We start from the raw sequence: 57671 nt of genomic DNA on the forward strand, positions 1-57671 counted from the left end.
GGGCACCCCCGCACCCGCATCCGCAGCCGCACCCACACCCGCTTCCGCACCTTCGTCCACGCCCCCCGCCCGGTCCGCGCCCCCGGCCGCGCCGCCCGCCCAGGCGTCCACCCCCGCTCAACCCCCGAGCGGCGGCCTCGACCCCCGCATGCTGTGGCCGAACATCCTGGAGGCCGTCAAGAATCGCCGCCGGTTCACCTGGATCCTGCTCAGCCAGAACGCCCAGGTGACCGGCTTCGACGGCACGACCCTCCAGCTCGGCTTCGTCAACGCGGGCGCGCGGGACAACTTCGTGAGCAGCGGCAGCGAGGACGTCCTGCGGCAGGCGCTGGGCGAGCAGTTCAACGTCCAGTGGAAGATCGAGGCGATCGTCGACCCGTCCGGCGGCGCGGGCGCCCCGGCACCGGCCGGCCCTTCGGGCGGATACGGCGGCGGCACGGGCAGCCAGGGCGGCGGTGGCTACGGAGGCGGCGGCGCCGGTGGCTACGGCGGTGGCGGTACGCCCGCTCCCCGCCCGGCGCCCCCGCAGGCGTCGGCGCCGACCACACCTGCGGCGTCGGTCGCGCAGTCCACGGCGGCGCAGGCGACCGCCCCCGCGCCCGTGCCCCAGCCCGCCGCCCCCGCGCCGCCCCCGATCTCGCCCGAGGACGACATCCCGGAGGACGACGATCCCGACCTCGACGAGTCGGCCCTCTCCGGGACGGAACTGCTCGTCCGCGAACTGGGCGCGACCGTCGTGGAGGAGATCTCGAACGACTGATCCCGCCGGGCGGGTTCCCGGACGGGTCGGACGGGGGTGAGTGGCCGGTCCGCCAGGGCACGGGTCGGCCACTGAGCGGCGGGAGAGCACAGCCGCACGCCTGCCCGCGCAGCCGCCGGTTGGAGAAACCTCCAACCCCATCACCGCCGTCCCCTCGGAAGCCCGCACAAAGAAGAGGGCTCCCCTCCCGTTAGGCTGAACCCCGTGAAGGTCCTCGTCATCGGCAGCGGTGCCCGCGAACACGCCCTGTGCCGCTCCCTGTCCCTCGACCCCGACGTCACGGCGCTGCACTGCGCCCCCGGCAACGCCGGCATCGCCGAGGTCGCCGAGCTGCACCAGGTCGACGCCCTCGACGGCGCGGCCGTGACCGCACTCGCCACGCGGCTGGGCGCCCAGCTGGTGGTCGTGGGCCCGGAGGCCCCGCTCGTCGCCGGGGTCGCCGACGCGGTGCGCGAGGCGGGCATCCCGGTCTTCGGCCCCTCCAAGGAGGCGGCGCGGCTGGAGGGCTCCAAGGCCTTCGCCAAGGACGTGATGGCGGCGGCGGGTGTCCCCACCGCCCGCTCCTACGTCTGCACCACCCCCGACGAGGTCGCCACGGCCCTCGACGCCTTCGGCGCTCCGTACGTCGTCAAGGACGACGGGCTCGCGGCCGGCAAGGGCGTCGTCGTCACCGGCGACGTCGAGGCGGCCAAGGAGCACGCGGCGGGCTGCGAGCGCGTCGTGATCGAGGAGTTCCTCGACGGCCCGGAGGTCTCCCTCTTCGCGGTCACCGACGGCGACACCGTCGTCCCGCTCCAGCCCGCCCAGGACTTCAAGCGCGCCCTGGACGGCGACGAGGGCCCGAACACCGGCGGCATGGGCGCGTACTCGCCGCTGCCGTGGGCGGACCCGAAGCTGGTCGACGAGGTGCTGCAGACGGTCCTGCAGCCCACGGTCGACGAGATGCGCCGCCGTGGCACCCCGTTCTCCGGCCTGCTCTACGCCGGTCTCGCGATCACCTCGCGCGGCGTGCGCGTCATCGAGTTCAACGCCCGCTTCGGCGACCCCGAGACCCAGGTGGTCCTGGCCCGCCTGAAGACGCCGCTCGCCGGCCTCCTGATGGCCGCCGCGACCGGCAACCTCGCCGACCTGGAGCCGCTGCGCTGGAGCGAGGACGCCGCGGTCACCGTGGTCGTCGCCTCGCACAACTACCCCGGCACCCCGCGCACCGGCGACCCGATCACCGGCCTGGACGAGGTGGCCGCCGAGGACGCCCCGCACGCGTACGTGCTGCACGCCGGCACCAGGCAGGACGGCGACCACGTGGTCAGCGCCGGCGGACGCGTCCTGTCCGTGACCGCGACGGGCAAGGACCTCACCGAGGCCCGCGAGCGCGCGTACCGGGCGGTGGGCCGCATCCGGCTGGACGGTTCCCAGCACCGTACGGACATCGCGGCGAAGGTGGCGGGAGCAGCCGCTGACGCCTGAGCGCACTCCCGGCCCGGCCGCCGCTGCCGTAACCGGAAACCGACGAACCTCGCAGGCCCCGGACCTTCTCAGGATCCGGGGCCTGCGCCTTGCTGTCCGTCATCCACCTTTCCCCAAAGCCATTCCATCGAGTGACCGATGCCCCATCCGGCTGACGACGGCCGGGGCCCCAACTAGGGTGCGGCGCAGGCTTTCCGGCACATGGCCCACCGGCATTGCGATGTCAGTGCCGGGTGCCACAGTGGGGGAGTGAGCACCACGAGAACGGCACCGAGCAGGAGAGCACCAAGGACATCAGGGAGGGGTTGAGCTCCGGCGTGACCGGTATGGGTATGGAGGTGGGCGCGCAGGCCGCGCGCTCCAGGGCGATCGCCGTACTGCGCATGCGCAGATGGGCACTGGCCGTCGCCCTGCTGCCCGCTGCCGCCGCCGTGATCCTGCTCGTCGGCGGTTCGACCGGGCATCTCACGGGCGCCGGCTGGGACGTCGCCCGCTGGGCCGTGACCCCGGTCGCCGTCCTGGTCCTGCTCGCCGCTGCCGGCATCGCCCTGGTCGTCGCCCGTTCCCGTCCGGCCATGAGCCCGACGGTTCCGATCGCCGAGGAGTCGGCCCCCGATCTGTACCGGATGGTGCGCGACCTCGCCGACCGCCTCGACGTTCCCGCACCGTCCGCGATAGCGCTCACCCCGGACTGCGACAGCTGGCTGGAGGACCGCACCCACCCGGCCCACGGCCCGCCCACGAGCACACCCGTGTCCGCCGTCCCCGGCCCGTCCCCCGACGCCCACGACAGACCCGAGGGCCACGGGACGCCCGAGGGTCACGGGACGCCCGACGGGCATGAGACGCACGACGCCCCTGGTCGGCACGGTGGCCACGCCGGGCACGCCACGGGCAGCCGCGGCCTCGGCCAGGACCACGACGACACGGCCACCGGCATCGGCGCACACCGCCGCGCCGCCACCGCCCCCGTCCTCGTCATCGGCTCCCCCTTCCTGTGGTGGATGCGCGTCGCCGAACTCCGCGCGGTCCTCGCCCCGGTCGTCGCCGGTACGGGCCCGTCGGCGCACCCCGACATAGCGGCCGCCCGGCGCTTCGTCCGAGGCCTGGACGCCGCGGTCGCCGTGACCTCGGCGCCCGGCCGCGGACCGCTGACCCGCCCGCTGCTGGCCGGCGTCGGCTGGGTGGCCCGACTGATGCTGCGCGGCTGCCGCGTGCACGCCGCCGAGATGGAGCGCGGCGTCGCCACCGCGGCCGCCGAGCGTGCACAGGCCGTGGACTACGGCCTGCGGATCGTCGCCCAGGAACAGGTCGGCCTGGCGTACGCCGGCTGGGACCGCCTGCTGACCCGGGTCGCGCTGCCCGCCTGGCGGATGGGCCGCTGGCCCTCACGGCTGGACGCGGGTGTCGTCGCGGCCCTCACCGAGCTGTCCCGGCGCGACCGCCTGGCCGAGGGGTTCGCCTCCCGGCTCGGTGAGCGTCCCGCCTGCGACCTGCTGGAGGAGCCCGGCCTGATCGACGAGGCGACCTCGCTCCTCGCCGCCCGTCTCTTCCACGGCGGCCCTGCCGAGACCGGCCCGGACTGGTCCCCGGTGGACTGGGACGCGTATCCGGAGGAGGTCGTGGACCGCAAGTGGCGCACCGACGCGGCCCGCCTGCACCGCGTCCTCGACACCCTGGGCGTCCGCCGCGACACCGACGCCCGCACCCCGGGCACGGACGGCCCGACCCTGTCCCGCGTCCTCGACCACCTCACGGAACGCAGCGCCCTGGACCACCTCACGGAACCCGGCGCCCTCGACCACCTCACCGAACCCCGCCCCCGCGACCACCTCGCGGAACCGACAGGCCCGCGGCCGACACCAGGGCACCCATCCGAGGAGCCCGAGGCAGCTGGGGAATCCGAGGCCCCCGAGGCCCCCGGGGCAGCCGGGGCAACTGGGGCAGCCGGGGCAGGGGCTTTCGGGACCTCAGAGGCCACCGGGGCGACCGAGGCCACCGGGGCCGCCGGGATATCCGAGGTAGCCGAGGCAGACGAGGTGCCCGGGACCGGCGAGGTGCCCGGGACCGGCGAGGCCTCCGGGACCGGCGAGGCCTCCGGGACGGCCGAGGCACCCGAGGCCACGGAGCCCCACGGACCCCCCGAGCCTTACCGCCCCGAGGGCTACGACGACGAGGAGGACCTCTGCGGCACCACCCCGCGCAGCGCCGCCCTCGCCGCCGGCCTCAGCGCCGAGGTGGCCCGCGAGGAGGCGGTCGCCGCCCGGACCGCCCCGCCCGTCGGCGCGCACCCCGGCCAGACCGGCCCGGACACCGTGCTGTGGGACGACCAGGCACTCCCGCTGTTCCCGCTCCAGCCGCCGCGCACCGGCCGGGAACTGCTCGCGGACCACATCACGGCGCTGGTGTGCTGCGCCGCGATGGACACCGCCGGCGCGGCACCGGGCCTCGACTGGCTCGACGGCCCGTCGCTCCTGGTCAACGGCGAACGCGCGACCGACCTGGGCCCCCGCGTCCTGAGCCTCGTGGAGGAGGGCGACCCGACACCCCTACGCTCCTGGCTGACGGAGCTGGGCATACGCCCGGAAAAGCCGGTCCGGCTCGTCTGACGCGCTGCCCGGACACCCTCGCGCCGCCCGCGCCGCCCGCCCGCCCCCCGCGTTGCCCGCGCTGCCCGGACACCCCCGCGCCGCCCGCGCCGCCCGGGCGCCCCCGTACCGCCAGGACACCCCCGCCCCACGCTGACAACCACGCCGCGGGCGCGCACTCACCGCGGTGAATCACCCCCTCACCGCGCCTCCCCGCCCTCCCCCAGCCCTTTCCTCCCAGTCGGACCCCCCGGTTCCACTTTCGGCCAATCCGCAACGAATAGTGACAGTGTGCGCGCGTTATGTGATGTGCTGGGAACGATCGCGCATGGCAATCGCCGTCGACACAGGACATGTCGACACGGGGATGTCGACACAGGACATGCCCGCACAGGACATGCCCGCACAGGACATGTCGGCACAGGACATGGGGCAGGCCGCGCGGCGACCGGCGACCACCACGAAGAGGCGCGACCGCGGGGGACGAGGGAGGGGAAGGCCGATGGGGTCGGACCAGATCCGCCGCCGGGAGCCGGGAGTGCCGGCGCACGCCGTGACGGATCCCTTCGGGCAGGGCCCCGTCCCCTGGCTGTGCGGTACCGAGACGTACGTCGGGGACACCGGCCGGGTCGTCCCCTGGTACGCGGACGCGAGTGCGGGCGCGGGCGCGGACTTGCCCCCGGCAGCCGCCACCGGCCAGGCGCGGGCGACCCGGGCCGGCACCGGGAGGATCCCGTCCCCCAGGGCCGTAGGCGGACCGCGCTCGGCGGACGACGTGCGCCTGCAGATCAAGGGATTCACGGCGACCGGCGCCGTGGCCCCCGGCGAGGCGATCGACTTCCACATCACGGTGAACCCGCCCCAGGAATTCGGCGTCGACGTCTACCGCATCGGCCACTACGGCGGCGACGGCGCCGCGAAGATCACCACGAGCCCCCGCCTGTCCGGCATCGTGCAGCCCGCGCCGCTCACCGCGGACCGTACGGTCTCCTGCCATCACTGGTGGCTGTCCTGGCGGCTGCAGGTCCCGTCGTACTGGAACCCCGGCGCGTACGTCGCCGTGCTCACGACCGCCGACGGCTACCGCTCCCACGTGCCGTTCACCGTCCGCGACGACCGCCCGGCGGACCTGCTGATCGTCCTGCCGGACATCACCTGGCAGGCGTACAACCTCTACCCGGAGGACGGCCGCACCGGTGCCAGCCTTTACCACGCCTGGGGCGAGGGGGGCCGGCTGCTCGGCGAGGCCGACGCCGCGACGACGGTCTCCTTCGACCGCCCGTACGCGGGCCGGGGACTGCCCATGTACGCCGGCCACGCGTACGACGTCATCCGCTGGACCGAGCGCTACGGCTACGACCTGGCCTACGCCGACGCCCGCGACCTGCACGCCGGCCGCGTCGACCCCACCCGCTACCGGGGACTGGTCTTCCCCGGCCTCGACGAGTACTGGTCGGTCCCGATGCGCGCCGCCGCGGACCGCGCCCGCGAGCACGGCACGTCCCTGGTGTTCCTGTGCGCCAACACCATGCACTGGCAGGTGGAGTTGAGCCCTTCGCCGTTCGGCGTCCCGGACCGCCTGCTGACCTGCCGCAAGCGCAAGGGCCCCGGCAGGCCGGTGCTGTGGCGGGAGACCGACCGTCCCGAGCAGCAGTTGCTGGGCATCCAGTACGCGGGCCGCGTCCCCGAGCCCCACCCGCTGATCGTCCGCAACGCCGACCACTGGCTGTGGGAGGCGACCGGCGCCCGGGACGGCGACGAGATCGACGGGCTGGTCGCGGGCGAGGCCGACCGCTACTTCCCGCGCACGCCGCTGCCCGCGTACGAGGAGCGGACCCTGCTCGCCCACTCCCCGTACACCGACGCGGACGGCGCCCCGCGCCACCAGGAGACGTCCCTCTACCGGGCCCCGTCGGGCGCCTGGGTGTTCGCCGCCGGCACCTTCGCCTGGTCCCCGGCCCTGAACCGCCCCGGCCACGTGGACCCGCGCATCCAGCGCGCGACGGCCAACCTGCTGGACCGCATCTGCAAGCGCGACTGACGCCCCGGACGAGGCCCCGTAACCGGGCGGCGACGCCGATGGCGCCCCTGGCGGCGCCCCTGACGTCGCCATACGGAAGAATCGGGGGGAGTCGTACAGAACCACGGGGAGGAACCGTGTCCGGATTCGTCGAAAAGCCCGAACCGCTTCAGGTTCCGGGTCTGGTGCATCTGCACACCGGCAAGGTGCGCGACCTGTACCAGAACGAGGCGGGCGACCTCGTGATGGTCGCGAGCGACCGCATCTCCGCCTACGACTGGGTGCTGCCCACCGAGATCCCCGACAAGGGGCGGGTCCTCACCCAGCTCTCCCTGTGGTGGTTCGACCAGCTCGCGGACCTCGTCCCGAACCACGTCCTGAGCACCGAGCTGCCCGCCGGCGCCCCCGCCGACTGGGCCGGGCGCACCCTCGTCTGCAAGTCGCTGCGGATGATCCCCGTGGAGTGCGTGGCCCGCGGCTACCTCACCGGCTCCGGCCTCGCCGAGTACCGGGAGTCCCGCACCGTCTGCGGCCTCGCCCTCCCCGAGGGGCTCGTCGACGGTTCGGAGCTGCCCGCCCCGATCTTCACCCCGGCCACCAAGGCCGAGGTCGGCGAGCACGACGAGAACGTCTCCTACGAGGAGGTCGCCCGCCAGGTCGGCGCCGAGACCGCCGCGCAGCTGCGCCAGGCCACCCTCGCCGTCTACTCCCGCGCGCGCGACATCGCCCGTGACCGCGGCATCGTCCTCGCGGACACCAAGTTCGAGTTCGGCTTCGAGGGTGAGGCGCTGGTCCTCGCGGACGAGGTCCTCACGCCGGACTCCTCCCGCTTCTGGCCCGCCGACCAGTGGCAGCCGGGGCGCGCGCAGCCGTCGTACGACAAGCAGTTCGTCCGTGACTGGCTCACCTCCGCCGAGTCGGGCTGGGACCGGGCGGGCGAGCAGCCCCCGCCGCCGCTGCCGCGGCAGGTCGTGGACGCGACGCGGGCGAAGTACGTGGAGGCGTACGAGCGGCTGACGGGCACCGCCTGGAGCTGACCGCACGAGGAGGTCCGGGCCCCGGCGACGACCGGGGCCCGCGCCTCCCCGCGCCCGTCCCCCGCGCACGACAAAGGCCCCGGTCGATGACCGGGGCCTTTGTGACTGGAGCGGACGACGAGGTTCGAACTCGCGACCTCAACCTTGGCAAGGTTGCGCTCTACCAACTGAGCTACGTCCGCAGTGCGCCGTGGCGCGAGAGCAACTATACCCAACCTCGCTCCCGTGCGAGACGCACCGCCGTATGACGGTTCTCCGCCCCGAGCTTCGACGCCGCCGACGACAGGTAGTTCCGCACGGTCCCCTGCGACAGCGCGGCCCGCTCCGCGATCTCCGCGACGGGCGCCCCGTCGGCGGCGAGCTCCAGCACCTCCGCCTCCCGCGCGGTCAGCGGCGAGTCACCGGCGGCGATCGCGTCGGCCGCCAACTCCGGATCGACGTAACGGTTTCCGGCGTGCACGGTACGGATGATCTCCGCGAGCCGCTGTGCGCTGACCGTCTTCGGGACGAACCCGCGCACGCCCGCCGCGAGCGCTCGCTTCAGATGCCCGGGGCGGCCGTGACTGGTCACGATGAGCACCCGGCAGTCCGGCAGCTCCGCCCGCAGTGATGTGGCGACCTTCACACCGTCCGCGCCCGGCATCTGAAGATCCAGCACGGCGACGTCGGGCTCGTGCGCCCGCGCCATCGCCAGTGCCTCGGGGCCGGTCGCCGCCTCCGCCACGACCATCAGGTCGTCCTCCAGGGACAGCAGGGCCGCGAGCGCCCCTCGGATCAGATGCTCGTCGTCGGCGAGCAGCAGCCGTACGGCCCGCCCGGACCGCGCCGTCATGAGGTGACCTCACTCACGGGCCGGGCGGCGCCCGCCCGAGCCGTTCGGCTGCCACGGGTTCCGCGTCATCGGGCTCGCCTTCCGCATGCCTGCCCTGCGCCCGACCGAGCCGTTCGGCCGGTTCCGCGTGATCGGGCTCGCCTTCCGCATGCCTGCCTTGCGCCCGACCGAGCCGTTCGGCTGCCACGGGTTCCGCCTGATCGGGCTCGCCTTCCGCATGCCTGCCCTGCGCCCGACCGAGCCGTTCGGCCGGTTCCGCGTGATCGGTCTCGCCTTCCGCACGCCCGTCCTCGGCCGAGCCGCCCGGCACGGGCACCGGTACCTCCGCCTCCAACCGGAAGCTCCCACTCCCCGTCGGACCCGCCCGCAGCGTTCCGTCGAGCCGCGCGAGCCGCTCCCGGAGCCCGTCGAGCCCGGACCCACCGGACCCGCCGACCCGCACAGGGACCTCGTCCCCGGCCGTCACCGCGCCCTTCCTCTCCACCGGCACCCCGTCGTTCTCCACCGACAGCACCACGCGCCCCTCGGTCACCTCCAGCCGCACCTCGCAGCGCGAGGCGTCGCCGTGGCGCAGGACGTTCGTCGCCGCCTCCCTGACCACCCAGCCGAGGGCCGACTGGACGGGCGCGGGCAGCCCGTCGGCCGTCCCGGTGACCGTGCAGTCGATGCCGGCGGCACTCAACACGCCACGTGCGCCAGCGAGTTCGCTGCCGAGGTCGGCCTCGCGGTAGCCGCGGACGACCTCCCGCACCTCCCGCTGCGCCTCCCTCGCCAGGCGCTGCACCTCCACCATCTGCGGCACGGCCTCGGGCCGCCCCCGCTGGGCGAGCTGGACGGCCAGCTCGCTCTTGAGGGCGATCACGGCGAGGTTGCGCCCCATCACGTCGTGCAGGTCCCGCCCGAACCGCAGCCGCTCCTCGGCGACGGCGAGGCGGGCCCGGGTCTCGCGGGCCTCGTCGAGCGCGTAGACGGCGTTGAGGAGCCAGACGGAGAAGACGGAGGTGAAGGCGAAGAAGGCGGCCCCCGCGAGGACCCCGAGCCCGGCGCCCAGCGCGGCGGCGACGGAGCCGTTCAGTACGAGGACCACGCCGGCGGAACCGGCCCCACAGCCGCCCACCAGCCCCAGGACGCGCCGCCGGCTCCGCACACCGAGCGAGATCGCGCCCGCGCCGAAGATCAGCACACCGGCGAACGACGAGGTCAGCGCGGTGCCGACGGCCTTGTCGCCGGGGACGTGGTCGGCGAGGGCGAGGGCACCGACCGCGAGCGCCGTGCCGACCGCGGCGAGCACCCACATCAGCCGCAGGGGCTGCTCGCGCCGGCCCCGGTGCCAGTCGAGCGCCCGCGAACCGGTCACCGCGCACAGCAGGGCGTGCCCGGCCAGCACCGCCGCCAGCCAGGCCGCGTACGGCATCCGCGCGTGTTCCAGCAGCGGCAGCCCGAACAGGGTGACCTCGATCACCGCGAAGGAGTGGAAGGACCACCGGGTGTACGTCTCGACCTTCGCCGGCGTGCTCTTGCCCCGCCACCACCTGCCCGGCCCGCGCATCGTCAGCCCTCCCCGGGCACCTCGTCGTACGTCACCGCCGCGGCTCCCAGCGGAACCACCGCCGTACAGCAAACACCGCCACGACCGTCCAGGCCAGGGCCGTGGTGACGGCGCCCAGTGCCTCGTGGGCGGAGAGGTCGCCCGTCCAGCCGCCGCGGATCAGGGTGATGACGGGCGTCAGCGGCAGTACCTCGCAGACGGCGGCCAGCCGGTCGGGCAGCATCTCCAGCGGGACGCCCATCCCCGAGCCGAGCATGGACACCAGCATCAGCGGCATGGGCGTGACCTGCGCGCTCTCACTGGTCCTGGTGAAGCTCGCGGTGAGCGCGGCCAGCGCCACCGCCAGCCCGATGCCCAACAGCAGCCCGGCGACGGCGAGATGGGGCGCGGGCGGGGCGGGCAGGTCCAGCAGGACCGTGCAGCCGGCGGCCAGCAGCAGCGACTGGACGAGGCCGACGGTGCCGGCGGGCAACGCGGCCCCGGCGAGGATCTCGGCGTCCCGCAGCTCCCCGGTGCGCAGCCGCTTGAGGACGAGTTCCTCGCGCCGGGCGACGAAGATGCCGACGAGCGCCCCGTAGACGGCGAACAGCAGGGAGAAGCCGACCGCGGCGGGCAGCATGACCGTGCCGACGGTGAGGCCGGCCTCCGCGAGGGCCATCTCCTCGGTCGCCGACCGCAGGCTGAAGGGGAGGAAGAACGGCACGAACAGCGCGGCGAACAGCGTCCCCCGGCTGCGCCCCAGCAGCGTCAGCTCGGCCCGCGCGAGCGCCGCCATGCGCCCGCCCGCCGTCGTCACCGCCGGGCCGCCCGCGCCCCGCCCGCCGCCATCGACTGTGATGTCGCTCATGCCGCGTACTCCCGTACGTCCGTGGCGGACGCCGCCCGCGCGATCCCGAGGAAGGCCTCCTCCAGGGACGCGGACCGCATGTCCAGCCTGCCCAGTTCGATCCCGGCGCGCTCGGCCCACACCAGCAGCGCGGTGGCCGTGCGCTGGAGTTCCCGGGTGCGCAGCCGCACCAGCCGCCCCTCGGTCTCGTGCTCGCACACGCCGAGTTCGCCGAGCGGGGGCAGGTCGCCGACGAAGTAGCCGTCGGGCAGTTCGAAGGTGATCCGGGACGGCTGCGCGGCCGTCACCTCGGCCGGTGTGCCGGTCGCGGCGATGCGCCCCTCGTGCAGGATCGCCAGCCGGTCGGCCAGGTGCTCGGCCTCCTCCAGGTAGTGCGTGGTCAGCAGCACCGTCGTCCCGCCGTCGCGCAGCGCGCTCACCAACTCCCAGGTGTCGCGGCGCCCTTCGGCGTCGAGGCCGGTCGTGGGCTCGTCCAGGAACAGCACCTCGGGGCGGCCCAGCAGCGCGAGCGCCAGGTCGAGGCGCCGCCGCTCACCGCCGGACAGCTGCTTCACGCGGACGCCGGCCTTGCTCTCCAGTCCCACCAGCGCGAGCGTCTCCGGCACGGGCCGCGCGCCGCTCACGCACCCCGCCCACATCCGCGCGGTCTCGGCGACGGTCAGCTCGGACGGGAAGCCGCCTTCCTGCAGCATCACGCCGGTCCGGGGCCGGACGGCGGCCCGGTCGGTGTACGGGTCGTGGCCGAGGACCCGTACCCGCCCGTCGGCCGGGGCGGCGAGCCCTTCCAGCAGTTCGACGGTCGACGTCTTGCCCGCGCCGTTGGTGCCGAGCAGCGCGAAGATCTCCCCGCGGCGCACGGAGAAGGTGATTCCGCGCACCGCCTCGAACCCGCCCCCGTACACACGCCGCAGGTCTGTGACCTCAATCACGTGTTCGTGTCCGTTCGCTTCCATGCCTCCAGGGTCCCGGCGAAGGGTGCCGGGCAGCAGTGCGCGCTGTCATCACTCGGCATGACAAATGTCAGGCGCGGGGGCCCGCAGAAGCAGAGGCAGGGGTAGAGGCAGAGGCAGAAGGAGACGGAGAAACAACGAAAAGACCCCGGTCCCTGAGGGACCGGGGTCTCATTCCCGAGCGGACGACGAGGCTCGAACTCGCGACCTCAACCTTGGCAAGGTTGCGCTCTACCAACTGAGCTACGTCCGCATTGCCTCCGACCGGCTCTCACCGATCGGCGCGGGCACCAGCCTACCTGATCCACAAGAGTGGTGGAGGCGATGCAGAGCGGGTGACAGGAATTGCACACTGCGCCTTCCCCCTGGAAGGGGGATGTTCTACTACTGAACTACACCCGCGCGTCCTGAGTGGGCTGGGCCTTTCGGCCTCGCCCCTCGGCGTGCTCCAGACTCTAGCTGATCAGCCGGGGTGCTGCGCAAGTCGGTTGCGGCGAGGGGCGCGTGACCGGTCGTCGGCCCCGGGCTCACTGGGCGGCGGCGAAGGCCTCGTACACCTTCTTCGGGATCCGCCCGCGGGCCGGCACGTCCATCTTGTTGGCCTGTGCCCACGCGCGCACGGCCGCCGGGTCGGGCGCGACCTCGGTCTGCCGGTACGTCCTGCCGGACCTGGACCGCTTGCGCCCGGCCGCCACGTAGGGCTCCAGGGCCCGACGCAGTTTCTCGGCGTTGGCTTCATTCAGGTCGATCTCGTACGACTTGCCGTCGAGTCCGAAGGCGATCGTCTCCGCCGCTTCCGAGCCGTCGATGTCGTCAAAGAGAGTGACCACGACCTTCTGCGCCACGAATATCGGTCCCTTCGTGCGACACCTCGTCCGTTGTGACGTGCCGAGACGTCACGGAGATGTCGACTGTTCGCCTGTTAATGGGCAAAGTATCGGCCAATGGCAATTCATTTGTACAGTGCCCGGGATTGCATTGCGAAGCCCGACTAAATACTCCCGCGCGTCCCTCGCGCAATAGGGAACACGCCCTGATCACGGATCTTTCCCGTAACTTTTCGTGAAGCCACCCGGTCGAGACCCGATCGTGACAGCGGTCACGTAGATTCCTACAACTCTACTCGCGTAGAAATTTTGTGCGGGTAGTCTGAAGGAACCTGCTCAGCACCACACACCGGGAGTGCCAGTGGCACGCGTCGTAGTCGACGTCATGCTCAAGCCGGAGATCCTCGACCCCCAGGGCCAGGCGGTGCAGCGCGCACTGCCGCGTCTGGGTTTCGAAGGGATCTCGGACGTCCGCCAGGGAAAGCGATTCGAACTGGAAGTTGACGGGCCGGTCGACGAGGCCGCGCTCGCCCGCATCCACGAGCTTGCGGAATCCTTCCTCGCCAACACCGTGATCGAGGACTTCACCGTCAAGGTGGAGGAAGTCGCGGAGGCCGCGAAGTGACCGCTCGTATTGGCGTCGTCACTTTCCCGGGCAGCCTCGACGACCGCGACACGCAGCGCGCGATCCGTCTCGCCGGTGCCGAACCCGTCGCTCTCTGGCACAAGGACAAGGACCTCAAGCAGGTCGACGCCGTGGTGCTGTGCGGTGGTTTCTCGTACGGCGACTATCTGCGCGCCGGTGCCATCGCCCGTTTCTCGCCGGTGATGGAGCCCCTCATCGAGCAGGCGAAGGCCGGTCTGCCGGTCCTCGGCATCTGCAACGGCTTCCAGATCCTCACCGAGGCGCACCTGCTGCCCGGCGCGATGCTCGGCAACGACCACCTCCACTTCATCTGCCGCGACCAGAAGCTGCGGGTGGAGAACGCGGACACCTTCTGGACCAGCGACTTCACCGCCGGCCAGGAGATCAGCATTCCGCTGAAGAACATGGACGGGCGGTACGTCGCCGACGAGTACACGCTGGACAAGCTGGAGGCCGAGGGCCGGGTCGCCTTCCGGTACCTGGCCCGCGGCGAAGCCGCGCACGGTTACGGCAACCCCAACGGCTCGCTCCGCGACATCGCCGGCATCAGCAACGAGGCGGGCAACGTCGTCGGTCTGATGCCGCACCCCGAGCACGCCGTGGAGCCGCTGATCGGTACCGGTCGTACCGACGGCCTCCCGTTCTTCACCTCGATCCTCAAGAAGCTGGTCAACGCATGAGCCGGACGCCCTCCCGTCTCCCACCGCCGCCCGACAACGAGGCCCTGCGGGCCGCTCCTTCCCGTCTGGACACGGTCGAGCACGCGGCCGCGACCCCCGACGTCGAGCTGCCCTGGGCCGAACTCGGCCTGAAGAAGGACGAGTACGAGCGGGTCGTGGAGATCCTCGGCCGCCGGCCCACCGGTGCCGAGCTCGCCATGTACTCGGTCATGTGGTCCGAGCACTGCTCGTACAAGTCCTCCAAGGTCCACCTCCGCCAGTTCGGCGAGAAGGCCCCCGAGAGCGACGCCCTGCTCGTCGGCATCGGCGAGAACGCCGGTGTGGTCGACGTCGGCCAGGGCTACGCGGTCACCTTCAAGGTCGAGTCGCACAACCACCCGTCGTACGTCGAGCCCTACCAGGGCGCCGCGACCGGCGTCGGCGGCATCGTCCGCGACATCATCGCGATGGGCGCCCGCCCGGTGGCCGTGGTCGACCCGCTGCGGTTCGGCGCGGCCGACCACCCCGACACCAAGCGCGTGCTGCCCGGCGTCGTCGCCGGCATCGGCGGCTACGGCAACTGCCTGGGCCTGCCGAACATCGGCGGCGAGGTCGTCTTCGACGCCTGCTACCAGGGCAACCCGCTGGTCAACGCGGGCTGCGTCGGTGTCATGCGGCACGAGGACATCCACCTGGCGAAGGCGTCGGGCGCGGGCAACAAGGTCATCCTGTACGGCGCCCGCACGGGCGGCGACGGCATCGGCGGCGCCTCGATCCTCGCCTCGGAGACCTTCGACGACGCCAAGCCCTCGAAGCGCCCCGCCGTGCAGGTGGGCGACCCCTTCCAGGAGAAGCTGCTCATCGAGTGCACCCTGGAGGCCTTCAGGGAGAAGCTGGTCGTCGGCATCCAGGACCTCGGCGCGGCCGGTCTGTCCTGCGCGACCAGCGAGCTCGCCTCCAACGGCTCCGGCGGCATGCGCGTCACCCTGGACGACGTACCGCTGCGCGACTCCACGCTCTCGCCGGAGGAGATCCTCATGAGCGAGTCGCAGGAGCGCATGTGCGCGGTCGTCGAGCCCGACAAGGTCGACCGCTTCCTGGAGATCTGCGACAAGTGGGACGTCATCGCCACCGTCATCGGTGAGGTCACCGACGGCGACCGGCTGGAGATCTTCTGGCACGGCGGCAAGATCGTGGACGTCGACCCGCGCACGGTCGCCCACGAGGGCCCGACCTACGAGCGCCCGTACGCCCGCCCGGACTGGCAGGACGCCCTCCAGGCCGACGACGCGAACAAGCTGCCGCGTCCGCAGACGTCCGAGGAGCTCAAGGACCAGGTCCTGAAGCTGGTCGCCTCCCCGAACCAGGCGTCCAAGAAGTGGATCACCTCGCAGTACGACCACTTCGTGCAGGGCAACACCGTCCTCGCCCAGCCCGAGGACTCCGGCATGATCCGCATCGACGAGGAGACCGGCCTCGGTGTCGCCCTCGCCACGGACGGCAACGGCCGCTACGCCAAGCTCGACCCGTACACGGGCGCGCAGCTGGCCCTCGCCGAGGCCTACCGGAACGTGGCGACGACCGGTGCCAGGCCGCTCGCCGTCTCCGACTGCCTGAACTTCGGCTCGCCCGAGGACCCGGCGGTCATGTGGCAGTTCGCGGAGGCCGTGCGCGGTCTCGCGGACGGCTGCCGGCAGCTGGGCACGCCGGTGACCGGCGGCAACGTCTCCCTCTACAACCAGACGGGCGAGGTCGCCATCCACCCGACGCCGGTCGTCGCCGTCCTCGGCGTGATCGACGACGTCGCGCGCCGCACGCCGGTCGCCTTCCGGGAGGAGGGCCAGCTGATCTACCTCCTCGGCGACACGCGTGAGGAGTTCGGCGGCTCGGCCTGGTCGCAGGTCGTGCACGACCACCTCGGCGGCCTGCCGCCCAAGGTCGACCTGGAGCGCGAGCGCCTGCTGGCCGAGATCCTGATCTCCGCCTCCCGCGACGGCATGATCGACTCCGCGCACGACCTGTCCGACGGCGGTCTGATCCAGGCCGTGGTCGAGTCGGCGCTGCTCGGCGGCAAGGGCGCGCGCCTGATCGTCCCCGACGGTCTGGACGCGTTCACGTTCCTGTTCTCCGAGTCGGCAGGCCGCGCGATCGTCGCGGTGCCGCGCTCGGAGGAGGTCCGCTTCAACGACATGTGCGGTGCGCGGGGCCTGCCCGTCACCCGCATCGGTGTCGTGGACGGTGACACGGTCGAGGTCCAGGGCGAGTTCACGCTGTCCCTGGCCGAGCTGCGCACGGCCCACGAGGAGACGATCCCGGCCCTGCTGGCGTAACGCCGACGGCCCTACGGGCCACCGCTTCGGGCACCCGCGAGGTGTCCGGGGCGGTGGCCCGTTCCCGTTCGTGCCCGACTTTTCTCAAGTGCCCGGACAAGCAAGCTCGTTGTGCCAACCTGAAAGCGTGCATGAGACGAAGGCGCTCGGGGTTGGGGACCGATGAGTGAGCGGTTGCGGATCAGGTTCGAGGGGGACGGGCCGGACCGGGAGGAAGAACTCCGGTCACTGCTCGGCTGGCTCGCGGACGACCGGTCGCTGCGCGGCCACGTCCGGCTGGAGCGGATCGCCGGCGACAGGCCGGGACGGATGAGCCCGGAGCTCGCGGCGGTCCTGGCGGTGATCTCCACCGCGACCGGGGTGCTGCAACTGCCCCTGGCGTACCTCGCCTGGCGGGAGAGCCGCCGGCACCGTACGCCCTCGGTCACCGTCCAGGTCGTCGGCGCGGACTCCGCCGAGGCCGAGGACCTGCTGCGCAGACTCCGCGGCGAGGACCCGGACGACGGCTCCGGAGACGCCGGGACGTGACCACCGCCGGCCGCACGGAGGACCTTCCCGCCCGTATCGACCCCCGCCGTTCCGCCTGCGTGCTGATCGGCGTGGACGACTACACCTCGCTGGACCCCCTGCGCAGCGTCCGCCACAACCTCGTCGAGCTGCGGGCCGCGCTCACCGACGAGGAGATCTGGGGAATCCCGGAGGACCGGATCGTCACGGTCTCCAACCCGGTCGCGCCGGCCGATCTGGTCGGCCCGATCCGCGAGGCCGGGCTCCTCGCCGACGACACGCTGATCGTCTACTACGCGGGCCACGGCCTGCTCGACCGCCACGAGGGGCAGCAGCTCCTGCTCACGCTGCCCGGGTCGGTGGAGGACCAGCCGGACACCTGCGTGCGCTCCCGCGACGTACGCCGGGCCATCCGCGACACGGGTGACGCGCGGCGCCGGGTCCTCATCCTCGACTGCTGCTTCAGCGGCCAGGCGCTCACCGAGATGGCCGGCGCCAACCGCGGGGAGCAGGGCGGCATGGTGGCGGTGAAGACGCTGCGCGAGGTCGAGGGCTCGTACGTCATGACCTCGGCGCCCAAGGACCGGCCTTCGCACGCCCCCGACTCCAGACGCTGCACGGTCTTCACCGGGGCACTGGTGGACGTCCTGCGCCGAGGGGTGCCGGACGGGCCCGGCATGCTGGGCCTGCACACGCTGTTCGAGGTGGTGAAGGCGCGGATCGCGGCCATGAAGCCCGAGATGCCGCAGGAGCCGCAGGACGAGGACCGTAACGGCGTCGGCGGACTGGACTTCGTCCGCAACGTGGCGGTGCTCCCGCCGCTGACCCCGCCCGCGCCCGCCGACGGCCGGCCGCCCCGAAGCCGGATCCGCACCGCCCTGTGGTCCCTGGCCGCCGTCGCGGCCGGCCTCGGTGTCGGCCTCGGCGCGCAGCCGGCCGCCGACTGGTGGCACACCGCCCACCCCGTGCCCGCGACCGGCGAGTGCGGGGGCCACCCCACCGACGCCCCGGCGCCCCGCGCCGTCCTCCTCGACCACTCCGACGCGTTGAACAAGAAGAACGTCGACTACGAGGAGGTCAAGGGCGTCTCCGCCCTCGCCCTCGTCTCCCAGGGCCCGGACGGCGTCGAGGCACTCGCGCTCACCGACAATTCCCCCGACCTGCTGTTCCCGCTCTCCCTCGGCACCCCCTCCGGCCTGGCCCCCGTCGCCGACACCGCGCACACGCTGCGCCGCGCGAACGGCGAGAAGTTCCCCGAGGGCGAGCTCGACGGTGAAGGGCTGGTCGTCGAGCGCGGCGGCCGGACGGCGCTGATCGCCTCCGAGGACGGTCCGGCCCTGCGCCGCTTCGACATCGCCAGCGGGAAGCAGATCGGCGCGGACTTCCCCATCCCGGACGACCTGCGGTACTGGCCCCGCGGCAGCGCGCAGACCGGCCGCAGCATCGAGGCCCTCGCCCTCTCACCGAACGGACGGCACCTCTACGCGGGCTGGGAGGCCCCACTGGCCAAGGACGGCGACTACCGCGGCCGGCCCGCCATCCGCATCCAGCGCTACACCGGCACGCCCGGCGGCACCTACACGCCGGACGAGCAGTACGCCTACCGCGCCGGTGACGGAATGAACCTGACGGAGCTGGTCGCCCTCGACGACAAGGGCGGACTCCTCGCGCTGGAGCGCGAGTACACCTCCGGGCTCGGCACCGCCGTCCGTGTCGTCCAGCTGTCCCTCGAAGGCGCCCGGGACGTGACCGGAGTCGACTCCCTGCACGGCCTTCCCGCGGACGGCTTCGTGCAGGACACCCCGGTCTTCGACCTGGCCGCCTGTCCGGCGGGCGGCCCGGGAGTGGTCGCCACCCCCGGCTCGAACCCCCGCAACCCGCTCCTGGACAACGCGGAGGGCATGGCCGTGGGCAAGGAGTGGACGACCGGCGAGTACCAGGGCTGGCGCCCGCTGTACCTGATCTCCGACGACAACGACAGCGTCGACCAGATCACCCGCCTGTACGCGCTGGCGGTCCGCCTGAAGCCCTGAGACCCGGCGTGCGGATCATGCCGGTGTCGGGGTGTCGGGGTGTCGGGGTGTCGGGGTGTCGGGGTGTCGGGGTGTCGGGGGTTGCGGTGCCCGGCGTTCCGGTGTCCGGTGTCCGGTGTCCGGTGTCCCGGCGTTCCGGTGCCCCGGCCTCCCGTGTCCGTCGGGTCCGGTGTGGGCCCCGCCGCAAGGGCGTTCCGGGCACGCCTGGAAGACGGTCGTGGCCACCGCCGTCCGGCCATAGGCTGCCGCCATGCCTCCGGCCAGAAAGCGCCCCCGCGCCTACGACCCCGCCAAGATCCGCGCCGCCGTCCTCGCCCAGTTCGGGCACCTGCGTGAGGCCGTACGCACCCTGAGCCCCGAGCAGCTCGCGCTCCCCACCCGGCTCGGGGAGTGGACCGTGCGGGAGCTGGCGGCGCACGTGACCATGGCCGTGGAGAGCGTCAGCCGCAACCTCGACCGTGACGAGCCCGCCCAGGCCGACCTGACCCTGCTGGACTGGCCCTTCGCCACCGCCGCCCGCGCCGCCGGCATCGCCGAGGGCACCCGCGAGCCGGCCGCCGCCCACCCCGACCTCGACGCTCTCTACGCCCGCACCGAGGAGCGCCTCACCGCACGGCTGGCCGACGCCCCCGGCACCCGTCTGCTCGCCGCCGGGACCGGTGCGATGACCCTCGCCGACTACCTGGTCACGCGCACCGTCGAGCTCGTCGTGCACACCGACGACCTCAACGCCGCCGTGCCCGGCCTCGACATCCCCCACGACCGCCAGGCCCTCGCCGCCTGCACCCGGCTGCTGGCCGACGCCCTCGCCGTGAAGGCGCCCGGGGGTTCCACGGAGGTGCGCATCCCGCCGTACGCCGTGGTGCAGTGCGTCGAAGGTCCCCGGCACACCCGCGGCACCCCGCCGAACGTCGTCGAGACCGACCCGCTGACCTGGGTCCGCCTCGCGACGGGGCGGCTGACGTGGGCCGACGCGGTGGCCGCCGCCGAGGTCGGCGCGAGCGGCGAGCGGTCCGACCTGTCGGGGCTGCTGCCGCTCATGGGCTGACGCGGTCGCGGGGGCGGGCCGGGGGGAACCGATCGTCCCGGGTGCCCGTCGAAGCGGCATGGACAGGCACCAGCAGCTCATGACCCTGACGGCCGCCGCCGTGCTCGTCCCGCTCGTGGCGGCCTGCGGCAACGAGAAGGCGGGCAGCGGATCGGTCGGGGCCGAGAAACCCCTGACCGGAGTGGTGTGGAGCGTCGACAGCGTCACCGTCGACGGCACCACGCACCGCGCCCCGGCCGACGCGCACGTCACCATCGGCGGCGACGGCCGGGCCGAGGGCAGCTACGGCTGCAACACCTTCAGCGCGAAGGCCGCCCTCGACGGCGACACGGTCCGCCTCAGCGACGCCACGGCCACCGAGATGGCCTGCGGGAAGAAGCCCATGGACTTCGAGCGCGCCCTGGCCCGCACTCTCACCGGCGCCGCGCTCAGCACCGACCTGAACAGCGACCGCCTCACCCTGACCGCCGGCGACGGCGACACCGTCCGCCTGAGCAAGTCGCAGGACGCGCCCCTGCACGGCACGAAGTGGACCGTCACCGGCCCCGGCACCGCCGGCGAGGCCCACCTGACCTTCGACACCAAGAAGGGCACCGTCTCCGGCCGGCTCGGCTGCAACCACGTCAATGCCAAGGCCACCGTCCGCGACGGCAGTATCACCGTCGGCGCCCCCACCACCACCCGAATGATGTGCGAAGACTCACTCATGGACACCGAGAGGGCCCTGCTGCGTGCCCTCAAGGGCCCGCTGACGTACGAGATCGATCACCGCACCATCACGCTGACCAGCGACAACGGCACCAGCGTGCGGGCCGTCGCCGCCCGGTGATCCACAACTGAGGGCCCATCCCGAATTCGGACCAGTGGTCGATCTCGCCTACACTCGAATACGTGCCACGTGGTGACGGACGACTCAACCACGACCTTCTCCCCGGCGAGAAAGGCCCCCAGGACGCTTGCGGCGTCTTCGGTGTCTGGGCCCCGGGCGAAGAGGTCGCCAAGCTCACGTACTTCGGGCTCTACGCCCTCCAGCATCGGGGCCAGGAGTCCGCGGGAATCGCGGTCAGCAACGGCTCCCAGATCCTCGTCTTCAAGGACATGGGCCTGGTCTCCCAGGTCTTCGACGAGACCTCCCTCGGATCGCTCCAGGGACACATCGCGGTCGGACACGCCCGCTACTCGACCACCGGCGCCTCCGTCTGGGAGAACGCCCAGCCGACGTTCCGCGCCACCGCGCAGGGCTCGATCGCGCTCGGTCACAACGGCAACCTGGTCAACACGGCGCAGCTCGCCGAGATGGTCGCCGACCTGCCCAAGGACCACTCCGGCCGGTCCACCCGGGTCGCGGCCACCAACGACACCGACCTCGTCACCGCGCTGCTCGCCGGCCAGGTCGACGCGGACGGCAAGCCGCTGACCATCGAGGAGGCGGCCGGCAAGGTGCTGCCCGAGGTGCGCGGCGCCTTCAGCCTCGTCTTCATGGACGAGCACACCCTCTACGCGGCCCGCGACCCGCAGGGCATCCGCCCGCTGGTCCTCGGCCGTCTGGAGCGCGGCTGGGTGGTCGCCTCCGAGTCCGCCGCCCTCGACATCTGCGGCGCCAGCTATGTGCGCGAGATCGAGCCGGGCGAGTTCGTCGCCATCGACGAGAACGGCCTGCGCACCTCCCGATTCGCGGAAGCAAAGCCCAAGGGCTGCGTCTTCGAGTACGTGTACCTGGCCCGCCCGGACACCGACATCGCCGGCCGGAACGTGTACCTGTCCCGCGTCGAGATGGGCCGCCGCCTCGCCAAGGAGGCGCCCGTCGAGGCCGACCTGGTCATACCGACCCCGGAGTCCGGCACCCCCGCCGCGATCGGTTACGCGGAGGCCTCCGGCATCCCGTTCGGCGCCGGCCTGGTCAAGAACGCGTACGTGGGCCGGACCTTCATCCAGCCTTCACAGACCATTCGCCAGCTCGGCATCCGCCTGAAGCTGAACCCGCTCAAGGAAGTCATCAAGGGCAAGCGCCTGGTCGTCGTCGACGACTCCATCGTGCGCGGCAACACCCAGCGGGCCCTGGTCCGCATGCTGCGCGAGGCGGGCGCCGCCGAGGTCCACATCCGGATCTCCTCGCCGCCCGTGAAGTGGCCCTGCTTCTTCGGCATCGACTTCGCCACCCGCGCCGAGCTCATCGCCAACGGCATGACCATCGAGGAGATCGGCACCTCGCTCGGCGCCGACTCCCTGGCGTACATCTCCATCGACGGCATGATCGAGGCGACCACCATCGCCAAGCCGAACCTGTGCCGCGCCTGCTTCGACGGCGAGTACCCGATGGAGCTGCCCGACCCCGAGCTGCTCGGCAAGCAGCTGCTGGAGACGGAGCTGGCCGCCGGCCCGGCCGCCACGGCCGCCGCCGACGCGATCCGCCGCCCGTAGCCGGCCCGCACTACCTGCTGTACGACACGAAGGTTCTCATTAGCCATGTCTGAGACAACTGGTGCCAGCTACGCAGCCGCGGGCGTCGACATCGAGGCGGGCGACCGCGCCGTCGAGCTCATGAAGGAGTGGGTGAAGAAGACGCAGCGCCCTGAGGTCCTCGGCGGCCTCGGCGGTTTCGCCGGCCTCTTCGACGCCTCCGCGCTGAAGAACTACGAGCGCCCGCTGCTCGCCTCCGCCACCGACGGCGTCGGCACCAAGGTGGACGTCGCCCGCCGGATGGGCGTCTACGACACCATCGGCCACGACCTGGTCGCCATGGTCATGGACGACATCGTGGTGTGCGGCGCCGAGCCGCTGTTCATGACCGACTACATCTGTGTCGGCAAGGTGCACCCCGAGCGTGTCGCCGCCATCGTCAAGGGCATCGCCGAGGGCTGCGTGCTCGCCGGCTGCGCCCTGGTGGGCGGCGAGACGGCCGAGCACCCCGGCCTGCTGGGTCCGGACGACTTCGACGTCGCCGGCGCCGGTACGGGCGTCGTGGAGGCCGACCGGCTGCTCGGCGCGGATCGTATCCGTACGGGTGACGCGGTGATCGCCATGGCGTCCTCCGGCCTTCACTCCAACGGGTACTCGCTGGTCCGGCACGTCCTGCTGGACCAGGGCGGCATGGCCCTCGACACCCACGTGGACGAGCTCGGCCGCACCCTCGGCGAGGAACTGCTGGAGCCGACGAAGATCTACTCCCTGGACTGCCTGGCCCTGATGCGCACGACCGACGTGCACGCCTTCAGCCACATCACCGGCGGCGGCCTCGCGGCCAACCTGGCCCGCGTGATCCCGGACGGCCTGCACGCGATCGTGGACCGCTCCACCTGGGCCCCGGCGCCGGTCTTCGACCTCGTCGGCCGCACCGGCTCGGTCGAGCGCCTGGAGCTGGAGAAGACGCTGAACATGGGCGTCGGCATGATCGCGATCGTGCCCGAGGAGTCCACGGACGTCGCGCTGGCGACGCTGGCCGACCGCGGCGTGGACGCCTGGGTGGCCGGCGAGATCACCGACCGCGGCGACCACGAGACGGGCGCGGCGATGATCGGCGACTACGCGAGCTGAGCGGTGAGGCTGCCCCCACACGGAGAGCGTGCGGGCAGCACAGAACCCGGTCGGTGACCGAAGTCACCGACCGGGTGCATGCTCAGTGCAAGGTCAAGCGCCGCGACGCTGCTGCGGGGACTGGCCGTCCTCGTCCTCGTCGTCGTCCTCGTAGAGGTCGGCGTACTTTGCGTACAGGTCGTCGTCTTGCTCATCGTCCTCGAACCGTTCGCCGCCGTTCGGCGACGCGTTCGCAGTCGATGCGCCCAGCTCCTCGGCCAGGCGTGCGAGATCTGTCCCACCGCTGTTGTACTTCAGCTGGCGGGCGACCTTCGTCTGCTTGGCCTTGGCCCGGCCGCGCCCCATGGCTCGACCCCCTCAACGACGGGGCTCGACGGCCCCAGAGTCTTGACACGCGTTCATGATCCGGAACGGACTCTCCGTGGAGAGGCCGGTCCGTAGGGCTTCCACGGTACCTGAGCCCGCGCCCATACGGTACGTCGCCCGCAGGACGTGGCCGCGCCCAGGACCTTCGAGGCGCCCTGTCCTCGCTGGTCAACCGCGATTTTAACCACTTATCGGCGGTCGACCCGCCGGGAGAAGTGAGAGTTCTCTCCAACTGCCCTCCGGCGGGTACCGGTCACACCCCGCGAGCCCCCGGAACGAGGGGCGCGATCACCGTGCCGCGCGGGCCTCCGCCATGCGCTGCTCGGCGATCCGGTCGGCCGCGGCGGCCGGCGGAATCCCGTCCGTCTTCGCACGTGCGAATATGGCGAGCGTGGTGTCGTAGATCTTCGCGGCCTTGGCCTTGCACCGCTCGAAGTCGAAGCCGTGCAGCTCGTCGGCGACCTGGATGACGCCGCCGGCGTTCACCACGTAGTCCGGCGCGTAGAGGATCCCGCGGTCGGCGAGGTCCTTCTCGACGCCGGGGTGGGCGAGCTGGTTGTTGGCGGCGCCGCACACCACCTTGGCGGTCAGCACCGGCACGGTGTCGTCGTTGAGCGCGCCGCCCAGCGCGCAGGGGGCGTAGAGGTCCAGGCCCTCGACGCGGATCAGCGCGTCGGTGTCGGCGACGAAGCGCACCTCGGGGTGACGCTCGGTGATGCGCCGCACGGCGTCCTCCCGGACGTCCGTGATCACGACCCGGGCGCCCTCGTCCAGCAGGTGCTCGACCAGGTGGTGACCGACCTTGCCGACGCCCGCGATGCCGACCGTGCGGTCGCGCAGGGCCGGGTCGCCCCACAGGTGCTGGGCACTGGCCCGCATGCCCTGGTAGACGCCGAACGCGGTGAGCACGGAGGAGTCGCCGGCGCCGCCGTTCTCGGGGGAGCGTCCGGTGGTCCAGCGGCACTCGCGGGCCACGACGTCCATGTCGGCGACGTACGTGCCGACGTCGCAGGCGGTGACGTAGCGGCCACCGAGGGAGGCGACGCAGCGGCCGTACGCGAGGAGCAGTTCCTCGGTCTTGTCCCGCTCGGGATCGCCGATGATCACGGCCTTGCCGCCGCCGTGGTCGAGACCGGCCATGGCGTTCTTGTACGACATGCCGCGCGCGAGGTTCAGGGCGTCGGCGACGGCCTCCTCCTCGCTCGCGTACGGGTAGAAGCGCGTACCGCCGAGCGCGGGGCCAAGGGCGGTGGAGTGAAGGGCGATGACGGCCTTGAGGCCACTGGCGCGGTCCTGGCAGAGCACGACTTGCTCATGACCCCCCTGGTCCGAGTGGAACAGGGTGTGCAGGACGCCGTCGGTTACATCGGTCACTGTGGTGACTCCTGAGTAAGTAGCGGCGAGTCGGGGAGAGCTCCCGTACGGGTGGCGGGCGCTGTGAGCACGAGATTAGAGCCTGCCGTGCCCCTCGGTCCCCCCGTGCTCAGGATCACCTCCTCGCGGAGTACTGCCGTGCGACGATTTGCATAGATTTCCTGCGGGATCGTGAGGGGATTCCGCAGTTTTCCCCGACGACGGGCGGGGGAGGGAGCAGGCGTGCCCAAGGTGTCCTCGGTGATCGTCCCGTACGCGGCGTACCTCCGCGTGTACGAACCCCTGGCCGCCTTCCCGGAGCCGGAGCGCAGCCACTGGGCGCGCTACGCGCACCGTCCCGACCGCCCGTCGTACCAGGACGAACTGCGCCGCTCCCTGGCCGACTTGGTGCCCACGCCGCCGGTGCCAGTGCCGGTGCACGAGAGCGGCGACGCGTTCGTCATCCAGGTCGACGGGGTGGTCTGCGTCTGCCCCTGGCGCACCCGGCTGCGCGGCTGGCAGGCGCTGTCGGAGGTCGCCGAGGAGCTTCCGCCGCCGGTCCTGGACGCGGTGCTGCCGCCGGTCCTGCGCCGCCAGACCGCCCAGGACTACGAGCGCTGGCTGGCACGCAACCCCGACGCGCGCCCCTGGATCCGCACGGCGACCTGGCAGGTGCCGATCAACTGGTTCGTGCTGGTCGCGGACGACGAGCGCGAGTACGACAAGGGCTCGGGCGCGTCCGGTGGGAGCGCGCCCGTGCTGCGCTACCGCACGCCCATGGTGGAGGCCAGGCGCCGGGTCGCGCGCGGGCTGCGCGCCCTGAAGGACGCGATCGACGAGGGGCCGCTCATCGACGGCCTCGTGGACGTCGGGCGCTGGCTGGAGGAGTTCCACCCGCGGTCCTTCGTGGAGCTGGACTACGGGGGGCTGGTGCACGCCCTGCCGGCGGGTGAGCTGGAGGACGACCACTCGGCGGCCGATGTGGCCGAGGGCATGGAGGCCCTGCGGCGCGGCGACGGGGAAGCGGCGGGCGAGGCCTACGGGCGGCTCGTGGAGCGGTGGCGGTCCGTGCGGGACCTGAGGTCCGCGAACTGACGTTTGACGGGACGCCCGTATTGGGGTTTTGTCTTCGCACTGAGGTGCGCATCCAGGCTGCGCCGAGGTGCTCCCTGAAGGTCCGTCAGTGCGGGCTTCACGAGGGACGTAGGTCCCGATCCGGGCGTATCCGTCAACCGTGTCAAGCGTGACGGACCGCACGTACGTGGCCCTTGCGTCCCTTACCCACCCTCATGCCAAAATAGGACAAGGAGTCCGGGGAGGACTCTGTTCGCCCAACTCTGCTGTGGAGTGGGGGGAATCTCAGCATTGCACGCCTTTGGGGGGTCTGGTGCCTCCTGATCGTCCTGTGACTGATCGTCACAGTGGCGTGACTGTCCGCTATGGCATGGTCCATCGGCTTCCGTCGCTGATGAACACCTGGAGGGGCAATTCCATCGGTTTGGCCGACGCGGCTGGACAGATGGTGTAGTTGTAGTGCCGAGGACAAGCCGTTCGTCCTATAACCGACTCGACTCGCGTCCGCCATTTCGGGCAACGCGGGTCAAGGTGCAGAATTTAGAGGAAAGAACCGAGAAGGTTCGGTTCTCCCGAGGAGGCCGCTCATGACCGCTCGCACCCCTGATGCCGAGCCGCTGCTGACCCCGGCTGAGGTCGCCACCATGTTCCGCGTCGATCCGAAGACGGTCACACGCTGGGCGAAGGCCGGCAAGCTCACGTCGATCCGCACGCTCGGCGGGCACCGCCGTTACCGCGAGGCCGAGGTCCGCGCTCTGCTCGCGGGTATCCCGCAGCAGCGCAGCGAGGCCTGAACAACTGCATAACCGGGTAAAACGGCACGTCCCCCAATGTGTCGCAGGGCCCGGGAACACCGCTCCACATGATGCGGGGACTGCCCCAACAGGCCCCATGTCCAAGCAGCCCACAGCTCTCCGGGCAAGCATCAGGGGCGCGTCGTCTATCGCGCTGGACTCCGCCGGGTCCAGCGCGGTTTTTTTTGTGCCTCCGGGCCGCGCCGACGGCCGGTCTGTGAGCGGGCTTGTCGGGGTCTGGGGAGAGCTGTCGGATCCCCTGTGCGCGGCCCCTGGAGGGGAGTGCAATTGTACATATTAAATTGACCCGTTGTAGGTGAGGGGTAAATTCCGGACCTCAAAAAAATCATGCAGTGACACCAGTCACATGCCGGGGCCCTTGATGCTCATGGCTCAGGTGCGTTAGTGGAGCCTCGCGTTCCACCAGCCAACGGCGGTACGGGTGTTGAGGCCGGCGACGGTCACGCGGGCGACGGTCTCTCGCCCTCCGCCACGGGCCGCTGCGCGGCCTGAACGGCCGACGGGGCGGAATCCATCGCCAGTCTCAGCAGGCGGTGGCAGATGGGGCAGTGGCGGGTCACGTGGCGGTAGGAGGAAGCGGCCGACAAATGCGCGCGGAGCAGGGCTCGCGTCTCGTGCCTGGCCGATGCCGCCATACGCCACCTCCGGGGGGCCACGGAAGGGCCCTGTCTCCTGGGGTACCCAGCCGTCGACAGGCCGTCAAGACGGCGCGAGGGCACAGCGGAGAGGATGGCCGGGAACGACCCAGCGGAAACGAAGAAGGGCCCGGGTCGACGACCCGGGCCCTTCTCTCTTGCGGTCCTGACGGGATTTGAACCCGCGGCCTCCACCTTGACAGGGTGGCGAGCACTCCAAACTGCTCCACAGGACCAGGTTTCCCAGCGCCATTCCTGCGTTGCGCTGCGAGAAGGACTGTACAGGAGGGTGCGCCCTCTGGTCGAACTCACCCACCGTACAGGGGCCGTTACGGGACAGCCGCGTCGATCGCCTTCACGATCCGCTTGTCCGAAACGGGATACGCCGTGCCGAGCGCGTGGGCGAAATAGCTGACCCGCAGCTCCTCGATCATCCAGCGGATGTCCAGGACCTGCTGGGGCACCGGGCGGCCCTGCGGCATCTGCTCCAGCAGCCAGGCGTACTCGTCCTGCATCTCGTGCACCTTGGCCATGCGCGTGCTGTCCCGCTGCGCGTTCGCCGGCATCTGCTGGAGCCGCCGGTCCGCCGCGACCAGATACCGCATCAGGTCCGGCATGCGCCGCAGCCCCGCCTCCGTCACGAAACCGGGCCTCACGAGGCCGTCCAGCTGCTTGCGGACGTCCTGGAGGTTCGGGAGCAGCGCGGGGCTCCGTACGGCCTTCAGGCGGCGCTCGCAGGACTGCCAGGCGGCCAGTACCTGCTGCACCTGGCCCACCGTACGGACCGTCGTGTCGACGATCTCGGCGCGGACCTTGTCGTACAGCTTGCGGTACGACTCCTCGTCCCACGCCGGGCCGCCGAAGTCGGCGATCAGCTTGTCCGCCGCCGCCGTGGCGCAGTCGTCGAACAGCGCCTGGATGGAACCGTGCGGATTCGCGGACAGACCCAGCTTCTGCTGGTTGGTGAGCTTTTCGGACGCGAACTTCGCCGGGTTGACCGGGATGTTGCGCAGGATCAGCCGACGGGTGCCCCGCCACATCGCCTGAGCCTGCTCGGCCTCCGTGTCGAAAAGCCGCACGGAGACCGTGTCGCCGTCGTCGACCAGCGCCGGGTACGCCTTGACCGGCTGCCCGGCGCGGCGCGTCTCGAAGACGCGGGTCAGCGAGCCGATCGTCCAGTCCGTCAGGCCCGTGCGCTCCAGGGACTCGCCGCCCTGCCGTTCGGCGGTCGCGGCGGCGGCCTGCGAGAGGGCCTTCCTGGCCTTCGGCTTCAGCTTCAGCCGCAGTGTCTCCAGGTCCCTGTCCTCGGCCAGCTTGCGCCGCCGCTCGTCCACGATCCGGAACGTGATCTTGAGGTGGTCGGGGACCTTGTCCCAGTCGAAGTCGTCCGCCTCGAACGGCACCCCGACCATGCGCTTCAGCTCCCGCGCCATGGTGACCGTCAGCGGCTCCTGCAGCGGGACGGCCCGCTCCAGGAAGGCCTTCGCGAAGTTCGGCGCCGGCACGTAGTTGCGGCGGATCGGCTTCGGCAGGGAGCGGATCAGCTCGGTGACCAGTTCCTCCCGCAGGCCAGGGATCTGCCAGTCGAAGCCCTCGTCCGTGACCTGGTTGAGCACCTGGAGCGGGATGTGCACGGTCACGCCGTCCGCGTCCGCGCCCGGCTCGAACTGGTACGTCACCCGGAACTTGAGCCGGCCCTGCCGCCAGGAGTCCGGATAGTCGTCCTTGGTGACCGCGCCCGCCCGCTCGTTGATGAGCATCTCGCGCTCGAAGTCGAGGAAGTCGGGCTGCTCGTGCCGCTTGTGCTTCCACCACGAGTCGAAGTGCGCGCCGGAGACCACGTGGTCGGGGAGCCGCTGGTCGTAGAAGTCGAACAGCGTCTCGTCGTCCACCAGGATGTCCCGGCGCCGGGCGCGGTGCTCCAACTCCTCGACCTCGGTGAGGAGTTTGCGGTTGTCGGCGAAGAACTTGTGGTGCGTGCGCCAGTCGCCCTCGACCAGGGCGTTGCGGATGAACAGCTCGCGGCTGACCTCCGGGTCGATGCGGCCGTAGTTCACCTTCCGCTGGGCGACGATCGGCACGCCGTACAGCGTGACCTTCTCGTACGCCATCACCGCGGCCTGGTCCTTCTCCCAGTGCGGTTCGCTGTACGTCCGCTTCAGCAGGTGCTGGGCGAGCGGCTCGATCCACTCCGGCTCGATCCTGGCGTTGACGCGGGCCCAGAGGCGGGAGGTCTCCACGAGCTCCGCGGACATCACGAAACGCGGCGGCTTCCTGAACAGAGCCGAGCCCGGGAAGATCGCGAACTTGGCGTTGCGGGCGCCGAGATACTCGTTGCGCTCCCTGCGGGCGCCGGAGTCCTTCGCGTCCTTGGACTCCTTCACGTCCTTCATGCCGATGTGGGACAGCAGGCCCGCGAGGAGCGAGACGTGGATGCGGTCGGCGGGGGCGCCCGGCGACGGAGTCCCCTCATCGGACGGCGCCTCGTTGACGTGGATGCCCATCTGCTTGGCGACCGTGCGCAGCTGCGTGTAGATGTCCTGCCACTCGCGGATGCGCAGGAAGTTCAGGTACTCCTGCTTGCACATGCGGCGGAACGACGACGAGCCGCGCTCCTTCTGCTGCTCGCGGACGTAGCGCCACAGGTTGAGGTAGGCGAGGAAGTCGCTGGTCTCGTCCTTGAAGCGGGCGTGCTGCTGGTCGGCCTGCATCTGTTTGTCGGCGGGGCGCTCGCGCGGGTCCTGGATGGACAGCGCGGCGGCGATGACCATGACCTCGCGGGCGCAGCCGTTCTTGTCGGCCTCCAGCACCATGCGCGCCAGACGAGGGTCGACGGGCAGCTGGGCCAGCTTGCGGCCGGTGTCCGTGAGCCGCTTGCGCGGGTCCTTCTGCGCGGGGTCCAGGGCGCCGAGCTCCTGGAGCAGCTGCACGCCGTCGCGGATGTTGCGGTGGTCCGGCGGGTCGATGAACGGGAACTTCTCGATGTCGCCGAGGCCGGCCGCGGTCATCTGCAGGATGACGGACGCCAGGTTCGTCCGCAGGATCTCCGCGTCCGTGAACTCCGGGCGGGACAGGAAGTCGTCCTCGCTGTACAGCCGGATGCAGATGCCGTCCGAGGTACGGCCGCAGCGGCCCTTGCGCTGGTTGGCGCTGGCCTGCGAGATCGCCTCGATCGGCAGCCGCTGCACCTTGGTGCGGTGGCTGTAGCGGGAGATGCGGGCGAAGCCGGGGTCGATGACGTACTTGATGCCCGGGACGGTCAGCGAGGTCTCGGCGACGTTCGTGGCCAGAACGATCCTGCGGCCCGTGTGCTGCTGGAAGACGCGGTGCTGCTCGGCGTGCGAGAGCCGGGCGTAGAGGGGGAGCACCTCGGTGGAGCGGTAGTTCTTCTTGGTGAGCGCGTCCGCGGTGTCGCGGATCTCCCGCTCACCGGACAGGAACACCAGGATGTCGCCGGGCCCCTCCGCCATCAGCTCCTCGACGGCGTCCGTGATCGCGGTGATCTGGTCGCGGTCGGCGTCGTCGGCGTCCTCCTCGAGCAGCGGGCGGTAGCGCACCTCCACCGGGTAGGTCCGGCCGCTGACCTCGATGATCGGGGCGTCGCCGAAGTGCCGCGAGAAGCGCTCGGGGTCGATGGTCGCCGAGGTGATGACGACCTTGAGGTCGGGGCGCTTCGGCAGCAGCTGGGCGAGGTAGCCGAGCAGGAAGTCGATGTTGAGGGACCGCTCGTGCGCCTCGTCGATGATGATCGTGTCGTAGGCGCGCAGCTCGCGGTCGGTCTGGATCTCGGCGAGCAGGATGCCGTCCGTCATCAGCTTGATGAACGTGGCGTCCGGGTTCACCTGGTCGGTGAACCGCACCTTCCAGCCGACGGCCTCCCCGAGCGGGGTGTCCAACTCCTCCGCCACGCGCTCGGCGACCGTACGGGCGGCGATCCGGCGCGGCTGGGTGTGCCCGATCATGCCGCGCACGCCGCGCCCCAGCTCCAGACAGATCTTCGGGATCTGCGTGGTCTTGCCGGACCCGGTCTCACCGGCCACGATCACGACCTGGTGATCGCGGATGGCCTCCGCGATGGCGTCCTTCTTCTGGCTGACCGGCAGCTGCTCGGGATACCGGATGCCGGGTACGCGGGCGCGCCGCTCGGCCATGCGCTGCCCGGCCTTGTCGACCTCGGCCTCGATCTCGGCGAGAACGGCGGCCCGGGCCTCCGGCTTACGGATCTTGCGCGCGCCTTCGAGCCTGCGCCCGAGCCGGTGCGCATCGCGCAGCGACAGCTCGGTCAGACGGGTGGCGAGGGCGCCGAGGGCGGGGGCAGGGTGCGTAGACATACGGATTCCAGGATCTCATCCCGGCGAAAAACGTGGCGAACGCTTTTGTGGGGGCGCCCCGGGGCCGCCGTGGGGATACCTCAAGGTGCCCTGGTGACTCTGGACGTCGGCTCCATCAGGCCGTACTGGTGTCCTTGCGGGGCACGCCAAAACCCCCGCCGATGATCTCGACGGGGGTTCGTTGTGGCTGGGGCCGGGGTCGAACCGGCGACCTTCCGCTTTTCAGGCGGACGCTCGTACCAACTGAGCTACCCAGCCACGAGGTTTCACGTGAAACCTCAGCGGTCCTGACGGGATTTGAACCCGCGGCCTCCACCTTGACAGGGTGGCGAGCACTCCAAACTGCTCCACAGGACCTTGCTTTACTGCTGTGTGCGAACCGGCGAACCAAGTGTCGCACACCGTACTGCGTGCCCCCAACGGGATTCGAACCCGTGCTACCGCCTTGAAAGGGCGGCGTCCTAGGCCGCTAGACGATGAGGGCTATCGGCCCGCCTGGGCGCTTCTCAGCGCGTCGGGGACGTGAGAAGCATATGGGATGGCGGGACCTATCGCCAAAACGGTTTACGGGCTGTTCGTCGCCGGGCCTGTCGCCGGGCTTGTCGCCGGGCTTGTCGGGGGGCTGCTCGCCGGGTCGGGCGAGGGCGTGCCGGGCGACGGTGCGGCCCCCGGCTGGTTCTCCTCCGGAAGGTGGCGACTGACCTCGGCCGTCGACTCGCCGAGCCCGCCGAGTTTGATCTCGTCCCAGGCCTGGAGGCGGCGGGTGTCCCGGTCGAAGTACAGGATCGACGCCTGCACCGGGTCCGGGTACTTGCCCTCGACGGCGCGCAGCCCGCTGCCGCCCGTGGAGCCCTCGATGCGCAGCCGGGTGCCGAACTTCATGACCTCCATCTCCTCGTGGTGGACATGTCCGGCCAGCACCAGCGGCACCTCTCCGTCCACCACGCGGGCGGCCTCCGGCTCGTGGGTGATGGCGACGTCCGCCGGTTTGCCCGCGGCGCGCAGGTCGCGCAGCGCGGACGCGAGACGGGCGCCGGCGATCTCCTGCACCGGGCCGCTGCCCGGCCGGGTCGAGCGGTCGGGCGTGAACTGCGGGTCGCCGATGCCGGCGAAGCGCAGCCCGGCGACGCTCTTCGACCGGCCGTCGTCCAGGACGTGCACGTTCTTCAGGCCCTGCAGATACCGCTGGGTGACCATCGAGTCGTGGTTGCCGCGCACCCACACGTACGGGGCGCCCAGGTCCTCGATCGGGTCCAGGAAGCCGTTCTCCGCGGCCGTGCCGTGGTCCATGGTGTCGCCGGAGTCGACGATCACGTTCACCTGGTACTGCTCCACCAGCGAGGCGATGATCTTCCAGCTCGCCGGGTTGAGGTGGATGTCCGACACGTGCAGCACCCGGATCGTGCTCGGGTCCGGGCGGTAGGCGGGGAGCGTGGACGTGACGTCGTAGAGCTTCGTCACGTTCGTCACCAGGCGCGCCAGTTCCTGCTGGTAGACGTCGAACTCGGTGACGATGCTGCGCGCGTCGCCGACCAGGGACGGCGCGGAGGACAGCAGTCCGGAGAACTTCGGTTCCAGGACCGAGTCGGGGTTCCAGGTGGCGTACGCGCTGCCGCCCGACGCGGCCAGCAGGGTGAGGGCGAGGCCGCCGGCCGCGAGGGCGCGGCGCGCGCGCCGGTAGACGGCGAGCCCGAGAGCGGTGGCGCCGGTGACGACGGCGACGCAGGAGCGGACGGCCAGGTCGAAGGTGCCGTGGGCGATGTCCCGGGTGACCTCGTCCTGGAGCCCGGAGATGCGCTCGGGGTGGTCGACGAGGGCCTGCGAGCGGACCGGGTCGAGCTGGTCGACGTTGACGTCCAGGCGGACGGGCGCGGTGTGGCTGTCCAGCTGCAGGGCGCCCAGCGGCGAGATGTTGATCTTCGTGCCGCCGGTGAGCGAGGGCCGCAGGGTCATGGTCGTGTCCATGGGGCCCACCGGCGCGCGTACGTTGCCCACGATCAGCAGGCCGAGCCAGGCGCCGAGCAGTACGACGGCGACCAGGCCGAGGGCGCGGGTCCACGGGTGGGGCTGGCGGACGAGTTCGACCGTCGTGGGCGCCTGGCGGGCGCGGTAGCGGCGGGCGAGGGCGCGCGGGACCCTGGGAAGTCGGTGCAGGAGGTTCAGGACGGCGGGGACGCGGGCCATTGGTCCCGTATGCCCAAGTAGCGCGTGGGATATGCGGGGCGTCTGCGGCTCTCGTCCGGGCGTGACGTACCCGACAATGGGCGGTGTGCTGGAGATGACGCGTGAGGAGTTCGAGGAGCTGGTCGCGGAGGCGCTCGACCGGATTCCGCCGGAGTTGACCCGCCTGATGGACAACGTCGCGGTGTTCGTGGAGGACGAGCCGCCGGCCGACGACCCGGAGCTGCTCGGGCTCTACGAGGGCACTCCGCTGACCGAGCGCGGCGAGTGGTACGCGGGTGTGCTGCCGGACCGGATCACGATCTACCGGGGGCCGACGCTGCGGCTGTGCGCGTCGCGGGAGGAGGTCGTCGAGGAGACCGAGGTGACCGTGGTCCACGAGATCGCCCACCACTTCGGCATCGACGACGAGCGGCTGCACGCGCTGGGCTACGGCTGACGGGGCGCCAATCCGCCGGGCCGGGCGCGTGCCTGACGGGTTGACGGGCCGACGGGTCGCCGGGTTCACAGGTTGACGGGCTGGCGGCCGCGGGTCCGGGTGCGACTGAGGGGCCGAGCGGGTCGAGGGCCGGTGTGCGGGGCGGAGGGCCGACGGGTCCTGGGCCCTCGTCACGGCTCGCCGCGCTCCGCGCGTGTCTTCTTGCGGGCGAAGGGAGTTGGGCACGTTGACTCCTCACCCGTCCCCCGGAGGTGGCTTTCCCGTGCGCCGCTTGTACGTACCCGTCCGTGTGGCCACCACGGCCCTGGCCGTCGCCGCTGTCGCCGGCTGCATGAGCGTGGCAGGTGACGCAGACGGGCACGCCAGGCCGTCGCACTCCGTGGGGCAGGAGGGCGGCGAGGTGCCCGACGGAGGGGCGGCGGTGTCGGGCGGCGGTTCCGGGCACGCCCCGGCCGGTGACGGCGCGGACGGGCTCGACAAGAAGGGCGGCGAGGACAAGGGCGAGGGCAAGGAGAAGGACGGGCCGGGCGAGGCGGCGTCCCCCGGGGCCTCGCCGTCCGCCGGGCCGAGCCGTCCCGCGCCCGCGCCCGGCGGTCCGGGCGGCCCCGCCGGACCCACCCCGCCCCGCACGGACGACCCGGCCCCGACCGGTACGGCCGACCCGCGGCCCGCGCCGTCGAAGGAGGCGCCGGCGTCGCCGACGCCCGAGCCGACGGCGGCCGAGCCCTCGTCGTCGGCGCACGAGCCGCCGGAGCCGCAGCTGAACCACCGGGAACCGGCTCCGGAGGCGGGGGTGCCGGCCTAGAATCGGTCGGCCCGGACCTCGCGGCCCCGGCCCCTCGGCCCAGGCGGCGCACCGGGCGACCGGAAGCGCCGGCTCCACGGGAAGGCCCGGTTTGCTTTCGGGGGCCCAGGGTGCGTATGGTGGCAGATCGTTTGATCCTATTTGCCCGGCGCCAACGCAGAGCGCGCCGTGTGGCGCGTACTCTCCTTTGCCGTGGCTGACCGCATCGAGGCGGTCGAATTGCGATTCACGGAGTTGACGGGCGCGTGCCGACGAGACTCCGGAAGGTTTCGCATTCGCATGTCCATCACCAGTTCTGATCACGTCGTCATGCCCGAGAACGAGGGCGCCGACAGCACCGAGGTCACCGCTCCCGAGCTGACGTTCACCGACCTCGGGCTCCCCGAGGGCATCGTGCGCAAGCTCGCGCAGAACGGCGTGACCTCCCCCTTCCCGATCCAGGCCGCGACCATCCCGGACGCCCTGGCCGGCAAGGACATCCTCGGCCGTGGCCGCACCGGCTCCGGCAAGACCCTCTCCTTCGGTCTGCCGGCGCTGGCGACGCTGGCCGGCGGCCGTACCGAGAAGCACAAGCCGCGCGCCGTCATCCTGACGCCGACGCGTGAACTGGCCATGCAGGTCGCCGACGCGCTCCAGCCGTACGGCGACGTCCTCGGCCTGAAGATGAAGGTCGTCTGCGGCGGCACCTCGATGGGCAACCAGATCTACGCCCTCGAGCGCGGCGTCGACGTCCTCGTCGCCACCCCGGGCCGCCTGCGCGACATCATCAACCGCGGCGCCTGCTCGCTGGAGAACGTGCAGATCGCCGTCCTCGACGAGGCCGACCAGATGTCCGACCTGGGCTTCATGCCCGAGGTCACCGAGCTGCTGGACCAGATCCCGGCGGGCGGTCAGCGGATGCTGTTCTCCGCGACGATGGAGAACGAGATCAAGACCCTCGTCGACCGGTACCTGAAGGACCCGGTCAGCCACGAGGTCGACGCGGCGCAGGGCGCGGTGACGACCATGTCGCACCACATCCTCATCGTGAAGCCCAAGGACAAGGCGCCGGTCACCGCCGCGATCGCCTCCCGCAAGGGCCGCACGATCATCTTCGTCCGCACCCAGCTGGGCGCCGACCGCGTCGCCGAGCAGCTGCGCGACGCCGGTGTGAAGGCCGACGCGCTGCACGGCGGCATGACGCAGGGTGCCCGCACCCGGACGCTGGCCGACTTCAAGGACGGTTACGTCAACGTCCTCGTCGCCACCGACGTCGCCGCGCGCGGCATCCACGTCGACGGCATCGACCTCGTCCTGAACGTGGACCCGGCCGGCGACCACAAGGACTACCTGCACCGCGCGGGCCGTACGGCGCGCGCCGGCCGCACCGGCACCGTCGTCTCCCTCTCCCTGCCGCACCAGCGTCGGCAGATCTTCCGCCTGATGGAGGACGCCGGCGTCGACGCCGCGCGCCACATCGTCCAGGGCGGCGCGGCCTTCGACCCGGAGGTCGCCGAGATCACCGGCGCCCGGTCCATGACCGAGGTGCAGGCCGAGTCCGCGGGCAACGCCGCGCAGCAGGCCGAGCGCGAGGTCTCCCACCTCACCAAGCAGCTGGAGCGGGCGCAGCGGCGCGCGACCGAGCTGCGCGAGGAGGCCGACCGGCTGCTCGCCCGTGCCGCGCGCGAGCGGGGCGAGGACCCGGCCGTGGTGCTGGCGGAGGCCGCCGTGGCCGCGTCGGCCGACGCCGAGGTCGTGGTGCCGGCGCAGTCGGGCGCCCAGGACGTCGAGCGGGCCGAGCGGGCCGAGCGCACGGAGTCTTCGGTGTCTTCGGCGCCGTACGAGCGTCGCGAGCGCCGTGACAGCGACCGTGGTGACCGCGGCGACCGCGGTGACCGTGGTGGCTTCCGCCGTGACGACCGCCGTGACGACCGTGGCGGCCGTTCCTTCGAGCGTCGTGACGACCGCGGCGGCGACCGTGGCGGGCGTTCCTTCGAGCGTCGCGACGACCGTGGCGGCTTCCGGCGTGACGAGCGTCGTGACGGTGACCGTGGCGGCTTCCGCCGTGACGACCGCCGTGACGACCGTGGCGGCCGTTCCTTCGAGCGCCGTGACGACCGCGGCGGCGACCGCGGCGGGCGTTCCTTCGAGCGTCGCGACGACCGCGGCGGCGACCGTGGTGGTGACCGTGGTGGCTTCCGCCGTGACGACCGCCGTGACGACCGTGGCGGCCGTTCCTTCGAGCGCCGTGACGACCGTGGCGGCGAGCGCGGCGGCTTCCGCCGTGACGACCGCGGTGACCGTGGCGGCTTCCGCCGCGACGAGCGTGGCGGCCACCGTGGCAGCGACCGCCCGTTCAACCGCGACCGTCAGGGCGACCGCCCCGGCTTCCGCACCGGCGGCCACGACCGCCCGTACGGCCGTCGTGACGACCACCGCGGCACCGGCACCGGCACGAGCACCGGCTCCTTCGGGCGCCGCGAGGACAAGCCGCGCTGGAAGCGCAACGGCTGACGCCCGCTGATCCCACCGGCTCACCGAAGGGCCCGGACGACGGTTCGACCGTCGTCCGGGCCCTTCGGCGTTTCCGGTTTGCCCTCGCATAGGGGATTCGTGAATGTGTTCGAACGGGGAGGGATCTTTGTGCTAGCTTGCGGCGCCTTTTGAGTCGAGCTGGAGGTGTCGCGTGGCCGTACGCCACAGACAGAACCGCAAACGATCTCTCCTCCGCGGCGCTCTCGCCGTGACCGTGGCCCTCGCGGCCACCGGCGGAGCACTGCCCACCTTCCTCACCGCCGCGCACGCCGAGACGGCGCCGACGACCCTGACGATCGACGCGCCGGACCGCTATCTGCCGCGCGGCTACAACCTGGAGTCGGCCGGCGCGACCGGCGACCTGGCCCGCGTGGAACTCGACACCGGTGACGGCGTCGGCGGGTACGGCGCCTTCGGCGGCTACCGCTGGAACCCGGTGTCCGGCGACGCGCTGCCCGTCGGACAGGACCCCGTCAGCTCCGCCGAGCGCATCGGCGGCCACGGCTCCGACATCGTCGCCGTCCACACCCCGGCGGACCGGTCGGTCGAGCTGAAGGACATGAAGGTCGGCACGTCGGACCGCTTCACGCTCCCCGAGGGGCAGACGTACCACGGCACCTACGGCGACAGCGTGCTGACGGCCACCTGGACCAGCGGCGGTTCCGTCGACACGCTGCACCTGCTGCGCCTGCGCGACGGGCAGCTCACGGACACCCCGGTGACCGGCGAGAACGGTGTGAAGCCCGCCTCGACCAAGGTGCTCGGCGCCGGCGACGGCATGCTGGCGATCCTGGTCTCCGGCGACCAGACGGGCTCCGTCGGCCTGGTGGACCGGGCGAGCGGCCGCATCACCGGCGTCCTCAAGGGCTCGTGGGGCAGCGGCCACACGCAGGTGGCGGTCTCCGCCTCGCACGTCGGCTGGTTCGACCCCGCGTACGGCGACCAGAAGGTGCACCTGCTGCGCCGTGACGCGCTCGGCGGCGCGGAGACCACCGTGGCGGTGGCCTCGTCGTACGAGCAGCGGGCGCACATCGCGCTGGTGGGGGACTGGGTGCTCTCGCTGCGGGAGCCGAAGTCCTACGGCAACAGCGACGCGCCGAAGGACCGGGGCGAGCCGCTGCTCGCCGCGCCGGTCGGCGGGGGCGACATGCGGACCCTGCTGCCCCACGCCCGCCTCGGCCGGGCGTACGGGCTGAACCCGACGCCCGACGGCGGCGTCCTGGTCGCCGGCGGCACGTCGGCCGGGGACTGGGCGGTGCGGAAGGTGAGCGCGCGGGCCGGCGGCGACCTCGCGGTCGACGCGGTGCGGTCCGTGCCCGCCAAGCCGGGCTCCTACGGCGCGGTGACGCTCGCGGCCGGTGACCTGGCCGTGCAGGAGACCGACACCAACTACCTCCCCTCCCTCTACAAGCGGCACCTGGAGCTGGGCGGCGAGGCGCCGTCGGCGGGGCCGCGCAGCCTGGTGGCCGAGCCGCCGCGCAGCACGGACGGCACCGGCGGGGCCGCGGGCACCGGGGCGGTCGCGCTGGGCGACGGCACCTTCGCCTACCCGAAGGGCTCCGGGATCGAGGTCCGCTCCGGCGCCGACGACGCCGTGACGGTGACGGCGCCGGGCGGCGGCCGGATCGTCGACGCCTCCGGCCGGTACGTGGTCTTCGGGCGCGGATACGTGTCCGGGTTCGGGCAGTACGAGCAGTACGTCCTCGACCTCGCCAGGCCCGGTGACGACAAGGTGCTGCTGACCCGACCGGCGTCGGCCGCCGCCGTGTGGGGCAGCACCTTCTGGACGCCCGGCACGGCCAAGGGCACCGTCACGGCCACCGACCTGAAGTCGGGCGGCACCGAGACGTTCTCCCTCGGCAAGGAGTGCACGCCGACGGACCTCCAGGCGGTGGGCCGCTGGGTGTACTGGACGTGCGACGCGTCCGGCGACCCGGCGGGCTCCGGCGTCTGGGACCGCGCCACGAAGCGCATGCTCGACGTCCCCAAGGGCGGCGAACTCGGCGACGGTTGGGTCGTCCTGCACGACGAGGCGGCCGGCAGGCTCCAGCTGCTGGACTTCCACACCGCCGACGCGGTGCGGACCCGCACCCTCGCCGAGCTGACCGGCTACCTGTCCCCGGACCACGTCGCGGTGGACCGCTTCGGCGGGGGCGTGGCCTACGTGCCCGGACGCGGCAAGCCGGGCGCCATGCGGGCGGTCGCCCCGGGCGTGCCCGCCTCCCCGCTCGCCGCGATCGAGTCCGCCCCGGAGACGTCCCTGGACTTCCAGTCGTCGGACACCCGCTGGGACGGCGCCTGGCAGCTGTCCCGGCCGGCCGCGCCCGGCGCCCGCGTCGTGATCAGGGACGTGGCGGGCACGGTGGTCCGCACGCTGGACGCCACGCAGCGCGGCGCCGCCCTCACCGCCGCCTGGGACGGCAGGACCGCCGACGGCAGGCACGCGCACAACGGCACCTACGTCTGGGAGCTGACCGCCGCCCCGAAGGACGGCCAGGGCCCGGAGCTGAGGCTCACCGGCAAGGTCGCGGTGAGCGGCAGCGCGCCCGGAGCGCTCGGCGGGCGGTAGGCCGCCGGAGCGAGTCATGAACCGGTGCGGCGGGCACGCGTTTTGGCCCGCCGCCCGGTGAATGCCGGGTCCCCGGCGAGGGAATCGCTGGGGGCATGACAGATGACGCCAAAGCGAGTGGGCTGTCGGACGAAGAGCGGCTCGCCCAGCTCGGCTACACGCAGGTTCTCGCCCGCCGCATGTCGGCGTTCTCCAACTACGCGGTCTCCTTCACCATCATCTCGGTGCTGTCGGGCTGCCTCACCCTCTACCTGTTCGGCATGAACACCGGCGGCCCCGCCGTCATCACCTGGGGCTGGGTCGCCGTCGGCCTGATGACGCTGTTCGTCGGCCTGTCCATGGCCGAGATCTGCTCGGCGTACCCGACGTCGGCGGGCCTGTACTTCTGGGCGCACCGCCTGGCGCCCCGGCGCACGGCCGCCGCCTGGGCGTGGTTCACGGGCTGGTTCAACGTCCTCGGCCAGGTGGCCGTGACCGCGGGCATCGACTTCGGCGCCGCGTCCTTCCTCGGCGCCTACCTCAACCTCCAGTTCGGCTTCGAGGTGACCCCGGGCCGCACGATCCTGCTGTTCGCCGGGATCCTCCTGCTGCACGGCCTGCTCAACACCTTCGGCGTGCGCATCGTCGGCCTGCTGAACAGCATCAGCGTGTGGTGGCACGTGATCGGCGTCGCGGTCATCGTCGGCGCGCTGACCTTCGTGCCGGACCAGCACCAGTCCGCGTCCTTCGTGTTCGGCGAGTTCGTCAACAACACCGGCTGGGGCAGCGGCGTGTACGTCGTGCTGCTCGGCCTGCTCATGGCGCAGTACACCTTCACCGGCTACGACGCCTCCGCCCACATGACGGAGGAGACCCGCGACGCGTCCACCGCCGGCCCCAAGGGCATCGTCCGTTCCATCTGGACGTCCTGGATCGCCGGCTTCGTCCTGCTCCTCGGCTTCACCTTCGCCATCCAGTCCTACGAGGGTGCCCTCACGTCACCGACGGGCGCGCCGCCCGCGCAGATCCTCCTCGACGCGCTCGGCGCGACCGCGGGCAAGCTGCTGCTGCTCGTCGTGATCGGGGCGCAGCTGTTCTGCGGGATGGCGTCGGTGACGGCCAACAGCCGCATGATCTACGCCTTCTCGCGCGACGGCGCCCTGCCCTTCTCGCGCGTCTGGCACTCCGTCAGCCCCCGCACCCGCACCCCCGTCGCCGCGGTCTGGCTGGCCGCCCTGGGCGCGCTCGCCCTCGGCCTGCCGTACCTGATCAACGTCACGGCGTACGCGGCTGTGACCTCCATCGCCGTGATCGGCCTCTACATCGCCTACGTCATCCCGACCTTCCTGCGGGTCCGCAAGGGCGCCGCCTTCGAACGGGGCCCCTGGCACCTGGGCCGCTGGTCGGGCCCGATCGGTGTGGTCGCGGTGACGTGGGTCGGCGTGATCACGGTCCTGTTCATGCTGCCGCAGGTGTCCCCGGTCACCTGGGAGTCCTTCAACTACGCGCCGATCGCCGTCCTGGCCGTCCTCGGCTTCGCCGCGACCTGGTGGCTGGCGTCGGCCCGCCACTGGTTCCTCAACCCCGACCACGCACGCACCCGCGCCCGCGAGCAGGCCCGCGCGGGAGCCCCGGAACCGGCGGACCCGTAGCCGCCCACGGCGCCCGCACCGCCGCGTCCACCCGTCCGCCACGGCCGGCTCCCGATACCCGATCGGACACACGGCCTCGTCCCGCTATGCTCGGGGAGGCAACATCGCCTGGGCCCTTAGCTCAATTGGCAGAGCAGTGGACTTTTAATCCATTGGTTGTGGGTTCGAGTCCCACAGGGCCTACGCCAACGCCCCCGGCTCGGCAGGTCCGAGCCGGGGGCTTCGTCGTTCCACAATGGTGCCCATGCCTCTGCCGTACGTCCTGCTGTCCGCCGCCGTCTCCCTCGACGGCTACCTGGACGACACCGGTCCCGAGCGGCTGCTGCTGTCCGGCGCGGCCGACTTCGACCGGGTCGACGAGGTGCGGGCGTCCGTCGACGCGATCCTGGTCGGCGCCGGCACGATCCGCGCCGACAACCCCCGGCTGCTGGTCAACTCGCCCGAGCGCCGTGCCGCCCGCCGCGCCGCCGGGCGGCCGGAGTTCCCGCTCAAGGTCACCGTCAGCGGGTCCGGCGAGCTCGACCCGGCGGCCGACTTCTGGCACACCGGCGGGGACAAGGTCCTCTACACGACCGACGAGGGAGCCGACCGGGCCCGGCGGCTCGCCGTCGCCGCCGACGTCGTGTCGCTCGGCCCGCGCCTCGACTGGCGCGTCCTGCTGGAGCACCTGCACGACGTGCGCGGCGTCGAGCGGCTCATGGTCGAGGGCGGCGGTACCGTCCACACCCAGCTCCTCCAGCAGGGCCTCGCCGACGAACTCCAGCTCGTCCTCGCCCCGCTCCTCGTCGGCGACCCGGACGCGCCCCGCCTGTTCGGGCCCGGCGGCTACCAGGGCGGCCGGCTGCGGCTCGTGGAGACCCGGCGCATCGGGGACGTCGTCCTTGCGCGCTACGAGCCCACCGCGCCCGGCACCGGCGCCGTGCCGTCCGCCGCCGACCGGAACTGGCTCGCCCTGGCCTGCGACCTGGCGGCGCAGTGCCCGCCCGCCGCGACCGCGTTCAGCGTGGGGGCCGTGGTGGTCGCCGCCGACGGGACCGAACTCGCGCGCGGGTACTCGCGGGAGGCCGGCGATCCCGTCGTGCACGCCGAGGAGGCCGCCCTCGCCAAGCTCGACCCGGCCGATCCGAGGCTCGCCTCCGCGACCGTCTACAGCAGCCTCGAACCCTGCGCCCGCCGCGCCTCCCGGCCCCGGCCCTGCGCCCGGCTCATCCTCGACGCGGGGGTGCCCCGCGTGGTGACGGCCTGGCGGGAGCCGGACACCTTCGTCGCGGGCGCCGACGGCAGCGGGGTGCTGGCGGCCGGGGGCGTCGACGTCGTCGTGCTGCCCGAGTACGAGGAGCGGGCCAAGGAGCCCAACCGGCATCTGCCGGCCCCGCCCGCCTGAACGGCCGGCCGCCCACGCCTCCCATCGGCCCCTCAGATCCTGCGGCCCGCCCGCCGTCGCGTCACGCTGCCAGTGAACCGCACACACGGTGACGCGGAGGGAGTCGTGATGGGGTCAGTGGGGTCAGGGGAGCCGAAGGGTTCAGCGGGACCGGGCCGCCCGGGAAGCCGGGTCCAGCCGGTCGGGCCGGTGAAGCGGGTCGGGCCGGCCCGGCGGCGTCGCCGTGCCGCCGCGCTCCTCGCCGTACCGCTGGCCGCCGCGCTCGTCGTCTCCTGCGGGACCGGGGACGGCCGGACCATGGCGCGCGCCCTGCCCGCCGACGCCGACTTCACGCACCCGGGCGTCCTCGTCGGCAAGGACCAGCTGACCGCCGTACGGAAGAACGTGACTGCGGGCAAGCAGCCGTGGCTGAAGGCCTACCTCGACATGCGGGACAGCAAGTACGGCTCGTACAAGTACCGGCCCGAGCCCCACGAGACCGTGATCTGCCCCGCCGACGGCCGGCCCGGGCACGGCTGCGCCGAGGAACGCGCCGACGCCATCGCCGCGTACACCCAGGCCCTGCTGTTCACGGTCACCGGCAAGCGGCAGCACGCCGTCAAGGCCAGGGAGATCCTGGACGCCTGGTCGGGCAGGCTGAAGGGGCACGGCATCCAGGACGCCGGGTGGGCCGCCTCCACCTGGGCGCGGGCCGCGGAGATCGTGCGGCACACGCCGGGCGCGGACTGGCCCGCCGAGCGCGTGCGGCGCTTCGAGGACATGCTGCGCAGCGTCCACCTGCCCGCCGTCGGCGTGAAGGTTCCGGGCCGCAGCGGCGGCCAGGACCTCGTCATGACGGACGCGGCCATCTCGATCGCCGTGTTCCTGGACGACCACAAGGCCTTCGACCGGGCCCTGGAGCGCTTCCGGGCCCGCGTGCCCGTCTACTTCTCCGGGAAGAACGGCGTCACGCAGGACACCTGCCGCGGCCTGCGGGAGGTCGGCCGGGGCATCGCCGCCACCGCCCACATCGCCGAGACCGCCTGGCACCAGGGCGTCGACCTGTACGACGAGGTCAAGGACCGGCTGACCGCCGCGCTCACCCTGCACGCCCGGCGGCAGGCGGGCGAACCCGTGTCCGCCGCCTCGTGCGGCGGACGGGTCGGTGGCGGCGGCAAGAGCGGCAGCGTCGGGCAGGCCGGCAGCCGCATGGGGCCCGGCCTGGAGGTCGCCCTGCATCACCTGGAGGACCGGCTCGGCGGCTCCGTACCGGCCGCGCACCGGCTCGCGGCCGGTTCCCGGCCCGCCGGGACGGACAACCTGTTCGTGGCCTGGGAGACGCTCACGCACGTCGCGAAGCCGGGTGAGAAGCCCGCCGGATGAACCGTGGTGATCGGGCCTCCGCGGATGACGTACACTGGAGTCACAACGACGCGGGGTGGAGCAGCTCGGTAGCTCGCTGGGCTCATAACCCAGAGGTCGCAGGTTCAAATCCTGTCCCCGCTACTGAAGGCCGAGGGCCGGAATCCGAAAGGGTTCCGGCCCTCGGTGTTTTCCGCCGCCGACCCGCCTCTCACTGACCGTGACGGACTCGTCCCCCTCCGATAACAACTGATACACCGTCAGGTTGCGTGAGTGGCCCGCAAGGGGTGCGCAAGGGGCCCAGGAGGCGGTCAACTCGCCCGTTTTTCACCGGTCGTGGGAGGTAAGTCCACCCGGAAATCGCTAATGATCAAGAGGAACGGCTTGGAATCCGCGCCCCGCGTCTATTAACGTTCGATAACGCAGCGCGGTCGTCCCAGCCGTCACAGAAGGCGGCTCCGTGCTCACGCGCCGAATCCCGCGAGGGAACCGGGGAACCACCACCCTGGGGTGAATCGCGCGTAGGTCCTCGTGGCAGCACGACGGATATACGCGCGTAGGAGACCTTCCTGCTCCGAACCCGTCAGCTAACCCGGTAGGCGGAGAAGGAAGGAAAGGAGTACGCCCACGTGGCGTCCAACCGGCCTGCCCCAGAGGCCCCGTTCGTGCCGAGCCAGCGCACCACCGAGACCTTCGGCTACGGCGAATACCGCAGCGACGAGGGCCCGTTCGAGGAGTGGAACCCCACCGAGGAGTCCGTCCGCCCGGTACGCGGCAGGCATCGCGTCGCCAAGCAGCGCGGCGGCGGGCTCGCCCGCAGCTCCACGGTTCTCGGCGTCGGTGTCATAGCCGCCGTCGGCGCGGGCGGCATGGCCACCGCGCAGACCGGCAAGCCGCCGGTGTCGATCTCCATGCCCGACCTCCCCAATGTGGGTTCCCTCATCTCGGACGACGACACCTCCGAGGGCACCGCCACCCCGCTCAGCGGCGTCGGCGTCGCCGTGGCCGACACCGCCGACCAGGGCGTCGCGGACGCCGGCGAGGCGCTGCGGGCCCGGATCATGGCGCAGGCCGAGCAGCAGCGCAGCCAGGCCGACAGCAAGGCCGTCCAGGCCGCCGCCGAAGCCGCCGAGAAGGCCGCCGCCGAGGCCGCCTCCAAGGCGGAGAAGGAGGCCAGGGAGAAGGCCGCCGCGGCCAAGGCGAAGGCCGAGGAGGAGGCCCGCAAGAAGGCCGAGGCCGAGCGACTCGCCGAGCTGGCCCGCCAGTACACGCTGCCGACCTCCTCGTACACCGTCAGCTCCGTCTTCGGCCAGGCCGGCTCGATGTGGTCCTCCGGCTACCACACCGGCGCCGACTTCGCCGCGCCCACCGGCACGCTCCTCAAGGCGGTCCACACGGGCACGATCACCGAGGCGGGCTGGGCCGGCTCCTACGGCTACCGCACGATCCTCACCCTCGAGGACGGCACGGAGATCTGGTACTGCCACCAGTCGTCGATCAGCGTCAGCGTCGGCCAGAAGGTCACCACCGGCGAAGTCATCGGCCGCGTGGGCGCCACCGGCAACGTCACCGGGGCCCACCTCCACATGGAGGTCCACCCGGACGGCGCCGACGGCGGCATCGACCCGCTGGCGTGGCTGCGCAGCAAGGGCCTCAACCCCTGAGGCGGCGCCTCCCCACGCACGTCCCTTCCGGCCCCGGTGGTCCTGGCGGCAACCCCCCGACGTCAGGACTGCCGGTCACGCGCGCCCGGCCGCGTTTACGCGATCTTTGCCGGGCCGCGCGGAATGGGCGGCTCCGTCACGGTCGTTGACGTACGGCATGACTTCTCTTCGCAAGCTCGGCCCGTCCGACCTCGAGGTGTTCCCGCTCGCCCTCGGCGGCAACGTCTTCGGCTGGACCGCCGACGAGACGCAGTCCTTCGCCGTGCTCGACGCCTACACGGCGGCCGGCGGCAACTTCGTCGACACCGCCGACTCCTACTCGGCGTGGGTCGACGGCAACAGCGGCGGCGAGTCCGAGACGATCATCGGCAAGTGGCTCAGGGCCCGCGGCAACCGCTCCGACGTCGTCATCGCCACCAAGGTCAGCCAGCACCCCGACTACCAGGGCCTGACCGCCGCCACCATCAAGGCCGCCGCCGACGCCTCACTGCGCCGCCTCGGCACCGACCACATCGACCTCTACTACACGCACTTCGACAAGCCCGAGGTGCCGGTCGAGGAGATCATCAGCGCCCTGGACGAGCTGGTGCGGGCCGGGAAGGTCCGGTACATCGCCGCCTCCAACATCTCGCCCGAGCGGCTGCGGGCCTCCCTGGAGTTCTCCGACCGCGAGGGCTTCGCCCGCTACGTGGCGCTCCAGCCCCACTACAACCTCGTCTCCCGCGACACCTACGAGGGGGACCTGCGCGAGGTCGCCGAGCGGGCCGGTCTCGCCGCCGTGCCGTACTGCGCGCTGGCCTCCGGCTTCCTGACCGGCAAGTACCGGCCGGGTACGACCGTGGACAGCCCTCGTGCGGGCGGCGCCGCCAAGCACCTGGAGACCGGGCGCGGGCAGCGGGTGCTCGCCGCCCTGGACGAGATCGCCGCCGCGCACGACGCGCCGGTCGCCACCGTGGCCCTGGCCTGGCTCGCCGCGCAGCCGACCGTCGTCGCCCCGATCGCCTCCGCCCGCACGGTCGGGCAGCTGCCGGACCTGCTGGGGGTGGCGGAACTGACGCTCACCGACGACGAGGTGGCGCGGCTGACGCGGGCGTCGGCGTAACGCCCGCTACGACTGGTACGGGTTGTATGTCGTGTACCCGTTGTACCCGTTGTACCCGTCGTGCCCGTTGTGCGCGGTATGGGCGTTGTGGGCGGTGTGGGTGTTGTGCGCGGGGTACGGCGCCGCCGGGCCGTACGCGGCCCGGCCGTAGGCCGCCTGACCGTACGCCGCCTGACCGTAGGCGGCAGGGCCGTGGGCGGCCGGGCCGCCGTGCGGGCCCGGGCCGTGCACCGGCCACGGCGGTGTGTACGGCGCCGGCGGCAGGTACACCGGGACCGGCGGCGCCGCGACCCGTGCCGCGTACTCCAGCGCCGGGCGGGCGGCGTCCCGGCGGGCCCACAGCTCGTTGAGCAGCTCCCGCTCCCGGTTCACGAAGCCGGGCCCCGCCTTGCCCTGCCGCCCCCGGTGCCGCAGGAACGCCAGCGAGGTCGCGTACGCCTCGTACCGGGCCACGTCCCGCGCCGCGGACTTCCCGGCGTGCCGGCGCGCGTACTTCCGCGCGATCCGGCGGGCCCGCATCGAGCCCAGCGCGAACGGCTCCGGGGGCGTCAGCCAGCCCGCGACCGCGTAGGCGGGCAGCTCGGTCCGCACGGTGCGCAGCTCGCGCTGGCGCGTCCAGATCACCAGCCACGTCAGCAGCCCGAACGCGGGCACCATGAACGCCGCGTACACGACGATGAAGCCGAACTGGCCGAGCGTCGTGGAGCCGTTCCACAGCGCGTGCATGCCCATCGCGAGCAGCAGCCCGGTCAGCGGCAGCGCCACGCGGCGCGGCATCCGGTGGTCGACGGACAGCGCGGTGAGGCCGAAGCCGATGCCGGTGAGGACCGTGAACAGCGGGTGCGCGAAGGGCGACATGACGATGCGGACGAAGAAGGTCGCCGCGGTGACCGAGGCCATGCCGCTGTCACCGGTGAGCTGGTCGGTGCCGAAGGCGGTGCCGAGGTAGAGGATGTTCTCGGTGAACGCGAAGCCGGTGGCGGTGACCCCGGCTATCACCACCCCGTCGAGGATGCCGGTGAAGTCCCGTCTGCGGAACAGGAAGACGAGGAGGACGGCGGCGGCCTTGGCGCTCTCCTCGACGACCGGCGCTATCACGGTCGCCCCGAGGGTGTCGGCGCTGGACGGGTCGGCGGTCGCCGTCGCTATCCACCGGGTCGCGAAGCTGTTGGCGACGATCGCTATCAGTGCCGCCGCGCAGGCGCCCCAGGCGAACGCGAACACCAGATTCCGCCACGGTCCCGGCTCGACCCGGTCCAGCCAGCGGAACGCGGCTATGAGCAGCGGCACCGGCAGCACGGCGAGGCCGAGACCGACCAGGAAGCCCTCGGTGCCGGTCTCCTCGCGGACCAGGGCGAGGATGACGAGCCCGGAGAGCGCGAGCAGCGTGCTCGGCGCTCCGTAACGGACCCATGTGTGCTGCCACCAGTGCGCGTGCCGCAGTGTGCCGCCGGCGGGAGAGCTGGGGGGCGTCGGGTACGGAGGACAGGTGGCCACGGCAAGGACCCTAACGAGACAGGGGCGCCGCCCGCAGGGCGTAACGGGCTCAGGCGTCGGTGGGGCGTCGGTCTTCGTGCTGTACGCGACGGAAGATCAGGTCGTTCACGACATGTCCCTTGTCCAGTCCCTGACCCTCGAAACGGGTCAGCGGCCGGAACCCGGGGCGCGGGGCGAAACCACCGTCGGGCCGGGTGTTCTCGAAATCGGGGTGCGCGGTGAGCACCTCCAGCATCTGCTCCGCGTACGGCTCCCAGTCGGTCGCGCAGTGCACGATCCCGCCGGGCCTCAGGCGGGAGGCGGCCAGCGTCAGGAACTCCGGCTGGATCAGCCGCCGCTTGTGGTGCCGCTTCTTCGGCCAGGGGTCCGGGAAGTAGACGCGCAGCCCCGACAGGGAGTCGGGGGCGAGCATCTCGCGGAGCAGGATGATCGCGTCGCCGTTGCCGACCCGGACGTTGGACAGGCCCTTGTGGTCGGCGAGGTTCAGCAGGTTGCCCTGGCCGGGGGTGTGGACGTCCACGGCGAGGACGTTGGTGGCCGGGTCGGCGGCGGCCATCTGTGCCGTGGCCTCGCCCATCCCGAAGCCGATCTCCAGGACGACCGGGTTGTCGTTGCCGAACAGCTCGGCCAGGTCGAGGACGGCGTGCCCGTCGATGTCCAGGCCCCACTTGGGCCACAGCCGCTGCAGGGCGTCCGCCTGGCCGGCGGTCACACGGCTGCGGCGCGGCTGGAAGCTCCGGATCCGCCGCTCGAAGTGCGACCCGGCGGGGTCGGCCTTCGGCCCGTCCGGGAAGCGGGGCTCGCCCTTCGGCCGGGCAGGGCGGGACGAGGCCTCGGGGGCGGGCCGGGGGGCTTCGGGGGTGTTCACGGAGTCAGACACAGTACGTCGATTTTACGGGCGCCCGCGGTCGTGGTCCGCGGGCGCTAGCGGTCGTCCAGGGCGGCCAGCGCCCGGCGTGCCACCTCCCGGCCGATCGGCAGGGACGCCGTGGCCGCCGGGGAGGGCGCGTTCAGCACGTGGACGGCGTTGACCGACTCGTGGATCAGGAAGTCGTCCACCAGCGTGCCGTCCCTGAGCACCGCCTGGGCGCGCACCCCGGCCGCCGTGGGTCTGAGGTCCGCCTCCGTCACGGCGGGCAGCAGTCGCCGCACGGCGGTCGTGAACGCCTGCTTCGACAGGGACCGGCGCAGCTCGCCCGTGCCGTACCGCCAGTGCCGGCGGGCGATCGCCCACGAGCCCGGCCAGCCGAGCGTCCCGCCCAGCTCGCGCGGGCGCACCGTCGCCCAGTCGTAGCCCTCGCGGGCCAGCGCCGGGACCGCGTTCGGCCCGACGTGGACGTCGTCGTGGATGCCTCGGGTGAGGTGGACGCCGAGGAACGGGAACGCCGGGTCCGGCACCGGGTAGACCAGGCCGCGCACCAGCTCCGGGCGGGTCAGCTCGTAGTACTCGCCGCGGAAGGGCACGATCCGCATGCCCGGGTCGTCGCCGGTCATGCGGGCGATCTCGTCGCAGTACAGCCCCGCGCAGTTGACCAGCACCCTGCCGCGCACGACGTCCCCGGCGGCGGTCAGCACGGCCACGCCGCGGCCGGGGCGCCGGTCGACGCGGACGACCCGGGCGCCGTAGCGGATGTCGGCGCCCGACGCCTCGGCCAGGCGGCGGGCCACCTCCCCGTAGTCGCAGATGCCGGTCGTCCCGACGTGTATGGCCGCCAGGCCCCGCACCTCCGGCTCGTACTCGGCGATCTGGGCCGCGCCCAGCTCCCGCACCGCGATGCCGTTCTCCCGGCCGCGCTGCACGAGTGCGTGCAGGCGGGGCAGCTCGGCGCGCTCGGTCGCCACGATCAGCTTGCCGGTCACGGCGTGCGCGATGCCGTACTCCGCGCAGAACTTGATCATCTCGGTGGCGCCGCGGACCGCGTACCGCGCCTTGAGGGAGCCGGGGCGGTAGTAGATGCCGCTGTGCACGACGCCGCTGTTGCGGCCGGTCTGGTGCCGGGCCGGGCCCTGCTCCTTCTCCAGGACCGTCACGCTCGTGCCCGGCGCGGCACGGGTGATCGCGTACGCCGCCGACAGGCCGACGATTCCGCCTCCGATCACCAGCACGTCACAGTCGATCTCCGGCCGCACCTGCCACCACCTCCCGGGTTCGATAGTGCACTGCGCCACTGACAACGGCCTCAAACCCGGGAGGCGGCACCAGCGGCGCGGATCAGGCCGGGGCCATCAGCAGCGGCCTGGCGCGCTCGCGGAGCTCGACCACGCGGGGCTCGTCGCCGTACGGCTCCAGCCGGTGCAGGAGGTCCTTGACGTACTCCGTGGTGCGCGCCGACGAGATGCGGCCGGCCACCTCCACGGCCCGTACGCCCTGCTCGCACGCCGCGTCCAGATTGCCGGACTCCAGCTCCGCGACCGCCGAGACGACCAGGCGCAGCCCGTGCGAGCGGACGAACTCCTCCGTCGGCTTCGACAGCGCCTGCTCGGTGAAGCGGCGGACCTGGCGCGGCGCCTTCAGGTCGCGGTAGCACTCGGCGGCGTCCGCGGCGAACCGGTCGTAGGAGTAGAAGCCGAGCCAGGACGGGTCGTTGTCGCCGGGGCGGGCCCGCTCCAGCCAGCTCTCGGCGGCCTTGAGCGCGCCGCCGGCGTGGTGGGCGTCACCCCCGCGTGCGTGCGCGCGTGCCTCGACGAGGTGGAAGAAGCTCATGGTGCGGGCCGTGGCGAGGCCGCGGTTGCGTTCCAGGGCGGCCTGGGCGAGGTCGACGCCCTCGTCGCCGAAGCCGCGGTAGGTCGCCTGGAGGGACATGGTGGCCAGGACGTAGCCCCCGAGGGGGACGTCGGCGGCGGCGCGGGCCAGGCGCAGGGCCTGGATGTAGTAGCGCTGGGCGGCCTCCTGCTGGCCGGTGTCGAAGGCCATCCAGCCCGCCAGGCGGGTGAGTTCGGCACTGGCGCCGAACAGGGCACGGCCGACCTCGTCGGAGTAGGAGCCGAGCAGCAGCGGCGCGGCCTCGACCCGTAAGCACTCGGGGACCATGGAGGAACGCCAGTCGCCGCCCCCGTACTTGGAGTCCCAGCGCCTGGCGTCCTCGGCGGCCTCACGCAGTTTCCGTACGTCGCTGTGGCCGACTTTGATCGGTGCGCCGGAACCCTCGGCGGGGTTCGCGTCCCGCGCGACCGAGCTGTCGGCCGGGGTTATCAGCCACCGTGAGGCCGGTGTGGCGTACGCGCTGACGGCGAACGAGCCGGCGAGCGACTGCCAGATGCCGCCCGAGCCGGCGCGGCGGCCCGCGAGGTCGAGACGGTACAGCTCCGTCGCCGACTTCACCGCCTGCCCGACGTCGCGCGGGAAGGCGAGGCCCACTTCGGGCGCGGGGTCGGCGTCCGCGAGGCCGATCTCGTGGAGCGGCACCGGCCGGCCGAGCTTCTGGCCGATGGCGGCGGCGATCAGGTGCGGCGCGGCACCCTGCGGCACCATGCCCTTCGACACCCAGCGCGCCACCGACGTCTTGTCGTAGCGAAGAGTCAGGCCCCGTTGTGCGCCAAGGTCGTTGACGCGCCGGGCGAGGCCCGCGTTCGAGATTCCCGCGAGGGCGAGAACGGTGCCGAGTTTTTCGTTCGGCCCGCGTTGCTCCCTGGACATGCGCCACCCCTCGACACAGACGGCTGCCGCGCTGGCATACCCACGCGGCATTCGTAAACCCAGCGTAGTTCGCCGCATCCCAAGCGTTAAGGGGCGTTGTTCCGGATGGCGGGATTGTGGTCCGTACGGAAGTACGGCCCCCGCACGGCCTGTTGCCACGTGCTCCCGGTGTGTGGCCGTGCGCCCGTCCGTGCGCTCTACTCCGGCCATCGCGGGAGCGGTTCCATGGGTTTCGCGTGGGTCGGCCCGCTGTACTGGGTCCAGCGGGCTGGGGGACACCGCCGCCTACATCCCCGCGGGTGGCGGAACGGTCCGGGGGGCGTGCTGCGCCTCCCGGACTGCGCGCCCGTCGGGCTGTGCGCAGAGCCTGTACGGAGCGTGCGCGTGCAAGGCCGCACGGCGTCGATTTGGCCGAAAGTCGCCCCTCGGCGCACGGGCCAAACACCCTGTTTACCTTGGGACTTGAGGGCGCGAAGGGAGTTTTTGGGGCGCAAAATGGGGCGCATTCGCGTCGCCCGTCCAGTGGCCGTGCAAGAGCCGCGCAAGGGCCGTACGGAGACCGTGCGGAGCCCGAGCGGTGTCCGCGTGGCCTCCGCGTGGCCGCCGTGTGACGCCTGCTCGGCGTGGGCGTCCCCGTACGCGTGGCGCTCGCGTGCGGTTTGGCGGAGTCCGTGCGGTGTCCGCGCGCGGGTTCGGGCCGACGCCCCGAACTGCCCCCGGCCCCGGCCGCGATGAGGCCGCCGGGGCGCGTTCGCATGCCCTTCTGCGGCTCCGCCGCCCTTCCGTGACGCCTCCTTCATGGCAGCATGGTGCACCGGTTCATACGGTGCACTGTTTGTCCACAGCCTGTGGAGGCGTCGATGCGGTGGTTGGTGGGATGGAGCAGCACCGCCGCGGGAGCAGCGGGGGCGGGCTCCGCGGGCCCGGCCGTCGGCGCCGGGACCGACGGCGAGACCCTCCAGCCGGTGGGATCCCAACTCCTGTGGGGCGACCCCGATCCGCTGTGGGCGGTCGGCGACTGGCGGCCCGACGAGGTGCGCGTCGTCGAGGCCGACCACCAGACCCGCGTCGCCGTCCTCGGCATCTGCGGAGCCTCCGACGAACAACTGCGCGTCGGACTGTTCGCCGCGCGCGGCGGGGCACTTCGCCATCTGACGGCCTGGCCCGGCAGCTACACGGCCGTCGTGCAGGTCGGCCGCCGCGTCACCGTGTGCGGCGATCTCGCGGGCGCCAGGCCGGTGTTCTACACCCCCTGGGCCGGCGGCACCGCCTACGCGACCGCCGCGCTCCCGCTCGCCGACCTCATCGAGGCCAACCTCGACTTCGGGCACCTCGCCGCGCTGCTCGCCGCCCCCGACGTGCCCGCCGCGCTGCACGACTCCACCCCGTACGACGGGGTGCGGCGCATTCCGCCGGGGCATGCGCTGATCCTGCGCGCCGGGGCGCGCGAGGTCGCCGGGTACGAGCCCGTCGCCTCCCTCGCCGTCGCGGCGGCCCCGACCGATCCCGACAGCGCCGTCGACGCCGTTCGCGACGCGCTCGTGGAAGCCGTCCGCACCCGGCTGTCCGCGCCCCGGCACGTCCCGGGCGCCGACATAGACCCCGGACCCGTGCCCGGCATGGGGCCCGCCGAGCGGCGCGCCGCGCGCGGCATGCCGGTCGCCGGCATCGGCGCCGACCTGTCCGGCGGCCCCGCCTCCGCGACGCTCGCCCTGCTCGCCGCCGGGCTGCCGGGCATGCCGGGCACCGTGCTCGGACACGGCACGGGCGCCGGGGAGCGGCTGCTGGCGGTCACCTTCAACGACCTCGCCGTCGACGGGCGCGAGGCCGAACTGGAGCGGGCGGGGGCGCTCGCGGCCAACCCGCGCCTGCACCACGTGGTGGTCCCCGGCGGCGAGGAGACCCTGCCGTACCTCGACCTGGACGGGCCGCTCACGGACGAACCCGCGCCGAGCCTGGTGACCGCCGCCCGGCACCGGGCACGGCTCGCGGCCGGCAGCGCCGACCACTTCACCGGGTACGGGGCGCGGCAGGTCCTGGACGCGCATCCCGCGCGCCTCGCCGATCTGCTGATGGACCGCAAACGGCGCCATCTCGTACGGCCCGTCGCCGCTTTGACGAGGGCGGACGGGTCCGTGCTCGTCCCCGCGCGCGTGTACGCGGCCGCCCGGCGGCTGGCCCGGACGCCGTACCGGTCCGGGGTCGACGCGCTCGCCGAGAGCCTCATGCGGCGCCGGTTCGACGAGCCCGGGAGCGCGGTCGGGGCCTCGCTCGCCGCGCTCAGCTGGGGCAGACCGGGGCCGGCGGCGCGCTGGCTGACCGGGGAGGCGCTGGCTGAAGTATCGGTTCGCCTTCAGGCGTCGACGAACCGGTCCGGGGTGGGGCCGGGGCAGCGGCCGGGGGACTACCGGGCGCGCGCGGCGCTGGCGCGGTACGCGGCGGACCTGCGGATCCTGGAGCAGGCGGCGGAGATCCGCTCGCAGCGGCTGCACGCGCCGTTCCTCGACAACCAGGTCGTACGGGCGTGCCGGGCGCTGCCCGAGGCGCTGCGGGTGCGGCCGGGGGCCCGGGCGGCGATCCTGCGGACCGTGCTGGAGGGTGCCGGGGTGACGGAGCTGCCGGCCGGGTGGGGTGCGCCGAGCTTCGCCACGGCGGCGGCTGCCGCGCGCACGGGGGTGCGGGTCGCCGCGGATGCGCTGGTGGAGCTGTTCCACACGCCGCTGCTGGCCGAGGCGGGACTGGTCGAGGCGCGGGTCGTGCGGAAGGCCGTGCGGGGGGCCGCGGCGGGGGAGGCGCTGCCCCTGGACGGGCTCGCGGATCTCGTGTCCCTGGAGCTGTGGCTGCAGCGGCTGCTGGCGCGGCGGGGGACGTGCTGGACGGGTACGCCTGCGCGGCAGCGGGCCGTGCCCGGGGGGATCGCTCCGCAGCGGGGGGCGTTGGGGGCGGGAGGCCGGGGGCCGGCCGGGATCGCTCGGTAGGGGGCTCGGGGGTGGGGCGTTGGGGGGTGTCTGCCGGGTGGTCGGGCCGGGGTGTTCGGTGCGTTCGGTGGCGTTCGGGTGTCCCTGTGCGCCCGCTGCGCGTCCGCAGTGAGCTCACTGCGCGCCCACCGCGTACCTATCGCGCGCTCACTGCGCGCCCACCGCGCGTCACCTCCGTCTCGCGTCGGGGCCGCGCCGGGGGGTGTCCGTCCTCGGAACGGCGCGGAATCGGTGACTTGTGAAGGTCCTGGCGTTGACGCGCCAACCGCTGCGGGCGGACACCCCCCGGCACGGCCCCTTCCCGCCGTACGCGGCTGACCGTGCGATTGCGTTGCTGTCAGGAGTGACGGGCCTTACCGCCGTGTGCGGCTGACGGTGCGGTGGCGTCGCGGTCAGGGGCGATGGGGCCTTCCCGCCGTGTCTGGCTGACCGTTTCCGCTGTGTGCGGCTGTCAGGAGCAGATGAACTTCGACTCCGCCCAGTCGGCCAGCGCCGCGTTGTCCAGGTGGTTGTGCGGTTCCACGACCAGGCGCAGGGTCTCCCGGCCCGTGATGTCCACGTGGACCGGGACCGCCGCGTCGCCGCCCTTGACGCGGTCCGAGTTCCACAGCGGGACGCCGTCGCCGTAGACGGAGAAGTACACCTTGCCGAGCTTCATCGTGGTGTCGTCGACGCCGACCATCGCGTCGTACGACGTGCACGAGCGGTTGAGGTCGATGGTGACCGACGAGTTGCCCTGGACCGTCACCCCGTGTGCGTACTCCCGGCCCCCGATCGACAGGCCCTGGCGCTGCCACACCCAGCTGCTGTCCGCCGTCCGCATCTCGGGGCCCGTGCCGTCGCCGGTGGTGTCGTAGCGGAGCTCGCTCCACTGGTACACGGTGGGCGTCGGGGATGGAGTCGGCGTGGGGGTCGGGGTGGGCGTGGGTGTGGGGGTCGGTTTCGGGGTGGGTGTGGGCGTCGGGGATGGAGTCGGTGTGGGGGTGGGTGTGGGTGTGGGGGTCGGCTTCGGGGCTATGACCGGCTGAGGTGGCGCCGGTTCCGGGGCGGGGGGCGTGGGGGTCGGTTCCTCCGGTCGGGCCGCCGGGGCGGACGCCGGGGGCTTGGCCTTCGGCTCCTCGGGGGGCTGCTCGTCGCCCACCAGGGCCATGGCGACGACTGCCGCCGCCACCGCGACCACGCCTGCCGCGATGCCCGCCTTGACCGGGGCGCCCAAGCCCTCGGAGGCCGCGCCGCCGCCCGCTCCCGCGCCACCGCTCGCCGCTGCCGCCGCACCGGCCGCGCCCGCTCCCGCGCCGCCGGCGACGAGGCCGGCGACCTTGGCGTAACCCGCGGCGCCGAACCAGCCGATGACGGCCACCGGGACCACGGCGGGGATGCTGCTGGCGACTTCCTCGATCTGGCTCGCCGCCAGCCGGCACTTGGCGCACTCCTCCAGGTGCTTGCGCAGGCCCCGCTCGGCCCGGGTGCGCAGCCGGCCGCGGGCGTACGTGCCGAGCTGGTCGGCGTAGCGCGCGCACTCCTCGTCGCCGGCCAGCGTGGCGCTGACGTGGGCCTGGAGGTAGGCCTGCTTCAGGCCCTCGCGGGCACGGCTGGCCAGCACGCGCGTGCCGTTGGCGTCCAGGCCGAACAGCGTGGCCACGTCGCTCGGGGACTCGTTCTCGATCTCCGTGTGCCACAGCACGGCCTGCCACCGCTCGGGCAGCGACCGGAAGGCCTGC

General features: G+C 72.5%; 40 protein-coding genes, 9 tRNA genes, 1 pseudogene and 1 riboswitch (1 of these 51 running past the window's edge). Of the genes and pseudogenes, 28 read left to right on the top strand and 22 right to left on the bottom strand.

Features of this window, described 5'->3' with window-relative positions; translation table 11 throughout:
* The 5 genes and pseudogenes from QC282_RS25530 to QC282_RS25550 all read left to right on the top strand — a co-directional run.
* Window positions 1-760: pseudogene (locus QC282_RS25530) on the top strand (DNA polymerase III subunit gamma and tau); the annotation flags it as partial.
* Between the two features lie 204 nt (window positions 761-964).
* The gene (purD, locus tag QC282_RS25535; protein ID WP_279551909.1) at window positions 965-2227 is read left to right on the top strand and encodes a phosphoribosylamine--glycine ligase; all 1263 of its coding nucleotides are present in this window, start codon (window positions 965-967) and stop codon (window positions 2225-2227) included.
* Between the two features lie 317 nt (window positions 2228-2544).
* Window positions 2545-4836 (top strand): hypothetical protein, encoded by a 2292-nt coding sequence (locus tag QC282_RS25540; protein ID WP_279551952.1) that lies wholly within the window; start codon window positions 2545-2547, stop codon window positions 4834-4836.
* Between the two features lie 481 nt (window positions 4837-5317).
* Window positions 5318-6856 carry a N,N-dimethylformamidase beta subunit family domain-containing protein gene (locus QC282_RS25545; protein ID WP_279551910.1) on the top strand — a complete coding sequence of 513 codons (1539 nt, stop codon included), beginning with the start codon at window positions 5318-5320 and terminating at the stop codon, window positions 6854-6856.
* A 116-nt stretch (window positions 6857-6972) separates the two neighbouring features.
* Window positions 6973-7872, top strand: coding sequence for a phosphoribosylaminoimidazolesuccinocarboxamide synthase (locus QC282_RS25550; protein ID WP_279551911.1), 900 nt, complete (start codon window positions 6973-6975; stop codon window positions 7870-7872).
* 106 nt (window positions 7873-7978) lie between these two features.
* On the opposite strand, the gene QC282_RS25555 is transcribed toward QC282_RS25550, so the two are convergent.
* From QC282_RS25555 to QC282_RS25590, 8 genes are all read right to left on the bottom strand, one after another.
* Window positions 7979-8054 (bottom strand) — tRNA-Gly (locus QC282_RS25555).
* Between the two features lie 23 nt (window positions 8055-8077).
* The gene (locus tag QC282_RS25560) at window positions 8078-8704 is read right to left on the bottom strand and encodes a response regulator transcription factor (protein ID WP_279551912.1); all 627 of its coding nucleotides are present in this window, start codon (window positions 8702-8704) and stop codon (window positions 8078-8080) included.
* A gap of 13 nt (window positions 8705-8717) precedes the next feature.
* The gene (locus QC282_RS25565) at window positions 8718-10253 is read right to left on the bottom strand and encodes a histidine kinase (protein WP_279551913.1); all 1536 of its coding nucleotides are present in this window, start codon (window positions 10251-10253) and stop codon (window positions 8718-8720) included.
* Between the two features lie 31 nt (window positions 10254-10284).
* Complete coding sequence (locus tag QC282_RS25570; RefSeq protein WP_279551914.1) at window positions 10285-11100, bottom strand: ABC transporter permease; 816 nt, start codon at window positions 11098-11100, stop codon at window positions 10285-10287.
* Window positions 11097-12053 carry an ABC transporter ATP-binding protein gene (locus QC282_RS25575; protein WP_279551915.1) on the bottom strand — a complete coding sequence of 319 codons (957 nt, stop codon included), beginning with the start codon at window positions 12051-12053 and terminating at the stop codon, window positions 11097-11099. The genes QC282_RS25570 and QC282_RS25575 overlap by 4 nt, the downstream gene beginning before the upstream one ends.
* Window positions 12054-12230: 177 nt before the next feature.
* Window positions 12231-12303: transfer RNA gene (locus QC282_RS25580), tRNA-Gly, on the bottom strand.
* A 77-nt stretch (window positions 12304-12380) separates the two neighbouring features.
* Window positions 12381-12452: transfer RNA gene (locus QC282_RS25585), tRNA-Gly, on the bottom strand.
* A 125-nt stretch (window positions 12453-12577) separates the two neighbouring features.
* Window positions 12578-12895 (bottom strand): Lsr2 family protein, encoded by a 318-nt coding sequence (locus QC282_RS25590; protein ID WP_279551916.1) that lies wholly within the window; start codon window positions 12893-12895, stop codon window positions 12578-12580.
* A gap of 343 nt (window positions 12896-13238) precedes the next feature.
* Between QC282_RS25590 and purS the strand changes: the two genes are divergently transcribed.
* From purS to purM, 9 genes are all read left to right on the top strand, one after another.
* Entirely contained in the window at window positions 13239-13502 is a 264-nt protein-coding gene (gene purS / locus QC282_RS25595) for a phosphoribosylformylglycinamidine synthase subunit PurS (protein WP_279551917.1), read from the top strand.
* Window positions 13499-14203, top strand: a complete 705-nt coding sequence (gene purQ, locus QC282_RS25600) for a phosphoribosylformylglycinamidine synthase subunit PurQ (RefSeq protein ID WP_279551918.1) — start codon at window positions 13499-13501, stop codon at window positions 14201-14203. Before purS ends, purQ begins: the two co-directional genes overlap by 4 nt.
* Window positions 14200-16512: a phosphoribosylformylglycinamidine synthase subunit PurL gene (gene purL, locus QC282_RS25605; RefSeq protein WP_279551919.1), complete on the top strand. Its 2313-nt coding sequence runs from the start codon at window positions 14200-14202 to the stop codon at window positions 16510-16512. Before purQ ends, purL begins: the two co-directional genes overlap by 4 nt.
* A gap of 162 nt (window positions 16513-16674) precedes the next feature.
* A complete protein-coding gene (locus QC282_RS25610; RefSeq protein WP_279551920.1) occupies window positions 16675-17040 on the top strand; it encodes a hypothetical protein in 366 nt (121 codons plus the stop codon).
* Complete coding sequence (locus QC282_RS25615; protein WP_279551921.1) at window positions 17037-19052, top strand: esterase-like activity of phytase family protein; 2016 nt, start codon at window positions 17037-17039, stop codon at window positions 19050-19052. Before QC282_RS25610 ends, QC282_RS25615 begins: the two co-directional genes overlap by 4 nt.
* A gap of 250 nt (window positions 19053-19302) precedes the next feature.
* Window positions 19303-20100 carry a maleylpyruvate isomerase family mycothiol-dependent enzyme gene (locus QC282_RS25620; protein ID WP_279551922.1) on the top strand — a complete coding sequence of 266 codons (798 nt, stop codon included), beginning with the start codon at window positions 19303-19305 and terminating at the stop codon, window positions 20098-20100.
* Window positions 20101-20158: 58 nt separating this feature from the next.
* Window positions 20159-20929 (top strand): META domain-containing protein, encoded by a 771-nt coding sequence (locus QC282_RS25625; RefSeq protein WP_279551923.1) that lies wholly within the window; start codon window positions 20159-20161, stop codon window positions 20927-20929.
* Window positions 20930-20991: 62 nt separating this feature from the next.
* Entirely contained in the window at window positions 20992-22521 is a 1530-nt protein-coding gene (gene purF / locus QC282_RS25630) for an amidophosphoribosyltransferase (RefSeq protein WP_279551924.1), read from the top strand.
* Between the two features lie 45 nt (window positions 22522-22566).
* Window positions 22567-23634 carry a phosphoribosylformylglycinamidine cyclo-ligase gene (gene purM / locus QC282_RS25635; protein WP_279551925.1) on the top strand — a complete coding sequence of 356 codons (1068 nt, stop codon included), beginning with the start codon at window positions 22567-22569 and terminating at the stop codon, window positions 23632-23634.
* A gap of 93 nt (window positions 23635-23727) precedes the next feature.
* Here the strand turns inward: purM and QC282_RS25640 are convergent, their stop codons facing one another.
* Together QC282_RS25640 and QC282_RS25645 are read right to left on the bottom strand one after the other, a co-directional pair.
* A complete protein-coding gene (locus QC282_RS25640; RefSeq protein ID WP_279551926.1) occupies window positions 23728-23979 on the bottom strand; it encodes a DUF3073 domain-containing protein in 252 nt (83 codons plus the stop codon).
* 309 nt (window positions 23980-24288) lie between these two features.
* Window positions 24289-25374, bottom strand: a complete 1086-nt coding sequence (locus QC282_RS25645; protein ID WP_279551927.1) for a Glu/Leu/Phe/Val dehydrogenase dimerization domain-containing protein — start codon at window positions 25372-25374, stop codon at window positions 24289-24291.
* A 222-nt stretch (window positions 25375-25596) separates the two neighbouring features.
* Between QC282_RS25645 and QC282_RS25650 the strand changes: the two genes are divergently transcribed.
* Both QC282_RS25650 and bldC read left to right on the top strand, forming a co-directional pair.
* The gene (locus tag QC282_RS25650; RefSeq protein ID WP_279551928.1) at window positions 25597-26448 is read left to right on the top strand and encodes a hypothetical protein; all 852 of its coding nucleotides are present in this window, start codon (window positions 25597-25599) and stop codon (window positions 26446-26448) included.
* 566 nt (window positions 26449-27014) lie between these two features.
* The gene (gene bldC, locus QC282_RS25655) at window positions 27015-27221 is read left to right on the top strand and encodes a developmental transcriptional regulator BldC (RefSeq protein WP_003949541.1); all 207 of its coding nucleotides are present in this window, start codon (window positions 27015-27017) and stop codon (window positions 27219-27221) included.
* A gap of 461 nt (window positions 27222-27682) precedes the next feature.
* Here bldC and QC282_RS25660 read toward each other — a convergent pair whose 3' ends face one another.
* The 7 genes from QC282_RS25660 to QC282_RS25690 form a co-directional block, all read right to left on the bottom strand.
* Window positions 27683-27877: a DUF6274 family protein gene (locus QC282_RS25660; protein ID WP_279551929.1), complete on the bottom strand. Its 195-nt coding sequence runs from the start codon at window positions 27875-27877 to the stop codon at window positions 27683-27685.
* A gap of 161 nt (window positions 27878-28038) precedes the next feature.
* Window positions 28039-28113 (bottom strand) — tRNA-Asp (locus QC282_RS25665).
* A 93-nt stretch (window positions 28114-28206) separates the two neighbouring features.
* Window positions 28207-32208 carry an ATP-dependent RNA helicase HrpA gene (hrpA, locus tag QC282_RS25670; RefSeq protein WP_279551930.1) on the bottom strand — a complete coding sequence of 1334 codons (4002 nt, stop codon included), beginning with the start codon at window positions 32206-32208 and terminating at the stop codon, window positions 28207-28209.
* Between the two features lie 184 nt (window positions 32209-32392).
* Window positions 32393-32466: transfer RNA gene (locus QC282_RS25675), tRNA-Phe, on the bottom strand.
* A 24-nt stretch (window positions 32467-32490) separates the two neighbouring features.
* Window positions 32491-32565 (bottom strand) — tRNA-Asp (locus QC282_RS25680).
* Between the two features lie 54 nt (window positions 32566-32619).
* A tRNA-Glu gene (locus QC282_RS25685) sits at window positions 32620-32692 on the bottom strand.
* A gap of 80 nt (window positions 32693-32772) precedes the next feature.
* Window positions 32773-34392, bottom strand: coding sequence for a metallophosphoesterase (locus QC282_RS25690; protein WP_279551931.1), 1620 nt, complete (start codon window positions 34390-34392; stop codon window positions 32773-32775).
* 85 nt (window positions 34393-34477) lie between these two features.
* Here QC282_RS25690 and QC282_RS25695 point away from each other — a divergent pair, with 85 nt between their 5' ends.
* The 11 genes from QC282_RS25695 (at window position 34478) to QC282_RS25745 (ending at window position 47838) form a co-directional block, all read left to right on the top strand.
* On the top strand, window positions 34478-34828 hold the full coding sequence (locus QC282_RS25695) for a metallopeptidase family protein (RefSeq protein ID WP_279551953.1): 351 nt from the start codon (window positions 34478-34480) through the stop codon (window positions 34826-34828).
* Window positions 34829-35090: 262 nt separating this feature from the next.
* Window positions 35091-35633 carry a hypothetical protein gene (locus QC282_RS25700; protein ID WP_279551932.1) on the top strand — a complete coding sequence of 181 codons (543 nt, stop codon included), beginning with the start codon at window positions 35091-35093 and terminating at the stop codon, window positions 35631-35633.
* A 279-nt stretch (window positions 35634-35912) separates the two neighbouring features.
* Window positions 35913-38126 (top strand): DEAD/DEAH box helicase, encoded by a 2214-nt coding sequence (locus QC282_RS25705; protein WP_279551933.1) that lies wholly within the window; start codon window positions 35913-35915, stop codon window positions 38124-38126.
* Window positions 38127-38355: 229 nt separating this feature from the next.
* A complete protein-coding gene (locus tag QC282_RS25710) occupies window positions 38356-40716 on the top strand; it encodes a FlgD immunoglobulin-like domain containing protein (RefSeq protein ID WP_279551934.1) in 2361 nt (786 codons plus the stop codon).
* Between the two features lie 95 nt (window positions 40717-40811).
* On the top strand, window positions 40812-42347 hold the full coding sequence (locus tag QC282_RS25715; RefSeq protein WP_279551935.1) for an amino acid permease: 1536 nt from the start codon (window positions 40812-40814) through the stop codon (window positions 42345-42347).
* Window positions 42348-42457: 110 nt separating this feature from the next.
* A tRNA-Lys gene (locus tag QC282_RS25720) sits at window positions 42458-42530 on the top strand.
* 61 nt (window positions 42531-42591) lie between these two features.
* On the top strand, window positions 42592-43731 hold the full coding sequence (locus QC282_RS25725; protein ID WP_279551936.1) for a dihydrofolate reductase family protein: 1140 nt from the start codon (window positions 42592-42594) through the stop codon (window positions 43729-43731).
* A 189-nt stretch (window positions 43732-43920) separates the two neighbouring features.
* Complete coding sequence (locus QC282_RS25730; RefSeq protein WP_279551937.1) at window positions 43921-45093, top strand: alginate lyase family protein; 1173 nt, start codon at window positions 43921-43923, stop codon at window positions 45091-45093.
* 49 nt (window positions 45094-45142) lie between these two features.
* Window positions 45143-45216, top strand: a tRNA-Met gene (locus QC282_RS25735).
* 315 nt (window positions 45217-45531) lie between these two features.
* Window positions 45532-45689, top strand: a riboswitch (cyclic di-AMP (ydaO/yuaA leader).
* A gap of 12 nt (window positions 45690-45701) precedes the next feature.
* Window positions 45702-46736, top strand: a complete 1035-nt coding sequence (locus QC282_RS25740; protein ID WP_279551938.1) for a M23 family metallopeptidase — start codon at window positions 45702-45704, stop codon at window positions 46734-46736.
* A 157-nt stretch (window positions 46737-46893) separates the two neighbouring features.
* Window positions 46894-47838 (top strand): aldo/keto reductase, encoded by a 945-nt coding sequence (locus QC282_RS25745; RefSeq protein WP_279551939.1) that lies wholly within the window; start codon window positions 46894-46896, stop codon window positions 47836-47838.
* Between the two features lie 6 nt (window positions 47839-47844).
* On the opposite strand, the gene QC282_RS25750 is transcribed toward QC282_RS25745, so the two are convergent.
* The 4 genes from QC282_RS25750 to QC282_RS25765 form a co-directional block, all read right to left on the bottom strand.
* Window positions 47845-49335: a PrsW family intramembrane metalloprotease gene (locus QC282_RS25750; protein ID WP_279551940.1), complete on the bottom strand. Its 1491-nt coding sequence runs from the start codon at window positions 49333-49335 to the stop codon at window positions 47845-47847.
* 49 nt (window positions 49336-49384) lie between these two features.
* The gene (gene trmB, locus QC282_RS25755) at window positions 49385-50203 is read right to left on the bottom strand and encodes a tRNA (guanosine(46)-N7)-methyltransferase TrmB (protein ID WP_279551941.1); all 819 of its coding nucleotides are present in this window, start codon (window positions 50201-50203) and stop codon (window positions 49385-49387) included.
* Window positions 50204-50259: 56 nt separating this feature from the next.
* The gene (gene lhgO / locus QC282_RS25760; RefSeq protein WP_279551942.1) at window positions 50260-51465 is read right to left on the bottom strand and encodes an L-2-hydroxyglutarate oxidase; all 1206 of its coding nucleotides are present in this window, start codon (window positions 51463-51465) and stop codon (window positions 50260-50262) included.
* A gap of 82 nt (window positions 51466-51547) precedes the next feature.
* Window positions 51548-52972 carry an MFS transporter gene (locus tag QC282_RS25765; protein ID WP_279551943.1) on the bottom strand — a complete coding sequence of 475 codons (1425 nt, stop codon included), beginning with the start codon at window positions 52970-52972 and terminating at the stop codon, window positions 51548-51550.
* Window positions 52973-53832: 860 nt separating this feature from the next.
* Between QC282_RS25765 and QC282_RS25770 the strand changes: the two genes are divergently transcribed.
* Window positions 53833-55950, top strand: a complete 2118-nt coding sequence (locus QC282_RS25770; protein WP_279551944.1) for an asparagine synthase-related protein — start codon at window positions 53833-53835, stop codon at window positions 55948-55950.
* A gap of 451 nt (window positions 55951-56401) precedes the next feature.
* Here QC282_RS25770 and QC282_RS25775 read toward each other — a convergent pair whose 3' ends face one another.
* Window positions 56402-57671 carry the 3' portion of a sigma-70 family RNA polymerase sigma factor gene (locus tag QC282_RS25775; protein ID WP_279551945.1) on the bottom strand. The gene runs 584 nt beyond the window's last position, so 1270 of the gene's 1854 nt are visible here — the last part of the coding sequence; its start codon lies off the right edge, out of view; its stop codon occupies window positions 56402-56404.

This window comes from Streptomyces sp. DH24 (assembly GCF_029813775.1).
Taxonomy (GTDB): Bacteria; Actinomycetota; Actinomycetes; order Streptomycetales; family Streptomycetaceae; genus Streptomyces.

Coding starts and splice junctions, on each gene's coding strand:
- QC282_RS25545 (WP_279551910.1), top strand. CDS start 5,318: ATGGGGTCGGACCAGATCCGCCGCCGGGAGCCGGGAGTGCCGGCGCAC.
- QC282_RS25560 (WP_279551912.1), bottom strand. CDS start 8,704: ATGACGGCGCGGTCCGGGCGGGCCGTACGGCTGCTGCTCGCCGACGAC.
- QC282_RS25565 (WP_279551913.1), bottom strand. CDS start 10,253: ATGCGCGGGCCGGGCAGGTGGTGGCGGGGCAAGAGCACGCCGGCGAAG.
- QC282_RS25570 (WP_279551914.1), bottom strand. CDS start 11,100: ATGAGCGACATCACAGTCGATGGCGGCGGGCGGGGCGCGGGCGGCCCG.
- QC282_RS25575 (WP_279551915.1), bottom strand. CDS start 12,053: ATGGAAGCGAACGGACACGAACACGTGATTGAGGTCACAGACCTGCGG.
- purL (WP_279551919.1), top strand. CDS start 14,200: ATGAGCCGGACGCCCTCCCGTCTCCCACCGCCGCCCGACAACGAGGCC.
- QC282_RS25610 (WP_279551920.1), top strand. CDS start 16,675: ATGAGTGAGCGGTTGCGGATCAGGTTCGAGGGGGACGGGCCGGACCGG.
- QC282_RS25620 (WP_279551922.1), top strand. CDS start 19,303: ATGCCTCCGGCCAGAAAGCGCCCCCGCGCCTACGACCCCGCCAAGATC.
- QC282_RS25625 (WP_279551923.1), top strand. CDS start 20,159: ATGGACAGGCACCAGCAGCTCATGACCCTGACGGCCGCCGCCGTGCTC.
- purM (WP_279551925.1), top strand. CDS start 22,567: ATGTCTGAGACAACTGGTGCCAGCTACGCAGCCGCGGGCGTCGACATC.
- QC282_RS25640 (WP_279551926.1), bottom strand. CDS start 23,979: ATGGGGCGCGGCCGGGCCAAGGCCAAGCAGACGAAGGTCGCCCGCCAG.
- bldC (WP_003949541.1), top strand. CDS start 27,015: ATGACCGCTCGCACCCCTGATGCCGAGCCGCTGCTGACCCCGGCTGAG.
- QC282_RS25660 (WP_279551929.1), bottom strand. CDS start 27,877: ATGGCGGCATCGGCCAGGCACGAGACGCGAGCCCTGCTCCGCGCGCAT.
- hrpA (WP_279551930.1), bottom strand. CDS start 32,208: ATGTCTACGCACCCTGCCCCCGCCCTCGGCGCCCTCGCCACCCGTCTG.
- QC282_RS25690 (WP_279551931.1), bottom strand. CDS start 34,392: ATGGCCCGCGTCCCCGCCGTCCTGAACCTCCTGCACCGACTTCCCAGG.
- QC282_RS25705 (WP_279551933.1), top strand. CDS start 35,913: ATGTCCATCACCAGTTCTGATCACGTCGTCATGCCCGAGAACGAGGGC.
- QC282_RS25715 (WP_279551935.1), top strand. CDS start 40,812: ATGACAGATGACGCCAAAGCGAGTGGGCTGTCGGACGAAGAGCGGCTC.
- QC282_RS25725 (WP_279551936.1), top strand. CDS start 42,592: ATGCCTCTGCCGTACGTCCTGCTGTCCGCCGCCGTCTCCCTCGACGGC.
- QC282_RS25745 (WP_279551939.1), top strand. CDS start 46,894: ATGACTTCTCTTCGCAAGCTCGGCCCGTCCGACCTCGAGGTGTTCCCG.
- QC282_RS25765 (WP_279551943.1), bottom strand. CDS start 52,972: ATGTCCAGGGAGCAACGCGGGCCGAACGAAAAACTCGGCACCGTTCTC.
- QC282_RS25770 (WP_279551944.1), top strand. CDS start 53,833: ATGCGGTGGTTGGTGGGATGGAGCAGCACCGCCGCGGGAGCAGCGGGG.